General features: G+C 56.4%; 52 protein-coding genes and 2 pseudogenes (1 of these 54 only partly in view). 25 read left to right on the top strand and 29 right to left on the bottom strand.

The genetic code is table 11. The features are described 5' to 3' along the window. A protein-coding gene (locus tag PSEUDOMOFG3G_RS19280) for a hypothetical protein (RefSeq protein WP_139050891.1) crosses the window boundary here: on the top strand, positions 1–167 show its 3' end. The gene continues 235 nt to the left of window position 1, outside the view; only the last 167 of its 402 coding nucleotides appear in the window; its start codon lies off the left edge, out of view; it ends in the stop codon at positions 165–167. Between the two features lie 73 nt (positions 168–240). Here the strand turns inward: PSEUDOMOFG3G_RS19280 and PSEUDOMOFG3G_RS19275 are convergent, their stop codons facing one another. Both PSEUDOMOFG3G_RS19275 and PSEUDOMOFG3G_RS19270 read right to left on the bottom strand, forming a co-directional pair. Next, positions 241–1524, bottom strand: coding sequence for a nucleotidyltransferase (locus tag PSEUDOMOFG3G_RS19275; RefSeq protein WP_139050890.1), 1284 nt, complete (start codon positions 1522–1524; stop codon positions 241–243). After that, positions 1517–2137 (bottom strand): SLATT domain-containing protein, encoded by a 621-nt coding sequence (locus PSEUDOMOFG3G_RS19270; protein ID WP_139050889.1) that lies wholly within the window; start codon positions 2135–2137, stop codon positions 1517–1519. Before PSEUDOMOFG3G_RS19270 ends, PSEUDOMOFG3G_RS19275 begins: the two co-directional genes overlap by 8 nt. A 928-nt stretch (positions 2138–3065) precedes the next feature. Here PSEUDOMOFG3G_RS19270 and PSEUDOMOFG3G_RS19265 point away from each other — a divergent pair. The 3 genes from PSEUDOMOFG3G_RS19265 to PSEUDOMOFG3G_RS19255 are packed head-to-tail and all read left to right on the top strand — an operon-like array spanning position 3066 to position 3910. Continuing rightward, positions 3066–3224 (top strand): hypothetical protein, encoded by a 159-nt coding sequence (locus PSEUDOMOFG3G_RS19265; protein ID WP_171061406.1) that lies wholly within the window; start codon positions 3066–3068, stop codon positions 3222–3224. Positions 3225–3239: 15 nt separating this feature from the next. Then, positions 3240–3464, top strand: a complete 225-nt coding sequence (locus PSEUDOMOFG3G_RS19260) for a DUF2188 domain-containing protein (RefSeq protein WP_139050888.1) — start codon at positions 3240–3242, stop codon at positions 3462–3464. After that, the gene (locus PSEUDOMOFG3G_RS19255; protein WP_139050887.1) at positions 3461–3910 is read left to right on the top strand and encodes a DNA methylase; all 450 of its coding nucleotides are present in this window, start codon (positions 3461–3463) and stop codon (positions 3908–3910) included. Before PSEUDOMOFG3G_RS19260 ends, PSEUDOMOFG3G_RS19255 begins: the two co-directional genes overlap by 4 nt. On the opposite strand, the gene PSEUDOMOFG3G_RS28430 is transcribed toward PSEUDOMOFG3G_RS19255, so the two are convergent. Further along, positions 3894–3995: a hypothetical protein gene (locus tag PSEUDOMOFG3G_RS28430; RefSeq protein WP_373685098.1), complete on the bottom strand. Its 102-nt coding sequence runs from the start codon at positions 3993–3995 to the stop codon at positions 3894–3896. The two genes, PSEUDOMOFG3G_RS19255 and PSEUDOMOFG3G_RS28430, sit on opposite strands and share 17 nt — an antisense overlap. Positions 3996–4178: 183 nt before the next feature. Then, entirely contained in the window at positions 4179–4652 is a 474-nt protein-coding gene (locus PSEUDOMOFG3G_RS19250) for a helix-turn-helix transcriptional regulator (RefSeq protein ID WP_139050885.1), read from the bottom strand. 207 nt (positions 4653–4859) lie between these two features. Between PSEUDOMOFG3G_RS19250 and PSEUDOMOFG3G_RS19245 the strand changes: the two genes are divergently transcribed. From PSEUDOMOFG3G_RS19245 to PSEUDOMOFG3G_RS28425, 3 genes are all read left to right on the top strand, one after another. Next, complete coding sequence (locus tag PSEUDOMOFG3G_RS19245; protein ID WP_139050884.1) at positions 4860–5597, top strand: metallophosphoesterase; 738 nt, start codon at positions 4860–4862, stop codon at positions 5595–5597. A 31-nt stretch (positions 5598–5628) separates the two neighbouring features. Further along, the gene (locus PSEUDOMOFG3G_RS19240) at positions 5629–5928 is read left to right on the top strand and encodes a hypothetical protein (RefSeq protein ID WP_139050883.1); all 300 of its coding nucleotides are present in this window, start codon (positions 5629–5631) and stop codon (positions 5926–5928) included. 251 nt (positions 5929–6179) lie between these two features. Beyond that, a complete protein-coding gene (locus tag PSEUDOMOFG3G_RS28425) occupies positions 6180–6446 on the top strand; it encodes an MbcA/ParS/Xre antitoxin family protein (protein ID WP_139050882.1) in 267 nt (88 codons plus the stop codon). Positions 6447–6496: 50 nt separating this feature from the next. On the opposite strand, the gene PSEUDOMOFG3G_RS19230 is transcribed toward PSEUDOMOFG3G_RS28425, so the two are convergent. The 3 genes from PSEUDOMOFG3G_RS19230 to PSEUDOMOFG3G_RS19220 form a co-directional block, all read right to left on the bottom strand. Further along, entirely contained in the window at positions 6497–7753 is a 1257-nt protein-coding gene (locus PSEUDOMOFG3G_RS19230) for a hypothetical protein (protein WP_139050881.1), read from the bottom strand. A gap of 115 nt (positions 7754–7868) precedes the next feature. Next, complete coding sequence (locus PSEUDOMOFG3G_RS19225; protein WP_139050880.1) at positions 7869–9569, bottom strand: hypothetical protein; 1701 nt, start codon at positions 9567–9569, stop codon at positions 7869–7871. After that, a complete protein-coding gene (locus tag PSEUDOMOFG3G_RS19220) occupies positions 9566–10468 on the bottom strand; it encodes a hypothetical protein (RefSeq protein WP_139050879.1) in 903 nt (300 codons plus the stop codon). Before PSEUDOMOFG3G_RS19220 ends, PSEUDOMOFG3G_RS19225 begins: the two co-directional genes overlap by 4 nt. A gap of 30 nt (positions 10469–10498) precedes the next feature. Here PSEUDOMOFG3G_RS19220 and PSEUDOMOFG3G_RS19215 point away from each other — a divergent pair, with 30 nt between their 5' ends. The 4 genes from PSEUDOMOFG3G_RS19215 to PSEUDOMOFG3G_RS19200 all read left to right on the top strand — a co-directional run bounded on the left by PSEUDOMOFG3G_RS19215 (position 10499) and on the right by PSEUDOMOFG3G_RS19200 (position 13277). Then, a complete protein-coding gene (locus PSEUDOMOFG3G_RS19215; protein ID WP_139050878.1) occupies positions 10499–10858 on the top strand; it encodes a hypothetical protein in 360 nt (119 codons plus the stop codon). 516 nt (positions 10859–11374) lie between these two features. Then, on the top strand, positions 11375–11701 hold the full coding sequence (locus PSEUDOMOFG3G_RS19210; protein ID WP_139050877.1) for a hypothetical protein: 327 nt from the start codon (positions 11375–11377) through the stop codon (positions 11699–11701). 52 nt (positions 11702–11753) lie between these two features. After that, positions 11754–12041, top strand: coding sequence for a hypothetical protein (locus PSEUDOMOFG3G_RS19205; RefSeq protein WP_139050876.1), 288 nt, complete (start codon positions 11754–11756; stop codon positions 12039–12041). Positions 12042–12062: 21 nt separating this feature from the next. Beyond that, entirely contained in the window at positions 12063–13277 is a 1215-nt protein-coding gene (locus PSEUDOMOFG3G_RS19200; RefSeq protein WP_218939017.1) for a hypothetical protein, read from the top strand. An 18-nt stretch (positions 13278–13295) separates the two neighbouring features. On the opposite strand, the gene PSEUDOMOFG3G_RS19195 is transcribed toward PSEUDOMOFG3G_RS19200, so the two are convergent. Then, positions 13296–13748 carry a helix-turn-helix domain-containing protein gene (locus PSEUDOMOFG3G_RS19195; RefSeq protein ID WP_139050875.1) on the bottom strand — a complete coding sequence of 151 codons (453 nt, stop codon included), beginning with the start codon at positions 13746–13748 and terminating at the stop codon, positions 13296–13298. A gap of 241 nt (positions 13749–13989) precedes the next feature. On the opposite strand from PSEUDOMOFG3G_RS19195, the gene PSEUDOMOFG3G_RS19190 reads away from it, so the two are divergent. Both PSEUDOMOFG3G_RS19190 and PSEUDOMOFG3G_RS19185 read left to right on the top strand, forming a co-directional pair. Beyond that, positions 13990–14502, top strand: a complete 513-nt coding sequence (locus PSEUDOMOFG3G_RS19190; RefSeq protein ID WP_139050874.1) for a hypothetical protein — start codon at positions 13990–13992, stop codon at positions 14500–14502. Between the two features lie 108 nt (positions 14503–14610). Next, positions 14611–15246: an HAD family hydrolase gene (locus PSEUDOMOFG3G_RS19185; RefSeq protein ID WP_139050873.1), complete on the top strand. Its 636-nt coding sequence runs from the start codon at positions 14611–14613 to the stop codon at positions 15244–15246. Positions 15247–15616: 370 nt separating this feature from the next. Here PSEUDOMOFG3G_RS19185 and PSEUDOMOFG3G_RS19180 read toward each other — a convergent pair whose 3' ends face one another. From PSEUDOMOFG3G_RS19180 to PSEUDOMOFG3G_RS19170, 3 genes are all read right to left on the bottom strand, one after another. After that, complete coding sequence (locus PSEUDOMOFG3G_RS19180; protein WP_139050872.1) at positions 15617–16078, bottom strand: hypothetical protein; 462 nt, start codon at positions 16076–16078, stop codon at positions 15617–15619. Between the two features lie 93 nt (positions 16079–16171). Continuing rightward, entirely contained in the window at positions 16172–16669 is a 498-nt protein-coding gene (locus PSEUDOMOFG3G_RS19175; RefSeq protein WP_139050871.1) for a hypothetical protein, read from the bottom strand. A gap of 460 nt (positions 16670–17129) precedes the next feature. Then, complete coding sequence (locus PSEUDOMOFG3G_RS19170) at positions 17130–18824, bottom strand: hypothetical protein (protein ID WP_139050870.1); 1695 nt, start codon at positions 18822–18824, stop codon at positions 17130–17132. Positions 18825–19054: 230 nt separating this feature from the next. Here PSEUDOMOFG3G_RS19170 and PSEUDOMOFG3G_RS19165 point away from each other — a divergent pair, with 230 nt between their 5' ends. Next, positions 19055–21058 (top strand): AAA family ATPase, encoded by a 2004-nt coding sequence (locus tag PSEUDOMOFG3G_RS19165; protein ID WP_139050869.1) that lies wholly within the window; start codon positions 19055–19057, stop codon positions 21056–21058. A gap of 2 nt (positions 21059–21060) precedes the next feature. On the opposite strand, the gene PSEUDOMOFG3G_RS19160 is transcribed toward PSEUDOMOFG3G_RS19165, so the two are convergent. From PSEUDOMOFG3G_RS19160 to PSEUDOMOFG3G_RS19140, 5 genes and pseudogenes are all read right to left on the bottom strand, one after another. After that, positions 21061–21483: a hypothetical protein gene (locus tag PSEUDOMOFG3G_RS19160; protein ID WP_139050868.1), complete on the bottom strand. Its 423-nt coding sequence runs from the start codon at positions 21481–21483 to the stop codon at positions 21061–21063. Positions 21484–21501: 18 nt separating this feature from the next. Beyond that, positions 21502–23502, bottom strand: a complete 2001-nt coding sequence (locus PSEUDOMOFG3G_RS19155) for an integrase (protein ID WP_139050867.1) — start codon at positions 23500–23502, stop codon at positions 21502–21504. Further along, on the bottom strand, positions 23499–25397 hold the full coding sequence (locus tag PSEUDOMOFG3G_RS19150; RefSeq protein ID WP_139050866.1) for an integrase: 1899 nt from the start codon (positions 25395–25397) through the stop codon (positions 23499–23501). The genes PSEUDOMOFG3G_RS19155 and PSEUDOMOFG3G_RS19150 overlap by 4 nt, the downstream gene beginning before the upstream one ends. Then, positions 25363–26814: a site-specific integrase gene (locus tag PSEUDOMOFG3G_RS19145; RefSeq protein ID WP_139050865.1), complete on the bottom strand. Its 1452-nt coding sequence runs from the start codon at positions 26812–26814 to the stop codon at positions 25363–25365. Before PSEUDOMOFG3G_RS19145 ends, PSEUDOMOFG3G_RS19150 begins: the two co-directional genes overlap by 35 nt. A gap of 75 nt (positions 26815–26889) precedes the next feature. Then, positions 26890–27594: pseudogene (locus PSEUDOMOFG3G_RS19140) on the bottom strand (mechanosensitive ion channel domain-containing protein); the annotation flags it as partial. Positions 27595–27787: 193 nt separating this feature from the next. Between PSEUDOMOFG3G_RS19140 and PSEUDOMOFG3G_RS19135 the strand changes: the two are divergent. Next, complete coding sequence (locus PSEUDOMOFG3G_RS19135) at positions 27788–29134, top strand: DEAD/DEAH box helicase (protein WP_139050864.1); 1347 nt, start codon at positions 27788–27790, stop codon at positions 29132–29134. A gap of 237 nt (positions 29135–29371) precedes the next feature. Here the strand turns inward: PSEUDOMOFG3G_RS19135 and PSEUDOMOFG3G_RS19130 are convergent, their stop codons facing one another. Beyond that, positions 29372–29647 carry a hypothetical protein gene (locus tag PSEUDOMOFG3G_RS19130; RefSeq protein ID WP_139050863.1) on the bottom strand — a complete coding sequence of 92 codons (276 nt, stop codon included), beginning with the start codon at positions 29645–29647 and terminating at the stop codon, positions 29372–29374. A 288-nt stretch (positions 29648–29935) separates the two neighbouring features. Between PSEUDOMOFG3G_RS19130 and PSEUDOMOFG3G_RS19125 the strand changes: the two genes are divergently transcribed. Together PSEUDOMOFG3G_RS19125 and PSEUDOMOFG3G_RS19120 are read left to right on the top strand one after the other, a co-directional pair. Next, complete coding sequence (locus PSEUDOMOFG3G_RS19125; protein ID WP_171061405.1) at positions 29936–32422, top strand: exo-alpha-sialidase; 2487 nt, start codon at positions 29936–29938, stop codon at positions 32420–32422. A 293-nt stretch (positions 32423–32715) separates the two neighbouring features. Then, positions 32716–32841: pseudogene (locus tag PSEUDOMOFG3G_RS19120) on the top strand (BrnA antitoxin family protein); the annotation flags it as partial. A gap of 199 nt (positions 32842–33040) precedes the next feature. Here PSEUDOMOFG3G_RS19120 and PSEUDOMOFG3G_RS19115 read toward each other — a convergent pair. Next, complete coding sequence (locus tag PSEUDOMOFG3G_RS19115) at positions 33041–33772, bottom strand: thioredoxin family protein (protein ID WP_139050862.1); 732 nt, start codon at positions 33770–33772, stop codon at positions 33041–33043. Positions 33773–33959: 187 nt separating this feature from the next. Between PSEUDOMOFG3G_RS19115 and PSEUDOMOFG3G_RS19110 the strand changes: the two genes are divergently transcribed. Further along, on the top strand, positions 33960–34352 hold the full coding sequence (locus PSEUDOMOFG3G_RS19110) for a transcriptional regulator (protein WP_076385904.1): 393 nt from the start codon (positions 33960–33962) through the stop codon (positions 34350–34352). Positions 34353–34488: 136 nt separating this feature from the next. Here the strand turns inward: PSEUDOMOFG3G_RS19110 and PSEUDOMOFG3G_RS19105 are convergent, their stop codons facing one another. From PSEUDOMOFG3G_RS19105 to PSEUDOMOFG3G_RS19095, 3 genes are all read right to left on the bottom strand, one after another. Next, positions 34489–35355, bottom strand: a complete 867-nt coding sequence (locus PSEUDOMOFG3G_RS19105; protein WP_076385902.1) for a DUF6279 family lipoprotein — start codon at positions 35353–35355, stop codon at positions 34489–34491. A 96-nt stretch (positions 35356–35451) separates the two neighbouring features. Then, on the bottom strand, positions 35452–36168 hold the full coding sequence (locus tag PSEUDOMOFG3G_RS19100; RefSeq protein WP_139050861.1) for a TorF family putative porin: 717 nt from the start codon (positions 36166–36168) through the stop codon (positions 35452–35454). A 194-nt stretch (positions 36169–36362) separates the two neighbouring features. Beyond that, the gene (locus PSEUDOMOFG3G_RS19095; protein ID WP_018607615.1) at positions 36363–36551 is read right to left on the bottom strand and encodes a hypothetical protein; all 189 of its coding nucleotides are present in this window, start codon (positions 36549–36551) and stop codon (positions 36363–36365) included. Positions 36552–36903: 352 nt separating this feature from the next. On the opposite strand from PSEUDOMOFG3G_RS19095, the gene PSEUDOMOFG3G_RS19090 reads away from it, so the two are divergent. Together PSEUDOMOFG3G_RS19090 and PSEUDOMOFG3G_RS19085 are read left to right on the top strand one after the other, a co-directional pair. Then, on the top strand, positions 36904–37740 hold the full coding sequence (locus PSEUDOMOFG3G_RS19090) for a S1 RNA-binding domain-containing protein (protein WP_047227905.1): 837 nt from the start codon (positions 36904–36906) through the stop codon (positions 37738–37740). 421 nt (positions 37741–38161) lie between these two features. Beyond that, positions 38162–39607 carry an NCS1 family nucleobase:cation symporter-1 gene (locus PSEUDOMOFG3G_RS19085; protein WP_076385898.1) on the top strand — a complete coding sequence of 482 codons (1446 nt, stop codon included), beginning with the start codon at positions 38162–38164 and terminating at the stop codon, positions 39605–39607. Here PSEUDOMOFG3G_RS19085 and PSEUDOMOFG3G_RS19080 read toward each other — a convergent pair whose 3' ends face one another. Further along, the gene (locus PSEUDOMOFG3G_RS19080) at positions 39608–40780 is read right to left on the bottom strand and encodes an MFS transporter (protein WP_139050860.1); all 1173 of its coding nucleotides are present in this window, start codon (positions 40778–40780) and stop codon (positions 39608–39610) included. Between the two features lie 103 nt (positions 40781–40883). On the opposite strand from PSEUDOMOFG3G_RS19080, the gene PSEUDOMOFG3G_RS19075 reads away from it, so the two are divergent. Together PSEUDOMOFG3G_RS19075 and PSEUDOMOFG3G_RS28135 are read left to right on the top strand one after the other, a co-directional pair. Then, positions 40884–41777 carry a LysR family transcriptional regulator gene (locus PSEUDOMOFG3G_RS19075; protein WP_139050859.1) on the top strand — a complete coding sequence of 298 codons (894 nt, stop codon included), beginning with the start codon at positions 40884–40886 and terminating at the stop codon, positions 41775–41777. A gap of 140 nt (positions 41778–41917) precedes the next feature. Then, positions 41918–42046 (top strand): PA1414 family protein, encoded by a 129-nt coding sequence (locus PSEUDOMOFG3G_RS28135; RefSeq protein ID WP_256222727.1) that lies wholly within the window; start codon positions 41918–41920, stop codon positions 42044–42046. A gap of 314 nt (positions 42047–42360) precedes the next feature. On the opposite strand, the gene PSEUDOMOFG3G_RS19070 is transcribed toward PSEUDOMOFG3G_RS28135, so the two are convergent. From PSEUDOMOFG3G_RS19070 to speB, 4 genes are all read right to left on the bottom strand, one after another. Beyond that, positions 42361–43749, bottom strand: coding sequence for a sodium:solute symporter (locus tag PSEUDOMOFG3G_RS19070; protein WP_076385892.1), 1389 nt, complete (start codon positions 43747–43749; stop codon positions 42361–42363). Between the two features lie 195 nt (positions 43750–43944). After that, positions 43945–45459 carry a cytosine permease gene (locus PSEUDOMOFG3G_RS19065; RefSeq protein WP_171061410.1) on the bottom strand — a complete coding sequence of 505 codons (1515 nt, stop codon included), beginning with the start codon at positions 45457–45459 and terminating at the stop codon, positions 43945–43947. Positions 45460–45510: 51 nt separating this feature from the next. Then, complete coding sequence (locus PSEUDOMOFG3G_RS19060; protein WP_076385888.1) at positions 45511–45936, bottom strand: nuclear transport factor 2 family protein; 426 nt, start codon at positions 45934–45936, stop codon at positions 45511–45513. 9 nt (positions 45937–45945) lie between these two features. Further along, entirely contained in the window at positions 45946–46896 is a 951-nt protein-coding gene (speB, locus tag PSEUDOMOFG3G_RS19055) for an agmatinase (RefSeq protein ID WP_003198979.1), read from the bottom strand. 341 nt (positions 46897–47237) lie between these two features. On the opposite strand from speB, the gene PSEUDOMOFG3G_RS19050 reads away from it, so the two are divergent. Both PSEUDOMOFG3G_RS19050 and PSEUDOMOFG3G_RS19045 read left to right on the top strand, forming a co-directional pair. After that, on the top strand, positions 47238–48131 hold the full coding sequence (locus tag PSEUDOMOFG3G_RS19050; protein WP_139050858.1) for a LysR family transcriptional regulator: 894 nt from the start codon (positions 47238–47240) through the stop codon (positions 48129–48131). 9 nt (positions 48132–48140) lie between these two features. After that, positions 48141–48737, top strand: coding sequence for a tRNA-uridine aminocarboxypropyltransferase (locus tag PSEUDOMOFG3G_RS19045; RefSeq protein WP_139050857.1), 597 nt, complete (start codon positions 48141–48143; stop codon positions 48735–48737). Between the two features lie 152 nt (positions 48738–48889). Here the strand turns inward: PSEUDOMOFG3G_RS19045 and PSEUDOMOFG3G_RS19040 are convergent, their stop codons facing one another. From PSEUDOMOFG3G_RS19040 to PSEUDOMOFG3G_RS19030, 3 genes are all read right to left on the bottom strand, one after another. Next, positions 48890–50254, bottom strand: a complete 1365-nt coding sequence (locus PSEUDOMOFG3G_RS19040) for an HlyD family type I secretion periplasmic adaptor subunit (RefSeq protein WP_047227896.1) — start codon at positions 50252–50254, stop codon at positions 48890–48892. Positions 50255–50323: 69 nt separating this feature from the next. Beyond that, the gene (locus PSEUDOMOFG3G_RS19035; protein ID WP_139050856.1) at positions 50324–52483 is read right to left on the bottom strand and encodes a type I secretion system permease/ATPase; all 2160 of its coding nucleotides are present in this window, start codon (positions 52481–52483) and stop codon (positions 50324–50326) included. A gap of 27 nt (positions 52484–52510) precedes the next feature. Then, complete coding sequence (locus PSEUDOMOFG3G_RS19030; protein ID WP_047227895.1) at positions 52511–53869, bottom strand: TolC family outer membrane protein; 1359 nt, start codon at positions 53867–53869, stop codon at positions 52511–52513. Between the two features lie 452 nt (positions 53870–54321). Here PSEUDOMOFG3G_RS19030 and PSEUDOMOFG3G_RS19025 point away from each other — a divergent pair. Beyond that, on the top strand, positions 54322–55893 hold a 1572-nt coding region (locus PSEUDOMOFG3G_RS19025; protein ID WP_139050855.1), incomplete at its 3' end, for a retention module-containing protein.

Here is a 55893-nt window from a genome sequence, read left to right as displayed (position 1 = left end):
GAAGGCTCTGGCTGATGAAAAGTGGGGCAACGTTCCTGGGTTGTACCGTCGTTGCTGCTGGTGTAGCGCTGGGTCAGACAGATTGGTTGGGCAAGGCGCATGCGTTTCATGAGGTCGCCCAATCAGCCATGACATTCGTGACCCGTACCGAAGCGCTGTTTAAGTAAGTGAACGGCGAGAGGTCTGCCACTGCGACCTCTCACGCCAGCTCCAGGAAGCGCTTCTTCCTGTCGATCGTATTCAGATCGGCACGATGATCCGGCTGCGGGCCACACAGACGTTATCTTTCACCGCATAACATTCCACGTAATGGTCGCCTTGGAAGGTTGAGTGCTCGGTGATTTGATGGTGGCCGCTGTCAATCCGAATTTCCCCGCGAATCATGTTCCTCTCAATGGCCTGTGGGCCGAGATTCTTCACCTTCCAGTAGATCTTATAAGGTGGCGGCACATCGATCTCGGCGACCCAGAATGTCAGCTCACGCTGTTTCGGTATCCGATACGTCATGACGCGAGACATGAGGTTGCGAAGCCGGTCGCCCTCGTTCTTGACGGAGCAATCGATACGAAGGGTGTACTGAATGTCGAGGCTGAATTTCCGGCCAATGAACTCTTCGCCATTTTTGACGCGGTTTTCCGCGATGGCCTGCTTCTTTTCCTGCTCGACGTATTCGGGGAAATGCTCGCCAAACACAGTGCTCCACCTCTCATGGGCAATCTCGGCATCGTCCAGAGCCTCCTGTAAGCGCCGCAGGGCCTTCTTGGCTTTTGGGTGGAAGTTACCTGACTTCGTCACGATAGAGCCGCTTCCGGGAGCACGCCATTGCTCCTTGTCCTCGTCGATATCCACCAGGTATGCGAAGAAGTCCCGAGTCATTTCGCCGTAGGCGGAATATGACTTGGTGTCGTAATCCGTGGTGCTCTTGAGGAATTGGTAGCAGAGGGTGTCGATCATCATCCCTTTCAGCGGCACGCCATGGTCATTCTTCCAGGCCCGCACCATTTTGCAGAGGCGCTTCAGGTTATGGTTTTTGGCCTGGTTTAGCTCATTGATCTCATCAATTTCAGCGACCGGATTGCAGCTTTTCCAGCTACCTCCATCATTCGCATCCGGATAGGTGTAACTGCCATCTTCATGCTCGAACGCAGGTAGCACTTCAACCACATAGTCCGTGAAGTTTATCGACACCACCTGCTGTTGAGCCCTGACCTCATGGTTCGGGAAGCGATCCTTCAGGGCCAGACGTATCTCACCGAGCAGTGACGATTGCTTGTTGTTCTCGTAGCGTTGGAAGCGATCGTATACCGACCATGGCAGCACGAACGCCATGTCCAGGTCGCTCACGCCGTGTACGGCGGTATGTCGACCATACGATCCAACCTGGCGGCAGTGTAGGATCTCTGAGGTGCTGTCGTAGTATTTTCCGTTCAGTTTCTCGGTGATCTGCCGGTAGCTTTTGGAGATCTCGTCAGCATTTTTAACCGCCAGGTTCCTACGAAACTGCTCGAAAAGCTCTTTACTCATGGGGGCAGACTTCCTTCAGCGAGAGGAGAAGATCCGGGTGCGTGACAAGCCATGACCAGCCGGCAACAGCGATCAGCATCACTACGATGAGGGCGTATACGGAAAACGGGATCTTGTCCCTGAAGAGCCTAAATTCACGGTGCTCAGCGATCCAGTCGATCTGGTGATCCCAGAAGAACTTTTTGTGAGCTAGCCAGCCCGAAAACAGAATGTGCTTCCTCTGACAGGCCGACCGGAACTCGGTGGTGATTTGATCCAGTTCGGCTTGATCGACGGCAGTGAACTGCAGGTTGGACTTGCAACGAGCCGACATGCTCTTCAGCTGATCAAGCAGTTGAGTCAGCTTGTTTCCAGACTGGAAATATTGCTCTTTGGTATCGGCGTAATAGGTGATGTAGAGACTGCAAATGCCGATAACCGTGATAAGCGCCGAGACGTGTTTTGCCGCCAGGACATCGATATAGAGCGCTAGCACTCCAATCACTAAGGAGATCAGACCGATCCAGCCCGGGGCTTTCTCCACAATGTCGTAGGTGGAGAAGTGGAGTTTGGCCGAGTAACCGACGTCATAGGCCTTCTCGGCGATCAATTTCAGCGCAACCTGCTGATCCATATAGCTTACCTGCAGTAAGTAACCTGTGAACGTCTGCCTACCGCAGATGAACGATAGGCCGACGGCCCTCACGCCCCCAGATTGCCTCGGGCAGCGTGGAGACACGTTCCAGGGCCAAGCGATCCACCAGGTGGCGGGGTAGATTTAGCCACTTTATGCCATGGAATGGCCACCACTATAAACGTCGACTTTGAGAAGGGGCTGTTTCGGGGGGGGCTACGGTATTCAGCGGGGTCGCGCGTTGTTGATTGATGCCTTTTGCCTGTTGGGCTACAAGCCTTCGGTCGGGGAAAAAGCCTTGGGAGTATTTCCGGCAAAGAGACCCATGACTCTTTAGAAAAGCAGATACCTTTCGCTGACATTATCGACCGCAAGGTGAGAGACGCCGTCGAGACAGGATCAGTAGTCGCCGAAGTGAAGACTTTTTTAGGGCTCGGAATATCTTGCCTTGGAGATGGCAGTTGTTAGGACAATCCAAACCCTGTCGTGGAAAGTCCCTGACCCCGACCGGCATCTGGAAAAACGGCCAGCTTTTCAGTGCACTGCTGGCCTCGATGCCGTTGATTCTGTAATTCCAAGCCTACTACCAAACCCGCGCTTTTTGCAGCTCTGATGAGGTGGTTTGAGTCAGGAGCGCGGGGGGCGCTCCCGACCATTGGCCCACAAGCTTCGGGTGTTTGTCGACGTCTCACTTCGTGACTACGATGTTGTCATGCCCGCAGCGGGCTCTCCCAACGCTACCTTGAGGATTTCGCCCATACGGTTGGCCGAGTTGGTTGAGGCAACCTGGGTGGACGTAGGCCAGACCTAAAAGTCGCCAGACGATGGCGCGTCTCAGCGTATCCAGGCTCTGATGACGATATGCGCGACGCAACTGAACATCTAGGCGAAACTTCCCCTCCAAGTACCATCACTTGGAGGATTCGCTATGCAGCCGAAAACGGAAGGGTTAGAAGAGCAAGGCCCGAGCGGCGTGCCGTTCATTAACGATCCGGAAAAACCGACTTCTCCGCCGTTGAACGACGCCGACGCGACAGATGCCGCCGAGGCAGAAGAAGACATCGTTGACGACGGTGAATCCATTTAACGAAGGAGGCAGGCAATGGACAACTATCACCTGAGCCCAACTGCAGACGGATGGGAGCTTAAGAAAGCCGGTGCCGAACGTGCAACGAAGCGAGCCGCCACGAAGCAGGAACTGGTTAGGGCGCTGGCCGATTTCTTTGATGGAAAAATCGCATCGGTGAAGATTCACAGGGCTGACGGCACCATCGAAGAGGAACGCACCTATCCGCGCTCTGCGGATCCCAAGCGTTCAAAGGGATGATTCCTGTCACCGCTGCAGACCTTGGTATCGAGTTTGGCAATGCGAGCGGCCATGGGCTTTACAAGTGGCTGCTCGCGAGCTTTTTGATCGGTAAGAGAATTCGTTCTTCTGCCGCAGTTGAGGCTTACCGGAACCTGGTTGATCAACATGGCCTGGATACGCCCGAGAAGTTGGCCCGTTGTGCGCATCGCGATTTAGTCAGGATTCTGGGTCAAGCTGGATATGCCCGGTACGACGAGTCTACTGCAAAGCGGCTACATGCCTTAGGTATTGGGGTTTCTCAAGAACTTGATGTTCAGTTGAACACGTTGAGGAAGAACGGGATCGCGGTCTCTTCGTTCCGAGAATGGCTTTTGGCTTTCGATGGGGTGGGCCCGAAAACCCTGGAGATTTTTATGCGTGAAGCAGCAGCAATGCTTGAGCATCGGTCTATAGGGGAGTCGTGACACTGAAGCAGGTGCCATTTGTTTCCGAGGACGACACGCGTATCTTGCCAACATGGCTCGCGACGATCTCAGCTGCAATAAACAATCCCAATCCGAGACGATGGCGAGATGATCAGACAGAGGGAGGGTTAGCCTTCCCTTTGAATTTATCCATACTCAGGAAGCTGCATCAACGCCGAGCAGCATCCGGCCTTAACCATGCTGGCACTGTCTTAACGATCACCCGTCAATGACATGCCGAACGACCGAGACGCTGATCAAGCTCAGCTCAAGAGTCTGAGTGCCAGTACTGACTCACCGTCGATCGCGAGAGCCCCAGCAGTCGTCGGATCTCGGCTTGAGTCTTGCCTTGCGCCTTCAATCGCAATACTGCCGCTTTGTTTTCCGTATTCGCCGGCTTGCCCTTCGATCGAGAAACCAGTTCACCGTCCTTTATCTGCTGATGAAGAAGCGCCACACCACCAGCTGCTTTGAACCGATCCAGTTCTCCCTGGGCGGCAGCAATGGCATCATCAGGTGTCTGGCCGCGCTCAAGTGAAATGCACAAGGCTAGGAAAGCGATGAGGTCGAAATCCAGCGCTTCGGCTAGGGAGGAAAGCTTTTCGACCGTAAGCTTGGATTTGCCACGCTCGATCGAACTGAGCGTAGTGCGGAAGGTCGATTCGTTGAGCTCTTCGTAGCTCAACCCGCGCTGCTGTCGCACTGCCCTAAGCGCAGCACCTATCTCGTTTTTCAGCGTCATGATCTTCCGAAAAGTCAGGATAGAGCCACACGCTGTTGGTTCTGATAAATAGCGTAGGTTGTGCTTATGAGAACTGCTCGGCTATGATGCCTTCGCTCAAGGCATGCTCCGGTGAAGTTTTTTGGACGTGCGAGAGACATCGCCGCGTCTCCGGTCGAGAGTAGTGGGGATATCAATTTACGCTTAAATCGACTTAATAGAGGCCCTATGCGGTTGTACATCCTCTCCGACCTGCACTTGGAGTTCACTGGCTTCCAACCCCCTGTATCCCCCCCAGGCAGCCTGGATCTGGTGGTGCTTGCCGGTGACATCCATAAATTGGACAGAGGCGTCCGTTGGGCCAATGAGACATTCAGCTGCGATGTTCTCTATGTGCTTGGCAATCACGAGTTTTACTCAGGCCACTTCGACCGGACGATTGTGAAAGCGCGCGCCGCCGCGCAGAGCCATGTGCATGTGCTCGAAAACGAGACATTCGTTGCGGGTGGGATTCGATTCTTGGGAACAACGGGCTGGACGGATTTCAGTTCCACTGGCGACGTGAGTGCTGCGATATCAGCAGCGCGATCAACGATGACCGACTATCGCAGCATACGCACTGGTCAAAACTATCGTCGGCTGCGCCCGGACGATGTGGCCCACAGGAATCACGAGGCGAAGCACTGGCTTGCTGCCGAGTTGGACAAGCCGTTCACCGGCAAGACTGTCGTGATCAGCCATCATGCGCCCATTCCTGAAGTCTGCGACAGCGGGCATGAGGGTCATCTGAACGCCTCGTACTGCAACGCATGGCACGCCATGGTCGATCGAGTTGACGCATGGATTTTCGGCCATACCCACCATTCGGTCGATGTTGAACTCTCCGGGTGCAGGTTGATCAGCAATCAGAGGGGTTATCCGGCGGAAGAGTGTGGTTTCGATCCTCAGAAAATAGTGGATTTTTAATGATGATGGAGTGTGCTGTGGTAACAGCCCAATGAACGCAACACTTATATCCGATGTTCCTCTGGAGGTTGAGGCTGCGAAGTCCTACGACTGGGGAGTAATCATCGACGCGTTTCTGATGCACGCTGCCCCGGTCGGCTCTCAATACACAGGCTCCGTTTACTATGATCGCTCAGGGGCATCGTTAGACGGCATGACCGTGGTAACCCCACGGGTCATTCGAGTCGCGCAGAAATCCGGCATGACCCTTCTTCGCAGCATTTCCGGTGCTGACCATTATGTTGTAGTAACGCCGTTCTCAGTGACAGCAATGGAAGCCTTGGACGCCTGAAGGACATGACTGCGTGACGGGTAAGGTTGAACGCAATCTAGGAGGGATGGTCGAGCCAGTACACATGACGGTGCAGTTCCATGCGACTGAAGATTGAACGGGTGATCTTGTCATCGAGCTACCTACAGCAATTCTGGATGCGATGGGGCACCCTTGGCGAGCTACTCAGAATAGAACTCATCGAAGGGGGATTGTGAATTGGTATGCAAGGGTTACCCGTGCTCGCGCCCAGAGTTAGATGAGGCTCAATCATGAATGCCCCAAGAATTGTTGCGACATGCACGTGCTCGCAAGCCGCCTGCTGGAGTGCCAGGCATCGTTGCTTCCTGGGCCGATACGAGAAAATTCTTTCGGTCGCGGAGGGCGTATTTCAGGATCGGAACACATCGCAACGGTGGCTTAGAAGGCCGGTGCCTGGACTTGGCCATCTGGCACCTTGCACACTGATCCATACGGCCACTGGTTTCTCAGAAGCTCACAACATGCTCATGCGAATTGATCACGGCATCTGCATTTAACGCCGCAGACTTCTTGGAACTGGCCATCGTCCTGCGTTGATACCAGTCGGTCACTGTGTCGATCCATAGCGGGCTTCGGCTTTTGTGATGCCCATTTCAGCAAGGCACTCTCTGTATTCAATCAGCGATTGCTGCTTGACCTTGTGATTGAAGTAGTCGACTAGAAAAAACACGGGAAACGGCAGGTGAGGCTCTGGGACATCTCGCGCTAAGCAAATAATGTGAGCCACGCCGTACAGCTTTGCCACCAAGATAATCGCTGTTCGCCCTCCGGGTTGACTAACCATGCTGAGAAAGATCACGTGGTGATGATCAGGAGCTGCGTCGAGCATCGCTTTCACCGCAACATCCTCGAAGATTTGGCCGTCTACAGGCGGTGTCCCGGTCAGTATTCCGTCCTTAATCTTCCGAAATACGAAATCGGCTACGTAATTCCGCCCTAGATAATAGGCCAGCAAGTTGATGCCTATTTTCGCAATCACTCGTTCTATCACGCCGACAGTCACTTTCATCCTGACCGATACGATGGGGCCCTCTATGTCCTTCGTAACCTGGGTATCGAATGAAAACTGGTCGACGGCACGGGCAAAGAAATTGAGGGCGCCCTCGACTGTGGCGCTTGAAGTCTTGAGCACGATGCTCCCGTTCGGGTTACGAAAGATCGTAGCGGCAGGGATCAGACTTTTCGTGCGGGTCTCGTCGTAACGTTCCAGCCATAAGCATTCCCGAGGAGGCTTGCCCTGAAACTTTGATCCACCCTGTTGAGTGTATGTCTCACCTGAGCGAAGCAAGGTGATAGCTTCGTACCGCAGCGCGTGCTCAGGCCCCCGCTTGCGAATGCAGGTAACTTGATCGTTCTGAAGCAGGGTGGAGAGCGACGTGACGAAGCTGCGCAGTTCGTCTGGGCCTGCGGCGGTGGAATCAAATGTCTTGTCACCGGTTATCTTCAGTTGCGGGAGGACTATCGGTTTCGCGTGCGGGCCGAAGTCAATTTCATCCGGATATCCTGATCCATTAGCCATCTGCTTATGTTGGGCCTGTATGCCTGGCGCCGTGGTGTGCTTGCCCCGGTCGCGGCCTTGCGGCTGCATGAAGGCGCGAGCGAAGCCAATGGGGGAGCTGCGCAGTACCTCCCGCTCCAAGTTGCCAAAGACGTCCGTGTTGCAACGCCGGCACACCATATCAACAAGCATGAAGCGACTGTCGTCAGCTCCAAGCCCCGCGCTGATGACATGCTCGTCAGAGAAGGGCCCAGGGCCATCGCAGTAGATGCACAGGGATGAAGAGTCTGTCGATTGAGTGATCAAGGCGGGGCTCCTGCAAGCTGCAAAGGGGAGGGGCTCGATACGTATAGAATCCCAGAACTGCACAACTTACGTTTAGTCCCGGTGTGCCCTCGCCGCCCCTGACGAGGGAGGTCGATCAGGGAGGAGTTATCGTGGCAGCGTTCTGAACTCCGGCGAGCTTTGCGAGGTACCACGTGGGCAGTGGGTGGCGGTGCAGCCTCGCCGAAATCGCTATGAGCACTTCCCAAGGCGTGTTGTGCCACGCGAAATCCTCTGGGACAGCGGCGTGGCTCGGCACTTTCAGCGAGGCTTCGACTTCTTCTGTCGGCGTCTGTCTGAAGTCAGTCACGCTGCGCGACACACCAATGGCGTTCACATAGGCCCCGGAGCTCGTCAGCGTCTGCAGTGCCTTTTGAGGGAACCACCGCTCCTTGGTCACTCGCTCCAGCTTCGGAACAATCATCGTAGATAGTTGATCAAGACCTTCTTGATCCCTCAATAGGGCGGCCATAGTCCCCAGCAGTGGTACCAATGTCGAGGTTTTGAAGAATTCTTCCCTCCGGGTTTCCTTCCCATAGTGCAACGCCATGGCATCTTCGAGATCATCGGTATCCACCGGCATGATCCTGTTCTGCTCCAGTCCCGTTTCAAAACGATCAATGCACTCTCGTACGATGAGTTGGGTGCTGGTGACATCCCCTGCGGCCATGATTGCGGCCATGGCGAGCGAAAGGTCGATGGCCTGGCCGTCGTACACCGGCAAAAGGCAGCCGTTGTGAGCATTGATGAAAGACACGAGTTTTCCGTGCAGCGCTACGACAGCTGCCTGATCTGCTTTCATTGCCAGGAGCAGCAGAAGGGCGGTGCCCAGTCGGCCAAGCTCGTCGCATACCAAGTCCATATAGAGCACATGATCTGGGCGGTACCGCAGGACATTCCGACGGTTGAGAAGCGACGGCATTACTCGTTCGTAGTACCGCTGCAGGGTATCGGCATGAAGTTTGGCAAGCGTTTCGAATCGCTTCAGGAAGTGAGCGTCGGTCTGTAGGCCCAGGGTGATCGATTCGCCCCACAGTCGCAGCAAGAGGTATTCACCCGCGAGGACGCCAGGCTTCTGGTTCCTCTCGCTTTCGCCCCACACGAGCAGCACGGCCCACCCCACCGCAGCCGCAGCCGCGCGTTTATGGAAGCGGTTCCGGCGCGAATTTTCGGACACGTCCGAGTCATCTGCCAGGGGGCTCATGCAGTCATCCACGAACCGCACGAACCGAGTGAATGACGCCTGCGTGTCTTCCAGGCCGGCCAGCGCAGCCCTCAGGTCAGACTTTCCCTTGTCTAGTAACAGCGCATCGTCGAAAAGATACTGCTCAATGAACGGGCTCAATTGATCCATGCCCCAGAATTCCAGTGAGCACAGCGGTGAGAATTCCGTCACCTCTTTCGAAAGCGCGGAAAAATCCGACTGCGCGTCTTGCTTCAGGATACCGTTGGAAACCAGGACGATGCGCTTTTTCAGTGCCCGCAAGGGTTCTGGCACTCGGTTCCGGACGTACTCGGTCGACGCCTGGCGGATGGAGGGCAGGATGGCCTGCTGAGAGCCGTAGAAGTCGTTCCGGCTTACATTTCCGAACTTGATCACGAACAGAAAGACCTCGGGCTCACCTTGGGCATTCTCTTTGGTCGACATCACGTCGACGCCACCCTGATTCACACCCACCTGGGCACGGCTCAGCACCGAATGGCTCATGGCCTGGAGAAGATCCGGAAGGAGGGCATCCAGTTCGTCGCGTTCGCGAAGCCCAGACAGATAATGCGAAAGAACCAGCTGGATACTCATTGGCTAGGTTCCTCCCATAATTGATGCACCAAATGGCTGTACAAGAGCGGATCGGCAGTCCAAGTCTGAGGCAGTTCCACGCTCATTTCGTGTGTGAACATTGGGATCATCGTCTCGACGGTTCCCTGATCATTCTGATACTCCACGGCCACTTGGTGGGAATACTTGAAGTGTTCAGACAGCATGAACATATCGGCCAGGAAGGAATCACCTCGGGCCTGCTCGGTCACCGCTCGACTTTCGTTTCGGCGCATGTACCGGAAGCTTCGGCGCATGTCTGATGGCATCTGAAGTTCAGCGAGGTGTGGCAGGGCCTCCAGCTCACGGAGTTCGGAGGTCAGCCTTTCGGCGAGGTGCAGGGCGAGCGGCGAATCGACAAGCGGAGAGGACTCTACCTCAAGCAGGCGCTTACAGGTGGCCGGGTGCTCGACCGCTAGAAATCCTAAGACCGTGGCCGTGGTGCTCGAAATCAGAGGGCTATGGGCGAGGTCTTCATTCATGCTCAAAACCCATCCCAGAGTGACGACTACCGGCGCATCCAGCGCACACAATCGACGAGCTACCATGGCGGCGCATTTTTCTGAATAACCGGACAGCGTGAACCTCAGCAACTGGGAGTGCTGGAAGTATTGGACGGCGACCTCATGGGTCAATGCCTTGCTAAGCCTGTAATGCCCCTTGCTGCCGATCCAATCGCAGGCTGCCCGCACAAACCATTCGGGGGTCGCGATCTTGCGAATGCACCCTTTTGCCTCCTCCAGGAGTGTCTCAGCGTCCACGCCCGACTGTTCCGCTTCTCGCCACATCGCATAGAACTCATCCAGCAATGCCTGGCCATCCTGCTCAGGGTCGGCTCGATACAGGCGAAGGTAAAAATCGTTGAACCGCATCATGTCCATCTACATGGGCTCCTAAACGAGAGTAAGCGCTTGTTGCAAAGAACTTCGTTGTGGCTGAGTTTGGTCACGCGCTTTGAGGCGGGCGACATCCGCTCTCCAACCATCACATTCCGCTACCGCACGACCTCTAGACGGCAGCGACGGCGCGGCGGCTCCCAGCCGGATGCCAGCCCGAGATTACCCGGAAAAGCGCAGATAATTCCGGATATTTGTGATGTGTGTCACAAGTCTGAAAAGGGGTACCCTTCAATTTTTTTTTGCGAGACGGAGTTTTATTATTTGAGAGCAAAAATTTTTTACGGTGCCTACACCACCGCCAATGCAGGATCAACGCGGGGTGTAGTGGCCTATTTTGCCTTTTTTTCTTCTTGGTTTTTCGCCTTTTGGTAGCCTTGCCGCATGGCGAGGCGGGTGTCCAAGGGAGATCGGTTTTTGGGGCCGTTAGGCCCTGCTTACGCTTTGAAAACAAACGACTGCGAATGCCACATTTTTTTGAGTGAATAGCTTCGTCTGGAAATGCCCCCGTGTCATCCAACGGCTATGTTGGCTGAGATCATCCTGCCTTTTCAGCCAGTAGAATGGATAGCGTTAGCCCTGGTTAACGATAAATTGATCTGCGGTGCCAGTCCCGAGCATCATTGTGATGCATAAGCATCCCGCAGAGCTTCCTGTAGGGCCCCTAAAGCGTCCGACAAGCGTTGATCCTCGCGAGGGTCACCGCTTTCAGGTCTGAACGCCTCACAGTGCCGTAGAAGGGCTTCTAGGTCGTTTCGATTGAGATCCAGTTCCACGTGCATGATTGATCGTCCTGGGGTAGGGGAGGTGGTCGGGCAGCCGTGAAGGTTGCGCCATACGGTGATGAATTGGATGTGAGGTTTTGAGTTGGATGGTGATGCTGAGAAGCTGATGTGGCAGATGGCCTGGCAGGTCTATGGGCACTCACTGAGCGAAATTCTGCGGCAGGCGTTGGCGGGCTACAAGCGCAGCTCTGGCTTCGACGATCTGACTCGCCTGTATTCCACCACTGCCGGGCATCAGGTGCTGCCGATTTTGCGTCAAGCGTTGTTGGTGCGCTGGCCGGAGGTAGACTTTGGACAGTCGGAACTGTGCGTCGAACTGCGTTCTCGACTTCGTTCACACTTGGGCCAGTACCTTTTGCGCCGCCTTGTCTTTGAGCATGCGGCGCCGCCAGTACTGCGGGACGCGCTCTTCGGCGCAGATGTGGGCTGGTGAGCGGGTAGTAATTCAACCTGGCGCGACCTATCCTGGCCACCCAGGAGCTACCATGACACAACACTGCATACCCTTGGCCCTGAGTGATGATGAGTTCACGACCATGACGAAAGAGTTCGATTCATCAGGTGAGTGGATGTGTGAGCAGTTGGCGTCGAAGCGTGTAGCTTCAAGCCCAGATGCGCTGAGGAACTCCGGGGCGGATACGGTATTGCGTGTACCAAATCGTAAACCTGTCGATGACTACGACGACCATGTCCAGGCAAATGACTTGTGCGCTGATGGCATGAAGCGCTTCTGGCCAGCCGGCGTCTGGGGTCGTTCAGCGACGAGTATCTGAACGGTCGGTGAGTAGCCGACCATGATCGTTGAAGGAAAAGCGATGACACCAGAAGCACGAGAAGAAAGCGATGGCCGTCCCTTGCCAGAAGTACGCATTGAAAATGTCGGTGAGCCAATCAGGTTTCCACACGTAAAGGAAATCACTGGATTTGCTGCTGAAACTGCAGGTAAAGGTCAGGACGTGAAGATCTTCACGCGTCTTGCCATTACCTCTGATGAACCTGGTTTTCACCATCTCGCTGAGTCGATCGCTGGCATTATCCGGTTATGGGGTGCGGACTCGCCCGCAGCGGCTGATATCAGTGCTTTCAAATTCGTCCTTCTCGTGCTCAAGCCTGATCAAACAGCCGAGCTGTGGCTTGATACGGCAGCGGTAGCACTGAGATGCATTGTGTCGCGCAACGTTGTCGCTGGTGCCGCTGTCTTTCAACATGAAATCGCTGACCTGCTCGCGTTGGAGTTTCCAAGTGTTTCGTTTGGTCTCCAGGACAAGGTGATTTGCCTCATGCGCGAGGCTTGGGGATTCGGCCTGGCCTTCGATATGAACCCTTCAGGTGCGTTGGACATGGAGGCCATGAGTCGAGAGTTGGGACGCCTCTACCGGCAACTCAGTTTTCGGCACCTATACGAAGTTGTCGGCACTCCTGAGAGCTTGGATCGACTGATAGCCCAGGGGTGGTTTCCATTTGTGGAGATTCTCCACCGAGAATTTGCCGACATCCTTGCACACCATGCAGGCGGTATCGCCCTTAACGAAGTCGAGTCATCGATTGTCGGTCGATTTGATCAGGCACGGCTCGATCACATGCTCTCTCGTTGGATGGCCAAACCGCATTTCGCAGTCAAAGAAGCCTTCCTCAGGGAGGGCGTCGAGGCGTTCGCTCAAGGAAGGCCCATCGCGGCCATCAAAGTCCTAGTGACGGAGATTGAAGGCATATTGAACGTCGCGTACCGAGCTCACACCGGCAAGGCCGGCAAGACCAAAGCGCTGCTCGGCTTTGCCATTGAAAGCGCAGAAAAACGAACTGGTGGCCCCGGTACCCTGTTCCTAACCACCGAATTCAACCGCTACCTGTTGAACTATATGTTCGCCAACTATGACCCGAACGACCTCACGGAAGGCTCGGTTTCCCGACACCTCGTGGGGCATGGGGATGCAGGTGTTGGGAGCTACACGATGGTCAGGGCGCTCCAAGTAATCCTGACCCTAGATCAATTGGCTTTCTACACGTGATGCGGAAGGTAGGAGCCTTCAATGCCAGTGCCGCTGAACGGTCGTCCTTGGAATCCCCAATTTCTTCGCGACATCGACTTGTTTGAGCCCTTGACCCTTCAGTTCCTGGACTTGAGTGCGAGTAGCGGCAGCTCGAACGCTGGTCGGATGCGTTGTATCCATTGCATGAGCTGAGGGGGGCGGGATCTGATCAGCCAGTCCAAGGTTTTCGAGCTCACTAATAGCCCTCACCAATACCTCTTTGGGGGTGACCTCGGAATCAGCGGCCACCGCAACGGCCAACAAGGCCGATGGTGTGATGCCAAGCGCCTGGGCCAGCTCTCCCGCCGCTTTGACTGTAGGGCTGGTTTTGCCGCTTTCCAGTTGACTCACGTGCGATCCAGTTACCCGGCCCGTTAGGTCTTTTTGGGTCAGGCCCTTGGTCGCACGGATCAGCCGCAGCGCTGCGGCGAAGCCTTCCTGAATCGACATTACGGCATCTCAAAAGCAGACGGTATGCCGTGTTTGCTTGAGTCCGAACAAATCTATATATTTAATCGTATGGGCTTTTTGCCAGTATTGGTGTTGCGGATTGCACCCCATGCGAGAGAGCAATCCTGCCTTGGTTGCCCGCGAAGCCCCGCGTGTGAGATGCCCATCACGGATGGCCCATGTAGACGGCTTGGTTAGTCCAAATTTTTGCTGTACAGGATAGGCACTAAAGGAAGTCAGGATGTCAGAGCTGAAGAAAGTCACTGTCACGGTTAAGAATTTTGAATCCAGCTCAGCTGACGACTATGCGCGTCTCTACAAAAAGGTTCGCCTTTTAGATGAGTCTGGTAAGAATGCTTACTTTAAGAATTTGATCATCCCTAAATACCTTGAGCGCCGAGGTGCGTTTGCCCAAGACATTCCGAGAACTTGGTTTGTAAAAAACATCCATAGGTCGGCGGTAGTCTTGATAGCGTTTGAAACCCAAAGCGGCACAGTTGATTATGATCTCGATGAAGTTCGCGGGTTGTCCCGAAGGGGCTTCTGGAGCGGGGTTCTGCTCGGTATCGCCGCAATTCCTGCTGGAATCATTGTGGCAATTGCAACGTATGGGCTCGGATTGGCCTTGATCCCATTTATGTTGTATCAAGCCTATTCGCAAGTCTTCAGAATTCCGGCTCGGCTGAGCCGCAAACAACTGCTTCAAGACTTTTCGAACCACGGGATCAACGTCGGAGAGGGCTGGTCACGATAGTGCGAGGCGCCGCTAGAGCAGCGGCGCACCTTGGCTGAGGTGTGCTACCTAACGCTCATGACGCGCCCGTATGCTTGCTGAAGGTGATAAAAACAGGAGCTCCACCGCATGCCGATCGCAGCCGCGATTTTCGACGCCTTCGGAACAGTCGTTCAGATTGAATGTAAGCGCCACCCGTACAGGCAGCTCCTTCGCATAGGCGCTCTTCAAGGTCGCAGGCCAAGTGCTGCTGACCTCCATCTTTTGATGACTTCCAGCCTCGACCTGGACGCTGCTGCCGAAACGTTCGGTATTTGTGTGAGCCCTGCGCAGATGACGTCCTTGCAGCATGACCTGGAGGAGGAGCTCGATTCCATCACTGTGTGTCCCGACGCAACCGATGCGCTTCGGTTGCTCAAGGCCGAGGGAATAGCTACAGGTATCTGCTCGAACTTGGCCGCGCCCTACGGCCCTGTTCTCCGCCAGCTTTTCAGCGAGATCGATGGCTTTGCGTTGAGTTATGAGGTCGGCGAGATGAAACCGCACCCAGGCATCTACCGCGATATCTGTCATCAGCTTGGAGTCAATCCAGCGCGGGGCATGCCGCCATCAGGCGAGCGTGTTGTGATGATTGGTGACTCCATGCAGTGCGATCGGGATGGCCCTGGAGCTATCGGGATCTCTGGGTTCTATCTGTATAGGAAGGGGAGAGGATCTATCTCTTGTTTGATGCAGTTCGCAGAGCATGTGATGAAGATAGTCTAATAATATTTCGGCTTGGGGCGCGGAGATTTAAGTCGCCGACAAACTGACTGGATGGGGTCGTTTCCCTGGGCGCTCCCAGTGCGTTCTTCCAGCCGTAATCTCGCCATCCCGAACCAGCACAACACCTACGGCATGTTCCTGGTTAGAACCCCGCCACCTGGATAGCAGTTGCGCACAGCGCTTCGATCAGCTGTGTCATGGGTAGGTTTTCCTACTTCACTTCGTCAAAAGATTGCCCCAACACCAAGTGGAACGCAGGCTGCTTAGCCTCTTAATCGACCTGTATGTAGCTGGTGTCGTATTCAACTTCAGATCAGGCTCCATTTCTAAGCCCTGCAAATCGGTATTGAAACTGTCTTTGAACCTAAGATCAAACGATCAGCCGAATAGCCAATATCCTTAACATCTCTTTCGAGTTAAAGAAGCCTTTCTCGCTATATGACTTCAGATGATGTTTGAGAAGGTTGACTTGCCCGCAATAATTGTCCTCACTTGGAATGCCATCTTCTGAAGGGTAGTCGAAAGGGCTCGATGAAAGTATATTTGTAAGTTCCTGTGCGCAGATTAAGGCCTGTTCTTCACGGTCAGCAATTATTCTTTCACAAATGCTTTGGAAGGATTTCTCCTCGGGCCCATGCTCATGGAACCAATTGACCAGTTTTTCATAGATCTGGCGATGGTAGGTATCGAAGCCGCCCCAGTGGTGGTCTATGCAAAAGGCAAATCTATTCGGGTTGTACAGAGAAATTACCGCCTCTTGTAACCGGTGTGCGGTACCGTATTTTCCGCTAAGCAGAATATCGTGGTGCTCAGAATAAGGAGAAATTTTCATAGCTTGTTCCTGGTTTAGGTGGCGCCTCTGGTTCTAGGTTTGGCGATACCGTAAAAGTTGCAGGAGGTCTATCTCGCTGCGTTTAGTGAATTATTAACAGTCCACCATCCGGTGACGCTGAAGTCTTGCCTCTGTCACTTCCCATAACCCTATGCTGTGGCTGAAGAGTATTTCGTCAGCGAATTGGCTGAAAGCGTGATCGCCTGTGTTAGGCAGGGAGACTTGCAATTCAGGGATAAAGTGTGCGAGCCAGTTAAACCTCTGCGCACTGTCTCCCCACCTTTCCTCGAACAGAGATTGTGCGCTGCTGTTAATGTCGTTGCTGTACACGATATAAAGAATTCCCTCGGCGGCCCGTAAAAGCTTTATGGGCGAAAGGATACCTTGTAAGAGTCCTGTTTCCACAACCTCAATGACGCGGGGGTCTGGCTCATCATTCCATAAGATCGCGAAGGTTTGAAAGGAAACACGATCCGCGATCTTGAGATCAAGTTGGAATGGTTGTACTAAAGTGAAGACTGTATAGGCTCCCTCTCCATCCTTGTCTCGTGGCTCGTCGTGCTCTACCTTAAGAATTCGAGAGTAGTTCATGCTAGCACCTCTGCTAAATGAATTCCTACTCAATGAAGATCATTGTTGCAAGGGTGTCAAATTTAAATTTGGAAACGTTGGTGTACAGTAAAGGGTTTGCGATTTATTGAGGATTTTTCAATTTTCGAGAATAAACTTGCTCAGAGAAGTTCTACGGAGGTTTATGCAATATATTGATTTGTATGTGCGGCGCAGGGAGTGTCGTGAAAGATTAAAAATGTCTTTGTTAAACAGTTGCTTGTCGGAGGCTAGGTGCAATACTTCCTAAAAGGCTTGCTGCGTCACCTGAAGCATCTTATTAGTGCATGGCACTGGGGAGGCAAAAACATTCGTGCTGGCACAGATACAGCGTTGGCCCAAGGGGCCACCGTAACCAACGCCCATTGTGCTTGGCCTCAGGAAATCTGACTAGATCTCGAAAGCCCCAAGGCTATCCGACTACTAGAGCGCTAGGCGCGAATCACAGCGCACCCAATGCTACCCGGATGGTGTCCAACGCCCGCTCACAGTCTCCAGCTAACGAAATGAAGTGATTTCTTAGGGATCCGTGATTCGTTCGGGCCTCCAACTCCGCTGCACGCTTTTTCTCCACAGTTGCATGCCCTCTGACCTCTGTCCTAAGACCATGGAGCCTCTGCAGGGGCAATACAATTGCCTTGGCTTGCGCCTCGGAATTTCCCACCCCGCACAGTATTTCCTGGATCACCCGCAGCGATGCCCAGCTAGAAGGAACTGATTTACCAAGGCCGTCAGCTATCCCACGCAACGGTTTCAGCAGAAAGCCCTCCACGAGATACTGGTCTAGCGCGAGGATTTCGTCTGCCCACTCCTTGGTTGAATCCGTGGCCGGAATGTGGACTGCAGCTTCGAGCTCCTCTCCCCTGGGATTCCACCAAGCGGGGGCCGATCTATCCAGTTCCCGGATCGCATTCTTCAAGGCGCCAATCGGCTCGTACTCCAGATCCCAGGAGCCCTTGATGTCTGTTAGGTGGGCACGCTTGGAGATAGCCCCCTTGGGCCATTCGTTGAACGACTGCCAGTAGAGCTGAACAGTGTATGGCAGCTTGGCCAGGTCGCCGATGTAGGCATGCACCTGCCCCTCCTCGTTCTGGTCGTAAGACCTGAGATACCAAGAACCCCGGCAGCTAATATGCCTGTCCACAAGGGAATACTTATCAGGGTCTGCCTTGTACAAATGCAGCACCTCTGCCCTGAAAAAAGCGGGAGAGATCTCCCAAGGCAGTGCGCTGTCCTCGAAATAATTCGACAGGCACTCAGGTGCGCATGAGGTCTCGACATTCCGACCGTTTTTCCAATCGTAGATCTTGAAGTCTGCATACCGGCGCGACGCGCGATCTTCCTCCATTTCCCACTGTTTGATCAGGCTCGCCACGGTGATACTGGGCCGTAGCACCATCACACCGTTGCAGTAGCTACCTACGCGGCAGAGCCCGTGATGGTAATAGAGGTCTGGGCTGTCCGAGTGCTGCGTTTTTACACCGTTCCAGCCTGAAAAACTCTCAGTATCGAGCCTGGTGAAATCGAACCGCATCACCAAGCTCTGTTTCGTCACTGCCATGTACTTTTCGAGATCAGCCCGAAGGATTGTCACCAAATCTAGACGGAATTTATCTTTACCTTCGGGCTGCTGAATGATGCGAATGACGTCTTCGATGTCACCGTGTTCGTCAAGCCTGCAGTAGCTGTTGCGCTCAGGTACAAAGTACAAATCGAGGCTGTGAACCAGCTTCTGACTGAGCTCAATCGCGGCCCTGTCCCGCTCAACCCCATTGAATTCGCGGCGAAAGATCAGTTTTTCGCCCTGGAACTCGTTTGACCAAGATCCGAGGGGAGGCTCCAAGCGGATTACACGACCGTCACTGCCGATCTCTCGGCAGATACGCCATGTGTCCTGCCCTTCCGGAAATGAAGCATTTTGGAGCTCTCTGACTCTTGCCTGCGTCAGCTTACGGGTGGGTGCTAGCACGCCATGAACGATAGCCTGCGGCCCACTCAGATAAAGTACTACTTCGTCTTGAGCAGTTAGTTGCCCTAGCATTCTCAAGGCGTCTTCAGCCCGAGTCACCCACCCTGGATCAGACGCGCCGGGATTGTGAGACATGGCTCGGAAGTCTTCGGCTTTCAACGCGGGCATCTGTGGGCATCCTTGTTCGTGAGCCCTCTCTTGAAACATTTCGTTCTGAGGTCGGGCAGGTGTAAGTAGTCCCATAGATTGCCAAAAATCGAAGCCAACGTAACGGGCCCGAATCAGAATACCGGCACCACCTCCCCCCCCTTGGCTGAAGGAAAACAATTTCATCCGAGCTGGAGTTTGAGATCGCGTGCGCTACGCTTACTTACTTCTCTTTAGCCTGGAAAATGCTCGTGATCTTAACGAAAGCTGCAGTAGGCCCCTACCGATCGATCAACACCTCCCAAAGCGTTGCCATCGACCCTTACGTGACTGTCTTGGTCGGTATGAACGAGGCAGGAAAAACGGTTTTTCTGAAGGCGTTGCACAAGTCCAATGATGCGCTAGGCGCGGAGTCCTTCAACCCCACAGACGACTATCCACGCAGGAATCTTACGGCCTATTTGCGCAAACACGAGACTGACCCCGAGAAGGTTGTGGAATTAACCTTCCAGCCCACCAGGGCGGAACGTGAATCTATCAATAAATCTCTTCACACACAGTTAGGTGAAAACTTCATCTTTACCGTGACCCACAACTACGGAAATGGCCGCTCAATCTCAATTAGCGCGGATGAAGCCCCAGTCATGGAGGCGTTGGCCAAGACATCGGGACTGTCGTCCGATGCTATCAAAGCGGTTTCAAGCTCAGCCACTATTCGTGATGCTTACACAAGCCTCAGCCAGATGAGTTTGACCGATGTGGATACCGAATTTGCAGAAGGGTTGAAGAAGAGAATCGATGCCTCTCCTTGGAAGGACAGCCCGGTTACGCATTACGAGGTGTGGCGCAAGGTGTCAGCGATGGTGCCCAAATTCCTGTACTTCAGCGACTACGACCTTCTTCCTGGCAAGATCAACCTCGCCGACTTGAGGAGCCGCCTTGCGACGGTGAAAAGCGATCCGACCAAGAAAGCGCTGATCGAACCCAAGCATCTATCCATCCTCGCTTTGCTGCGTATCGCAGGAGTCGACCTTGATGATTTCGACGGAAAGACGACTTACGAGGAAATGAGGGCGAAAGTAGAAGGCGTGTCGATCAACCTGACAGACAAGGTACTCGAATTTTGGAAGCAAAATGAAGACCTGGAGGTTGAAGTTGACATAAGGCCTGACAGCACCGACGTCACTCCGTTCGACAACGGCCCTAACCTCTACCTGAGGATCAAGAATCGGCGCCATCGAGGCGTAACTACACCATTTGATCAACGCAGCAGGGGATTCATTTGGTTCTTCAGCTTTCTAGTCTGGTTTGACAGTGTGCAGGCGCAACTGGCGTCCTCCGGGGTAAACGCCGCCAGCGGCCTTGTACTCCTGCTTGATGAGCCAGGACTGGCACTACACGCCTTGGCTCAAGAAGACTTCTTGAACTACATCGACAACCTTTCGCAAGAACATCAGGTCATCTACACGACCCATTCACCCTTCATGGTGCGATCTGATCGACTCAACCAAGTTCGGATCGTAGAAGACAAGCCAGACGTAGGGACTACGGTATCGGAAAACCTTTCGGGCTCTGATCCTCGTACAATCTTTCCACTTCAGGCCGCACTGGGCTGGAACGTTGCACAAAACCTGTTTATCAGCAAAACCAACCTCTTGGTGGAGGGGGTGTCTGAGCTCGCCTATCTCCAAACCATGTCGGCGATCCTCGAAGCCAGCGGAGACACAAGCCTGGATCGCCGCACAACGATTGTCCCGGTAGGTGGGCTCAATAACGTCGCAACATTCACTTCTCTGCTCGGAGCAAACGGCTTGTCAGTGGCCTTGCTTCTGGACTTCAGTGGTCGTCAGGATCAAAAGCTTGAAAGCTTGATCCATCAGAAATTGGTGCAGAAAAAAGCGGTCTTCAATGCCTCACAATTTCGCGATCTGAAAACCCTGGGTCAAGACACGATCCCTAGTGATATTGAAGACCTCTTTACGATCAAGACCTACCTCGCCTGTTTCAACAAGGCCTTTGCCAAGCAGCTCTCCGGTGCGGTGATAGACGAAAAGGATTTGCCTCAAGGTGACAGGATCGTTCAGCGCATTGAGCAGTTCTTGAAAGCTCGGAATATTGAACTCCGGCCCAGCGGTGGATTCAATCACTACACGGTTGCAGCCATGTTCACTATGACCCCACCAGCCAAGGTCGACGCCGCGACAAAATCGCGGTTCGCGGCCCTGTTCAAAGCGGTGAACAATTACCTGCAATAGCCTCACGGGCGCGGAGTTGAGGTGAAGGGGACAACCTTTCCAGCTTTTCGAAGCGCTTTTGTAGCCTCGTCCCACGCCATGAGCAGCATGAGCTCACGGGCAAGAGCTTCCTTATACTTAAACTCATAGTTATCGGCCCTTGCCCGTGCCTTGGCTGCCTTATCTTTAGCTTGCAGCACCTGTGGAACACCTGGGCTGATGCGTTCCTGCTGCTCCCGCGCCCGAATCTGAATTTCGCGTATAAGCGCCTCAAACACCGTGCGGCTTTTCTTAATGCTGCCTGGACTTCTTCCCGCCTCAATCGCCACTGAGTTGAGGGTGATCTTTGTGCCTGGAGCCACGATTTCAGGCTTGCCGCTTACAAGGCGATTCAGCGCGTCGTAGTAGGGCATAAGTGTAGGTTGTTCTGCATGGGGAACTTGCATAATGTATCCTCCATATCGTTAAGAGAATTTGGCAATTATTCTGTCACGTAGCTCGATAAAGTCATCAAGGTTTTGCTTCTCAGCGCGATATTCCATGCTGTCAGGATCAAGCTGTTTTAGATCGAATTCCAAGATTTCTGCAGTCTCATCCATCACAGATTTTTTTGCGACAAGTTCACGACAACTGGCGCATCCGTAATAGTTACCATGGGCTCGTCTTTTGCAAGGTACAGTAGAGGTGCAGCCACCTAGGATCGTTTCTGTATAGGAGGATAAACCGAGCGCGACCGAATCCATTGTCTCTTCAACGGCCACGTTCAACCAAACGGCACTTGATTTTTGCTCCCAGATTTTTGACCCTTTGATGCCGTAGAGTCTTTCTTCTGAACGCAACGCCTCACGTATGAACATAGCTCCATCTGCTTCAAATGCTGCCTCTCGTAATTCCTTCGCAAGCCGAGGATTAATCAAGTTGAAGTGATAGTTTTGCGCTGAGCACCCTTTAGTGTAATAGAGGCTCATCACAGTGGTCAGGTGCCCAAGCAATCGCTTTAGGGAGGGAAGAGTGATGAGGCCGGTTTGTGCGCAAAATACTGCCATTGTGCGGCGGAATTGATGGGAAGTGATGCGCCAGGGTTGACCGACCTGGTAACGAGGATCACCCCTCCAATTCCTCAGAGGCTCAATAGCTTCGAGCTCAAGGATGTCTTCTTCTTTGATCAAAATGGGCGGCAGGCGCGACTCGGCTGAAACCTGCTTGACGATGCCTGTTTTTGGCAGCTTACAGTGTGAGACTGGGTGCGCTGAAGTGCTGATCAGCAAATAATTCTGCGGGTTATGGACGTAAGGAGAAAGAATTTCTTGAATTTTTTTGAGCACCTCCACAGGTTTTAGAATTGCATCGGTCGTAATCCACTGCCTGGGTTTTTTTGCGCTATATAGTTTCGTGGTAATTCCCGCAACGTATAGGGCTTCATTATTCCAGCCCCGCGTGGGGCTAAGGCAATCGGTGCTGAGGCTCTTGACTTCATGGTCACGCATTAGAGTGAAAAGATGTATTAAGTTTTTCGCGCATTGACTTACAAGTGTCACGAAGCCCATGACACTGATAGCGCTTGCCCAGTCGTATTTCTTACAGATTTCTCCAAGCGAATTGTCTACTATGGCATCCTCAAATTCTATGGGTGAAGCTACGTGGCGGCGCTTTTGAGCGGCTGTGGCGTTCCACCCCTTGGCTTTAGGATTTACGTGAGCGTTCAAATTGCGCCCGTAGAGAGGGTTTGCAGCGGCTTTATTAAGGAAGTCACAAATTTGAGGGAAAAATTTCAAGAAGTCATCAAGGTATGACTGATATTGCTCATATTTAAGTAACAGTATTCTACTTGGGATTATCGGGAACTGCTTGCCTTGGTACTTAAGTTGTTTGGCGATTCGCTGCATGTATGGAAGAATTGTACCGTCAAGCTCGAAGCCTCTATCTCGACTGTCTATCTTATTCAAAGTTCGGATAAGTGATGTTAGGTTTCTATTTGCAAGAGGCTGTACAGTGCCTTGGAATTCTTTGAAGTAATCTGCAGAGCTGAAGATGTTATCTAGCTTTAAGTTTTTCTTCTTGCAAAATTCCACCATTCTGATTAGTAGGTATCTTATCGAGTGCATTGTACCTATTCGTAATGTCGTGCCCGAACGGTAGTTGGCAGAGAACATTTTCATTATGAAGATTTTTTTGCCCAGCTCTGCATTGTGCTCACGGTATTCACATTTCGTGTAAAATGGTAGAAAGTCAAAAAAGGGATTGTCTACGACGCTGTATGCAAACCCCATAAGGATCCATTGGTCATCTTTCAAGCGATTAACGATCTTTTCGTCTAAATCTCGCGATATTATGGTATCAGGCCCTAAGCGAGCAAATGACATGCCGTAGTAGACATCCGTCGAGAACTGTTCTGAGCGCGCAGGAAATGGTAGTTTGTCATATGGCGAGGCTTGCATCGAAGTAGTGTTTTCAAGGCCTTTCATTTGATCACCTTCAACTTTAGCAATCGATGGTAGAAAGTTTCCCAATATGGAGAAAGTAATTGGTGGTCGGCAATCTCCAGTCTGACACGTTCAATAATAGGCTCCATCTCTGGTCTCACGACAGTAAGGTCTCTGAGTATGGTGTCTATTCTCTCTATAACTTCGCCGTGAAGAGCACGAAACTCATCAAGGTCAGTGCATGCAGTGACGCGCTGCATTGTGACGTACCGCATGCTGAGCAGCTTTCTTATAGAGTCTTCGTTCGCGTGAAGTCGGAATTCCTTACAGTAGATACACCCGACAAAATTTTTGCAGTTAGGCTCATAGCTCTCCGGGGCAATTTCTAGAGGCGAAGATTCATCTCCAGAGCAGCTACCGCCTGGAACATCGATCTCTGCGTCTCGCCCTAGTATTGAGATTACATATGATAATGTGCTGGAGATTTCATCAATGGCGGTTTTTTCTTCTGATTCTGAGTATTTTTTGAGTATGGTTTGGGTGCTATTTTGCAGCACGGCAGAAACAACCCCGACTGGATAGTTATGACTCAAAAGAAAGATAGATTTATATTTGCGAAGGGCTCGATGCGTTACGCCATGGTAATCGGGGTCAACAAATCTGACCATTTGCTCGTTAAATACCCAAACTGTTGATGCTCTAATCGGAATGTTTTTATATTGTCCTGAAGAATAGTGCAGAAACATGTAGTCATACATCCTGCTTTCGCAAAGATAGTTTCTTAGTTTCAGGAATTTATTGAAGTGTTTAGTGAAGCTTTTTTTGATATCAAACGATTGCTCCATGTTGCCAGCACGAAACTTTATCGTTACGAATCCTGCACTGTCACTATTCGAGCTCTCATAGCTAGGTGCCCAGAATAGCCTACGCATCTGAGATTCGTTCATTGCGGTGTTGGCAGTGAACAATGAATAAAAAGCTTGCTGCGCAAAGTTCCCAAGCCATTTACGGGTGCGATGGTGTATGTCGTTATTAGCCTCTTCAAGAAACTTACGAGCCTCAATTTCCTGGCCAATAAGCGCTGCTCGTGTTTGGTTTGTCCTGGCTAACATTTCATCGACGGTACGAATTGCACCATTCGTATAATCCCAGACGATGGAGTTTCGCGGCTTCCAGCGCGCTTCTAATATCGCATTAGTGATAATCGAGTATTCCGAAGGCATCAATAGGGCTTCAGTATCAAGATAAGCAATGCGATGTGGATAGGGTAGCCCCTCCACTAGAAAATCAGTAACCCCGTCAAATAGATATTGGCAGGCGGTGAGATGCGCGGCCATCTCATTTTCAGACGGTGTAGGCGTTTTTTCTCGATCCTCTTCATGCGCTGTACTGCTAGATAAGATAGGCATATCACCTAGGAAGTTGATGCGTGCTCCGGGATAGAACAAATTTCCGTTATGAATTGCCGCCGACTGCAAACGAGTGGCTCTAAACTCCTTTATGCCACCTTGTTGCATCGTTAAGATGAGATGCTGAGTGTAGGAGTCAAGCGCCCGCTTGTATGAGAACTCATCGTCTAGAAAGTCCCTATGTCCGTTGGTGTCGCACCAATCTGCATGTGTGGTAAATTCGGTGGCGCTTTGGTAGAGCGTATAATTACTCCCTCCCGATCGCGCTTTGAAGATGTGCTCAGTACACCATGTACGTATTTTTTCACTTCGGTTTTTTTTATGAGAAAAAACGTCGACCGGTTTCGGTGATTTATTATATTTATAGGTGCGATCTGCATAGCAGATAGAGCCCAGGTCGATTCTTCGGTCACTCGTGCACCTGAGAACGAGGCCTTCCATCGGACGATTGAATAACGCCGCTAGTAGTTTGTCGTTGTCATACTGGGCGATATCAAGTTCGTAAGTTTTTCGCTCGTGCTTGTTCATTATCAGACATTCTCGTTCGAATCAGATCTTCGAGGTGAGCCTCAAACTCCGATTGAGCTTGAGCCAATTGAGGGTGGTCTTCTCTGTACCGTAAATAGGCCAGAGTGACATTAATGTCCTCATGGTTTAATCTTCTTTTAAGTTTGTCTAGCAACTCGATCTGATTCATTTTTCCTTCCGCCTGTTGAGTGATAAAGTCTTCTAATAAGTTCATGCCAAAAGTCGCTCTTAAGTCATGGAAACGATATGTAAATCTCGCGCCTAGCTCCCGCAGCTTTGTGTGGACTTTCACGCTGTATTGCCTAATGGCTGAGCCTGCTTCTGCACTGAAATCGAACAGGTGTTGATCAGCTTGGGAGATGTAATAAGGTCTTCCTGTTCTTGTTAAAAATACATACTGGCTATCGTCATCTCTGATCGGTGATTTCATTGCTCGGTCTTGATGTCGTTTAGAACTTACGTACGTAGCTAACATATTATGCACCCATGCTGGCACCGCAACAGACTGTCGCTTGCCGTTCTTGGTTTCCACTAGTTTTCCTTCCCCCATCTCCATGTAATATAGTGCGTACTTATTCGGGTCGTTGTCAGATCCTATTCCATGGATGACATCGGCGTGGCGAACTGTCAATGTCGACTGAATACGCATTCCTGTTGTGAGACTCAAGATGTGAGCTAAGAGCATCTCAGGATTGCGTAACTCAAGTAGCGCCTTCAGTAGGACAGCTTGATCTACGCGATCAATTGGGTAAAGTTTTCCTCCGTCACGGATGAAACGGCCTGTGGCAATGGATTCCGTATTTTTGAAGGTTAAATCGTTTGTGATGACCTCTTTAACCTGAGTACACCCGAAACTATCAACGTATCGTTTATTCTTTATCTCGGATTTCCACATCTCGGCTTCGGGCTTAAAGCCTCGTTCGGCTACCTTCCATTTATAGAAGCCAGTCATATTTGAGATCTTGCGATTCGCCACCTTACGCGTCAACTGTCCCCTGGCGATCTCAAGCTTCAGCTCGGCTGTATAGTAATAGGTGGGTCGCTCGAATTTAATTCCTCGGAAAGTGTTGTAGTCCATATCTGCTTTGAGGAACTTGTTCATCATGTCGGCGAGATCGCCTGCCGCATTTGCGACGGTGGACTGGCGCAGGCCCTTTACAACCGAGCACCAAAATAAATAGAAGCATCCGTCAGGCCACAGCGCACCATCTGGCTGCACGATTACATGGAGGCGGTTGATGGAAGGGGGGTGAAGCCATTTCGGTCTGATGGGGTAGCCTATGGACGAGGCTTCATCAGGATTCAAAGGAGGGAGCCATTCGCTGGCTTCGCTATCGCTGCAGGGCTCCCAGACCTTAACGTTAGTGAGCGGCACTTTGTGGTATAGGCCGCTTGAAGCCGGTTCGGTGTTGAGCATGGCAGACCCTCCGCATAAGGTGTCTGTCCATTCAAGTTCAGCTCACGGATTCTGTCAAATCGCTGGAGCTCACGCGTAGTTCTGCACCTTGACCGTGTGCAGCGTGATGTCCACCACATCACCGTCGGCCCCCACCTGAGGCATCTCGATCCAGTCACCGACCCGCAGCATGTCGTTGCTGGTCAGCTGCACGCTGGCGACGAACGACAGCAAGGTGTCCTTGTAGACCAACAGAATCACCGCCGACATGGCCCCCAAACCCGACAGCAGCAATAGCGGTGAGCGGTCGATCAGGGTGGCAACAATGATGATCGCGCCAAACACATACAGCACCATCTTGGTCAGTTGCACGTAGCCTTTGATCGAGCGGGTGCGGGCGTGTTCGGTGCGGGCGTAGACATCCAGAAGGGCGCTGAGCAGGGCGCTGATGGCCAGCACCATGAACAGGATGGTGAAAGCCAGGGCAACATTGCCCAGGAAAATCATGCTGGTCTTGCTCAGTTCCGGCACCAGGTGCAGGCCGAACTGGATGACCAGCGAGGGCGTCATCTGCGCCAGGCGATGGAAAACTTTGTTCTGGCGCAAGTCGTTGACCCAGTGCAGGGCCGGCTGGCGACCCAGCAATTTGGCACCGTGCAGGATCAGGTAGCGCGCCACGCGCCCCAGCACCAGGGCAATCACCAGCAGCAGTATCAGTGCAAGGCTGGAATGCAGGAGCGGATGCTTATCGAGAGCACCCCAAAGGTCTTGAATGTTGACCCAGAGCTGTTTGATGTCCATGGACGAAACGGTTCTTCTATAAAGACGCGACGGTGCGATTAGAGCATTTAAGCCAGGTTAAGTGACCCTTGATGACGAATCGGCTCACAAAAAAGCCACTGATTAGCGCCGTTCGTATAAAGAAACTCGGCCTTCGCGCTCGAAACCGTTACCCTATGCAGCTGTTTTTTTGCATTTCTTCGAGGTAGCACCCGTGTTTTCCCAATTCGCCCTGCACGAACGCCTGCTCAAAGCCGTGGCCGAGCTTAAATTTGTCGAGCCAACGCCGGTGCAGGCAGCGGCTATTCCGCTCGCGCTCCAGGGGCGTGATCTGCGGGTGACGGCGCAGACCGGCAGCGGCAAGACCGCGGCGTTCGTGCTGCCGATCCTCAACCGCCTGATCGGCCCGGCCAAGGTTCGTGTCAGCATCAAGACCCTGATCCTGCTGCCGACCCGTGAATTGGCCCAGCAAACGCTCAAGGAAGTGGAACGCTTCTCGCAGTTCACCTTCATCAAGTCTGGCCTGATCACCGGTGGCGAAGACTTCAAGGTCCAGGCCGCCATGTTGCGCAAAGTACCGGACATCCTGATCGGCACGCCAGGGCGGATGATCGAGCAACTGAACGCCGGCAACCTCGACCTCAAGGAAGTCGAAGTGCTGGTGCTGGACGAAGCCGACCGCATGCTCGACATGGGTTTTGCCGAAGACGTGCAGCGCCTGGTGGATGAATGCGTCAACCGCCAGCAGACCATGCTGTTCTCCGCCACCACTGGCGGTTCGGGCCTGCGGGAAATGATCGCCAAGGTGCTGAACAACCCTGAGCACTTGCAGCTCAACGCGGTCAGCCAGCTGAACTCCACGACCCGTCAGCAGATCATCACCGCTGACCACAACCAGCACAAAGAACAGATCGTGAACTGGCTGCTGGCCAACGAAACCTACGAAAAAGCCATCGTGTTCACTAACACCCGCGCCATGGCCGACCGCATCTACGGTCGCCTGGTGGCCCAGGAATACAAGGCGTTCGTGCTGCACGGCGAGAAGGACCAGAAAGACCGCAAGCTGGCCATCGACCGCCTCAAGCAGGGCGGCGTGAAAATCCTCGTCGCCACCGACGTTGCCGCCCGCGGCCTGGACGTGGAAGGCCTGGACATGGTCATCAACTTCGACATGCCCCGCAGCGGCGACGAATACGTGCACCGTATCGGTCGTACCGGACGCGCCGGCAACGATGGCCTGGCGATTTCGCTGATCTGCCATGGCGACTGGAACCTGATGTCGAGCGTCGAGCGCTACCTCAAGCAGAGCTTCGAGCGCCGCACCATCAAGGAAGTCAAAGGCACCTACGGCGGACCGAAAAAGGTCAAGGCCTCGGGCAAGGCCGTTGGCGTGAAGAAGAAAAAGGTCGACGCCAAGGGCGACAAGAAGAAATCCGGCGCCAAGGCCCCGACCAAGCGCAAGATCGCCAACCGTCCGAAGACCGACGCTTTGTCGCTGGTCAGCAAGGACGGCATGGCCCCACTCAAGCGCCGCAAGCCGGAGGCGCCAGCGGCTGAGTGAAGCTGCGTCAGCGCTTGATAAAAAGAACCGGACCTTGAGTCCGGTTTTTTATGGATAACTGAATCTGACGCAAAACCCGTGGCGAGGGAGCTTGCTCCCGCTGGGCTGCGCAGCAGCCCCAACAAAGTGGAATTTACAATCATCTAACGAGTTGACGCTTCGATTTCAGGGGGCGCTTCGCACCCAGCGGGAGCAAGCTCCCTCGCCACCAAAGCAAGCTGTGCCCTGCTTCGGGCGTCACCCCGCTTTCTTCTCCGCATTCTTGAGCTCTTGAAGACGCTCATCAATCAACTGGCACTTGTCCGGCACATCTTTGCTGGCGGTCTCCAGGTCCATGGCCTGCAGTTCCTTATTCATTTCCTTAGCCTTCTCCGGGTTCTGTTCGGTGAGCCTGGTCACTTCCTTGGCCAATTGTTCACGCTTGGCGGTGGCTTGCTCGGGCGTGCAAGTGGCCCAGGCAGGCAGGGCGCAGCTGAGGGTGGCGGCGAGGGTGAGTTTGAGGAGGGTTTTCATGGCAGGGGCCTCGTATTTCTTGTTGAGCAGGTAATGGGTTGAGGCCGCTGCCGGGTGGAAAGTTCATTAGCCTGGCGCTTGGCTGGCGTTCCCTTGCTGCGCAGGCGCAACCATGAGTGGAAGTCTTTTTCAGGATTTCCCTCGCCGATATTAAACACTCGTCTACCATGGAGAATGCGAGGATAGCCCGATGCCGGCAACGCAGGGGCGCTCTTTAACACAGGATGTAAGTGCTGTCAGGACGTACCCGCGGCCTGTCATAGTCAACAATTCAAAGGAATGAAACTCATGAACCTTAGATCGATACTCAGTCGACTGATGTTGTGCCTGTGTGGTTTATTCGCGGTCTCATCGGCTTATGCGGAAAGTGTGATTATCGCCACGTCGCGACCCGATGAGGGGATCGTAGTTGATGTGTTTGACAGTCCTGATGCCGTAAACGCCTTACCTTCTTCGTCGGGCATGGTGCCATTTACCTCGATAGGGTTGGCTACACCCGCGGTGCAATCGTTCAAGGGTAAGGTTTATATGTTTTGGGCCAACGATAGTGATTCCACTATCTATTTTTCCACTTCGGCGCAGGGCAGTAATTGGTCCCCCCCACAGCCCATTCCCGTGTCTGACATCCTGGGTAATGTCTCAGTGACCGTGTTTCAGCAAAAGCTGGTACTGACCTTTACCGACAAGAGTCACATAAATAGCATCAGCTCTGAAGACGGCATAACCTGGTCCAACGTTAAACCTATCGCGGTCTCCAGCGACGCCGCTAATAACAGTCCTGTGGTATACAACGGAAAGTTATTTGTCCTCTACAGCGAGGAAGATGATCACACGATTAACTATGTCACCTCGGATGATGGCGTGCTGTGGAGTAAGGAAAATCTCGGGTTCAGTGCAAACGCTTTCCGAGTGTTGAGTTTGGTGCCCGTGGTCTATAACGGTGAGCTGTTGGTCTATTACTCTTATGATCTTAGTAATTTTGCCGTGCGCAGTTACGACCGGGGCGGTCACTGGGGAGATGAGCAAAGACTATCGGGCCTGGCAAAAAGCGAGCTTTTCCTGAACCGCGCAACCATCACCGGTAACCGCGTTTTTATCAGCAGTGGCCCTAGCACTTATGGTTCAAGCGATGGGGTCAACTGGAGTCCCTATTATTCCAGGCGATTCTCTGACAATTTGACCGGCCCATCGGGATTGGGCGTTTCCTATGCCATTACCCCAAACGATCTAACGATGGACAACCCGCAGCTGCCAGCAGATCTGGCGACGGGCCTCAGCCATACCGACTATGCCACCTTCGCCTGGCGAAGCTTTTTCGCCCTGAACAATACGGCCAAGGCGCCATTGCCCGCTAACCGTGGTGTAGGTAATCCGGAAAGCAGCTTCGCCGATTCGGGCAAGGTTCCAAAATCTCCCAGTCCGTTGTTGTGGCAAACCTTCGCCCACCGCAGCGAGTTGTTTCCAGCGCTAAATCCAAACTCCGTGGGTGGTCCTACGCGTCCGTTTACTTCCGAGCCGCAATACAGCTATATCAAGTTTCCCACCGGTGCGCCTTTGGCGCCTGGCGCCAGTTATGCTTATTACAACAATCTGGATGAAGCGACCCAGATAGGCCAGAACGCTATATTTTTCCCGGTCAACCCTCCGCAGATCGCCAAGACAGGGAGTGACTATGCCCCTTCAAACGACAGCCAGATCCTGTTTGAAGCCAAGGCGAATCCCGTCGTTTACGAGTATGCCAAAGGCTTGACCCGTTACCCGGAACACATACTCCTGCCCGACGGCGCAGTAGAGGTCAAGGCGGCATGGCGCAAGCTGGCAGACATCCCGGTACAGAATCGCGCGCGCTACCATACGGCGACTGTGGTGACCTATCAGGGCAAAGATGATGCACCGGTGGCGTACAATGAAGACTACGCTCTGGTAGCCCTGCATATCATCCATAAAACACCCAACTACCCGACTTTCATCTTTGCCACATTCGAGCACGAAGATGCTCTGACATTGCCCGATGGCACCTCGCCGACCGGTCTCTACTACGTCGCTAACTATGACGAGATCGCCTACCCCGGTTACGATGAAAAAAATCCCCCGACTGCGATGTTCTCTGACGGTAACAAAAACTATACGGTTTCCCTGCCCGCAGCGGGCGCAGTCGCCAATCCAAACCTTGATCCGCCCGTCTATTCCGGCACTAACGGAATCCCCGAGGGGCAAGCCGGCCCGATCCGTGTCGTGCAACCGCTGACTATCTATTCCGAAGTCGCAGCGGTGAACAACCAGGTCAAGCAGCTCATGGATGCCAGCAGCGAATTCACCAATTCGGTCTGGAAGCACTATCGGCTTAAAGGGGTGCAGGCTATCCCCTCGATGACTTCAACCGACCCGGATTATTACCTGGCCAATATCATGGTCGAAAGCAGCCAGCCGGGCATTCAGCTGTTTCGCGGGAGCAACGTGTTCCCCATCCCGAATGACAACACCCTGACCAATGCGCGTGAGCAACCCAACATCATGGTGCCGGATTACGAGCACAGCACTCAAAGCCTGACCATGGGCGGCTGTATGGGCTGTCACGGCATTGCCCAGAGCTCGCTGAAACAGGGTTTCAGTTTCCTCTTCGATGCGATCAATCCCACGCTTGCCAAGGGCACCACCGGTTTTGCGAACCCAGAGACCGTAGGTTTACCTGATCCGCGGACCTCGAAGGCACGGGCCCTGAAATACTCTTTCGGTCCTCAGAATACGGCAGCCGTCGAGGAGGCAAGCAAGTAGCCGCCAAACATCGGCGAAGCGAGATAGCCCTGCTTTCTGAGGCCGGCGCGATAGCCCTTTCGATAAAGAACCGGACCTTGAGTCCGGTTTTTTATTGAAATCCCAACCTGAATTTGGCTCTGCCTTTTATGGCGAGGGAGCGATGATCGACTTGAGGATTGTGCTTAGTCGTATCAGCAACCGTGGGGCTTTCCTCCTTCGTATTCACCGTGATGCGAAGTCAGTCCCCCCGTTTCCTACTACGACCTGTTTGCCAACATATCTGTCCGTTTCGCAGGAGGTTTCCACCTCTGGCGGTGACTATTCGCCTTGATGCCGATGTGGTCGAGTGGTTCAAGGGGCAGGGCGCGGGCTATCAGACACGCATCAATCAGCTTCTTCGCCAATACATGCAGGCTCAGCAGGGCCATCGTCGGTGAGCAAATTAATGCTATGAAGTGGGCGACTGAGAAGTCGCCCGTTGTCGTTAATTCTGTTACCTGCGTCCGCACCTCCCCCGATGACATCAAACCTATCGCGCAGCGCTGTGGTTAAGGCAAAACTGGCGATTGCGGCGCAATCCAGCGGGAGCAAGCTCCCTCGCCACAGGGTTCGCGCTCGACTGGGCAGGTTGGCGCATCAGCTGTGGCAGCAGCTATGGGGTTTAGCCTCTTCGTACTTATCGTGATGCCGCACCCAGTCCATGATTTCGTCTTCGTTGCGGCCCTTGGGCGTGAGATCGAGGTAGTTGTAGGTGCCGACCAGGATGTCGAGGCCACGGGCGTAGGTGGAGTAGGTGTGGAAGATATCGCCGGCTTTGTTGCGATAGAAGACGCTCAGGCCGGGGAGTTCGCCTTCGGTGGTGTCGGTTTTTTCGTAGTTGTAGGTGGCTTTTCCGGCGGCGGTGTCTTCGGGTTTGAAGCTGACGCCGAAGTCGTAGTTGAAGTCGCAGCCTTCTGACGAGACCCAGTCGAAGACCCAGCCCATGCGACGTTTGAACGGCTGGAACTCGGCGAACGGCGCGCGGGACACCGCGACCACGGCGACGTCGTGGTGGGCCAGGTGTTGGTTGGCGCCGTCGATGTGGTCGGACAGGAATGAGCAGCCATCACAGCCTTCTGTCCAGCCGGGGCCGAACATGAAGTGGTAGATGATCAGTTGGCTGCGGCCGCCGAACAGGTCGGCCAGGCTCAGTTCGCCGTTGGGGCCCTGGAAACGGTAGGGTTTTTCGATTTTTACCCAGGGGAGGGCGCGGCGTTCTGCGCTGAGTTTGTCGCGTTCGCGGGTGAAGGCTTTTTCGTGGATCAGGTGCTGGCGACGGGCGGTGAGCCATTCTTCCCGCGAGACGACGGCATGATTTTCTACGTTCATGGTGAATTCTCCTGCGTGGCAGAGCCGCTGATTCGGCACTTCTGTCAGTGGTCGTTTGGCCCAGTGTGAATTCGACAGGCCGTTGGTCGGCTTGGGCAATAGCCCACCGGTAAGCCCGGCTGAACGGCAGCGCAGCGCCTGGGTCACACTTTAAGTAGGCATCTCACTCTTTGGAGGATGGACCAGGATGACGACTTATAACTGGGACTTGATCGAACGGTTGTTGCACGAAGTGCAAAACGGCGCCGGCCACAGCTTTACCCCTCGGCCTTATGCGGAGCAGTACGCGGCAGAGAAGGCAGCCGCAGGCGAGCCGATCGAGAACCTCGATCATCTGAAAGCGGTCGCCGGGGAGTACGAAAAGCTGCTGTTGGAGCGTAACTATATCGAGCCTCGGCCGGAGGAAGAGGGCGGTAACGGCGAGAACTTTGTGCTGACGCCCCGTGGCTCGCGGTTGTTGAGCCTGATCGACAGCAGCATCCCGGGCAATGATCATCCGCGCCAGGTGCTGGATGAGCAGGAAGATGCGCTGGATGAGTTTACTTTTGATGAGGTGGCTTCGAAGGCGCAGATTGCCTGACAGGCCTGCACTGAGCCCTGTGGGAGCGAGCTTGCTCGCGATAGCGGTCTGACATCAACAGGTCTGTTGCCTGTTCTGCCGCTATCGCGAGCAAGCTCGCTCCCACATTCGATCTCCCACATGCATCTCAGTGGTGTTATGAGCGTGCTGCCTTCAGGCACTTCAAATCACTGAAATCCTTTTTCACCCGGTCGATCTTCCTCAGCAAGTGTTCGCGTTGCGTCGGGGTGCTGTCGGCCATCACGTCCACCAGCAGGCTGCGGGCCTGGGCTTCGGTTTTGTCGAAGGCCTGGCGGTAGGCGGGGGTCCAGAGGCTTTCGCGGTCGACCAGCAGTTGCTCGATGCGCTTGGGGAAATCGGGGCTGTGGCGTTGGGCCACAGCTTCGCTGAACTGGTTTTGCCAGTGCGCGCGGTTGGCGATCCATTGCTGGTTTTGATCGCCCAAGGCGCGGGACCAGGCCTGCACGCGTTGGCGCTGGGTTTCGCTGAGCGGGCCGAGCCAGTCGTTCAGGCGTTTCTCCATGCGTTCGCTGCGCTCCTGGATTTGCTGCTGCAACGTCGGCTTGAGGTATTGCTGCTGGCGTTTGCGTTGGTCTTTGACGAACGCGGCGTCCATGTCCGCGACCTGATCGTCGTTCAATCCCTGTAATAACTCGATGGCCGACGGGGTGATTTCCCGGGCGGTTTCGGCGATGGCGGCCTTGGCTTCCCGGGTACGCTGTTGCAGGGCCTGGTCGGTCACCTGGTTGGTTTGCACCATGTTCTTCAAGCGGTCCAGCCAGTCAAGGTAGCCGGGCAGTTGTGTGGTGCAATGCCAGTTCAAGTGTTCATTGAGACGGTCGTTGAACCAGTCCTTTTGCTCGCCATTGATGTCCAGATAGTCGTTGAGCGTCCAGGGGATGATCAGGTCGAGGTTGCGGTAGGCCAGGCCCACGCGGCTGCAGGCGGTGACGGTGAGCAGCAGGGCCATGAGCAGGGCGATGCGGGTGAACCAGCGCGACATGAGCGAGTCCTTGCGAAGGCATGGGTTGCGAAGGCGTAACTGTCTTGTTTGAGCATGGCAGGTGCGCGGCAGTTCAGCCGGTCGAATAAGTAACGCTTAGTAAAAAGGGTGGGCCATCTTGAGGGTCAGCAGGCCGTCGCATTCGCTGTTGTGGCCGGAGTACGCCGAGCAACTGCTGCCGCTCAGGCTTGAGTCGCTGTAGATCAGGTCCAGGTCGATGCCTCTCCAGGGGCGGGAAATTTTCAACGACCAGTCACTGAAACTGCCTACATAACCGTCCTCCACCGACACGGGTGAGTTGTACTGGTGGGTGGTGTATTTGGCGCTGACACCAATGCCAAACGGCACGTTGCCGCCCAGGTCGGCAAACAAGGTGCTGTTCTGTTTATCCGGGTCGTTGCTGAAGGCCGCGCCGAACCGGCTGCCCAGCACGGTCAGGCCGCCAAAGAATTCCTGGCTGTCGAGCGTGTCGAGGGTGGGGTAGCTGTAGTGGATCAGGCCGATTTCGTAACCCAGGGTCTGGTCGAAGGGCTGTTTGAAGCCCATGTAGGAATCGACTTCAAGATTGCTCGATGGGCTCAGGCCAACGCTGGGCGACCACTGGCCCACGTACCAGCCGCTGTCGTGGCTCAGGTCCAGGCCGCCATGAAACGAGCCGGTGCTCGACGGCGTGACCAGGCCCTGGGCCATGCTGCGGCTGGGCGTGGTGCCGAGTTTGAGGTCGAAGTCGCCGAGCTCGCGCTGAAACACCTGCCCATGGGCGAAGGGGCACGCCAGCAGGCTGAGCGTCAGGGAGACAATGGGAATGCGCATGCTTCACTCCATGGATAGCGAGGAGCAGGATCGGTCATCAAGCTGAAACACTTGAGCTAGAGAGGTGCAAGCATACCGGCGAATGCTCGGCAGCGAGGGCCGTTCGTCGATTTTTGCAGGATGAGGGTAAGCGGGGAGGTTCCAGTCCAAGCGCTTCGAAGCTCAAAGCGCTTTGGGACCAGGTGACGCGCGGGTTACTTTTTGCCCAGGCTGATCTGCTTGGACGGGCCGAATGTCTGGCCGCTGACGCCCTTGGCAATTTGCTGGATTTCACCGCCGGACTTGAGGAATGCAGCGATCTGGTCGTTGATAGACTCGCTGGTTTCCACGGCTGGAGCGGGCTTTGCTTTGCTGTTGGATGCTTTTACGCGCATGACGGCCATTAACCTGTAAATAATTAATTGGGCCAGGCATCGTACAGGAAATACTTGACAATTGCTTGGCAAATATACTCCCTCAATTATCACGCCGGGCGCTGGAATAAGGGGCGGTTTATGCCGTCATTATTGCCCTAAGCCACTGTTTTAAATAGCAACCCTTTGGACTGTATAACTTAAAAACGGCTGGCCGAAACGGCCTGGAGGGCCGTTGTCCGCCTGACGAATGGCCGCATACGCGAGGAAAACCCAGGGAAATCAACGGCTGCACAAGGCCCTTCCGGCCGCCCGCGCCAGAGGCCACGAATCACGCCGCAAAACCGGGTAGAATGCCGCCCACGCAATGAGGGTATTGGAAATGGCTTTAGTCGGGCGTTACAACAGTTTGCAAGTGGTTAAACACACTCACTTCGGTTTATATCTGGACGGCGGTGCGGACGGCGAAATTCTGCTGCCCAATCGTTATATCCCCAAGGATATTCCCAGCGAAGATGAAGACTGGCTCAATGTTTTTATTTATCTGGACAGCGACGACAAACTGATCGCTACCACGGAAAAACCCAAGGTTCAGGTCGGTGAGTTTGCCAGCCTGAAAGTGGTTGAAGTCAACAGCATCGGTGTATTCCTGGACTGGGGCCTGCCCAAGGACTTGCTGCTGCCGTATTCCGAAGAAAAGCGCCAGATGACCGCCGGCGAATATTGCGTGGTGCACGTCTACCTCGACAAGCACACCCGCCGCATCACCGCCACGGCGCGTCTGGACCGTTATCTGGACAAGACCCCGGCCAACTACACGCCGGGGCAGGAAGTCGATTTGCTGGTCGCCGAAGCCACCGACATGGGCTTCAAGGCGATCATCAATAACAAGCACTGGGGCCTGATTCACAAGAACGAAATCTTCAAGTTCATGCGCGCCGGCAAGCAGGAAAAAGGTTTCATCAAGGAAATCCGCCCGGACGGCAAGATCAGCTTGAGTTTGCAACCCGTGGGTCAGGAAGCGGCGACCAGCCTCAATGCCAAGATCCTCGCCAAGTTGCGCGAAAACAACGGCACGCTGCCGGTCAGCGACAAGAGCGACCCGGTGCTGATCAGCAGCCTGTTTGGTGTCAGCAAGGGCAACTTCAAGAAAGCCATTGGTGCGCTCTACAAGAATGGGCAAATTGTCATTCATGCTGATCGGATTGAGTTGAGCTGATCTTCAGTCGAGCCACGGCAAATAAGGATTCATGTGGCCAGGGGAGGCCGCTGTGGGAACAAGGCTTGCTCGCGATGGAGACGATGCGGTCTTTCTGATACCGAGGCGCCTGTTTCGCGAGCAAGCCTTGCTCCCACAGCGGTGCGCCGTTCCTCAAAATCTCCTGGCCACAGGAGCGGTGTTCGGCTCTCCTCTGTATACAAAACCCTGCACCTTTAGCATGCACCCGCGCCCTGTTCGTGGGCGCGTGCCTGCTCCTGCCCGGCTTTAGTCCCCGCCACACACCGCAGTTTGTCTCATATTCCCCACCTCTGGCACGCATTCTGCGTAGCAACCCGTATACAAACCATGCCGGCTCCCGTGCGCAGTATGGTGAGCAGGTTGATACGGGGGCACGGCGGTCCTCAAAAGGAGCCTCGCAATGTCCGAGCAACTGCCCAACGGCTACAGCCCTCGTCTCTATAACGAAGACCTGGGTCCGCTGCCGCAGAAATGGAACTGGTACAACATTTTCGCGTTTTGGATGAGTGATGTGCACAGTGTCGGCGGTTATGTGTTCGCTGCCAGCCTGTTCGCGTTGGGGCTGGCGAGTTGGCAGGTGTTGATTGCGTTGCTCTGCGGCATCTGCATCGTGCAGTTGATCGCCAACCTGGTTGCCAAGCCGAGCCAGCAAGCGGCGGTGCCGTATCCGGTGATCTGTCGCCTGGCGTTTGGGGTATTCGGGGCGAATATTCCTGCGGTGATCCGCGGTTTGATCGCTGTGGCGTGGTACGGCATTCAAACGTACCTGGCTTCCAGTGCACTGATCATTGTGGTGCTGCGGTTTTTTCCTTCCATGGAAGTCTATGCCACGCCGCAATTTGCCGGTTTGTCCTACTTGGGCTGGTTCGGTTTCCTCAGCTTGTGGTTCGTCCAAGCGCTGGTGTTCTGGGCCGGTATGGAGTCGATCCGTCGCTTTATCGACTGGGCCGGACCGGTGGTGTACGCCGTGATGTTCCTGTTGGCGGGTTGGATCGTATGGAAAGCCGGCTGGAGCAACATCAATTTCACTCTGGCGGAGAAGTCCTTGTCCGGCTGGCAAGCGTTCGGTCAGGTGATCGTCGCGACGGCGTTGGTGGTGTCGTACTTCTCCGGCCCGACCCTCAATTTTGGTGATTTCAGTCGCTACTGCCGGAGCATGTCGGACGTGCGCCGTGGCAATTTCTGGGGGCTGCCGGTGAATTTCCTGGCATTCTCCCTGGTGACCGTGGTGATTGTTTCCGGGACGTTGCCGGTGTTCGGCGAAATGCTCCATGACCCGATCGCCACCGTGGCGCGTATTGACAACGACGTGGCGGTGTTGCTGGGCGCCTTTGCCTTTGTGACTGCCACCATCGGCATCAATATTGTCGCCAATTTTGTTTCCCCGGCGTTCGACTTCGCCAACGTCGCCCCCAGCAAGATCAGCTGGCGTGCCGGCGGCATGATTGCTGCGATTGCATCGATATTCATCACGCCGTGGAACCTGTTCAACAACCCCGAAGTGATCCACTACACCCTGGACGTGCTGGCAGCCTTCATCGGTCCGCTGTTCGGAATCTTGCTGGTGGATTACTACCTGATCAAAAAGCAGCAGATCGACGTCGACGCGCTGTTCAATGACGGGCCCAGCGGGCGCTATTACTACAGCGGCGGCATCAACTGGACGGCGGTCAAGGCGCTGGTGCCGGCGACGTTGATGGGCGTGGCGATTACCTTCACGCCGATGTTGCAACCGATGGCCAATTTCGCCTGGTTCACCGGTTGCTTCCTGGGCGGGGTGTTGTATTTCGCCTTGGCACGGCGTGACTCAACCGTGCACCTGAGCCCATCGCTCGGCCAGGCCTGATTAACGCAGGGCGGTCTGGGCGCAAGGGCTCACCGTACCCCGGCTGGCGGGCCGCAGTAACAGCCCGCCGGCCAGCAGCAGGCCACTGCCGGCAATGATCAGCGCCGGTTGCAAGCCACCGCTGAAGTGGCTGCTCAACGCCGCCAGCAATGGCCCGCTGAGCTGGCCCAAGGCAAAGCAGGCGGTCAACAGGCCCGCGTTGCGCTGGGTGGCGTGGGGTGCCAGTTCCCGGGAACGCAGCATTACCAGTTGCATGCAGGCCAGGAATGGTGCTCCACACAGGATTACGCCCAGCGCCAGCCCCGGCCCGCTGCCCAGCAGGCAAGCGAATACTCCGGCGGCTTGCAGCCAGAGTGTACCGATCAGCCAGCGACCGGTGGTGTTCGGGTTGGGACGACGCAAGCTGACCAGCAACACGCCAGTGGCGGCGGCCAGACCGAAGCAGGGCCAGAACAGGTCTGCTTGCCATTGCCCGTGGAACTGCGCCGAGGCCATCTGCGACAGGAAGGTGGCGGGAATGATGTAGCCCAAGCCGTACAGGGCATACACCACGCCAAGTCGAGCGATGCCACGGTTCGGCGAGGCGCTGACTGGCGCTGTAGCGGTCGCGGCTGCGGCGGGTTGCGGCAGAATGGGCAGAATCACCAGCAGCATCGCCAATGCCACGCCGGCATACACCAGCCACAGGGTCGCGGAGGTCTGGCCGAGCAGGTTCGAGCCCAAGGCGAGCAAACCGGTCAGAAAAATCCCCAACCCTGGGCCGGCAAACACCAGGGCGCCGAGCCGTGGCCGTCCCGCCGCCGCAGCCAAGGGTTGGCTCAGGGCGGTGATCATCACCAACACCCAGGCGCTTGCCACTCCGGTACCAAAGCGCAGCACCAAGTGTGGCCAGAAGCCCCAGGCCCAGAACGAAGCCAGGGTCAGCAGCACGCACAGCCACAGCCCCCCGATCAAACGCCGGCGCACCTGTTCCGGACGGCGGGCGAACATGGCGTCCAGCGCGCCGAGGAAGTAACCCAGGTAGTTGGCCGCGGCAATCAGACCGGCGGCGGTCAAGTCGATCTGACCTTCGCCGATTAAATGAGGTAACTGCGGTGTTAAGGCGAAGCGGCCAATACCCATGGCCATCATCAGGGCGATGAAACTGCCGAGCAGGCGAATCAGAGGTGACATGGCGGGTCTCCAGCGTTGAGGCGAATGACCGTCAGGCTAGGACTGATTGACTTTCATTAAAAATGAATAATAGTGAGTAACTTGTTCATTTTTGGAGAATGTCGTGGAGTTCAGCCAATTGCGGATTTTCCAGGCCGTGGCCGAGGAAGGCTCCATTACCCGCGCCGCCGAGCGGTTGCATCGGGTGCCGTCGAACCTCTCGACCCGGCTCAAGCAGCTTGAGGAGCAACTGGGCGTGGATCTTTTCCTGCGCGAGCGTCAGCGTTTGCAGCTATCGCCGGCGGGAAAAGTCCTGCTGGACTATGCGATCAAGCTTTTTGCTCTGCACGACGAAGCCCATGCTGCCGTGCAGGGCGGGCAACCGGCCGGGGATTTTGTGTTGGGTACGATGTACAGCACGGCGGCGATTCATTTGCCGGACCTGCTGGCCGGTTATCACCGCACGTACCCGGCGGTGAACTTGCAGGTGCAGTCGGCGCCCAGCGGTGAACTGCTCGAAGGCTTGCTCACCGGGCGCCTTGACGCGGCGCTGGTGGACGGCCCGCTGGAGCTGGCGGGGTTGGACGGGGTGCCGTTGTGCGACGAGCGGCTGGTGCTGATCACCGAGGCCGACCACCCGCCAGTGCGCAGTGCGCTGGATGTGCAGGGCCGCTCGGTATTCACCTTTCGCCAGGGCTGTTCCTACCGCATGCGTCTGGAAGCCTGGTTTGCCCATGACCATGCGGCCATGGGCCGGGCGATGGAGATTGAGTCTTATCAGGGGATGCTGGCCTGTGTGATTGCCGGCTCCGGGGTGGCGCTGATGTCCGAGTCGATGCTCGCCAGCCTGCCGGGCCGCGAGCGTGTGAGGATGCATCCGTTGGCCGAGCCGTTTGCCAGTGCCACGACCTGGCTGATGTGGCGCAAAGGGATGGTGGGGGCCAATCTCACCGCCTGGATTGAACTGCAGCAACAGGCCTGGCCGCGGGCGCCCGTGATGACGACGCGATCAGCTTGAACTCCGGGAGGTGGATTTGGATCAATTCAGTAACAGATCATTGCAATGTGTGACGAGCATTGCGTAGGACTTCGGACTATTATCAGTGCGAAGGGGCCACAGAATTTTGCCGCTCGTACCACCCTGAAGGGGGCACCACGATGAAAGAGAAAATCCAGAACTGGCTTCATGACTTGGGTGTCGCGCTCGGCCTGATCGAGCCGCCCATGCAACCGATCCCTATCCGCACCGATGACGAGCAGCGCCGCCGCCAGCCGCGCCGTCGGTAAAGACACCGCGAATATCGGAGAGATCGCAGTCTCAGGCTGTTTCAGTTGAAACAGCCTGAGACTGCGATCTTTTTTTGTTTTGTAGCTAAACCTGTGGCGAGGGAGCTTGCTCCCGCTGGGCTGCGCAGCAGCCCCAAAACAGGGCGCTCAACTTATCTGGCACACCCGAGGTGTCTGGCTTTGGGCGCGCTTCGCGCACCAGCGGGAGCAAGCTCCCTCGCCACGGGGACAGTGTTTGGGCTGGCTGCTTCGGTAAAAAAGCAAAAAAAAAAAGGTGTGGCAATCGACGCCACACCCTCGAAGAAAAACTGCTTTCAGACCGCCTTGGCCATCATTTTCGACCGTGGTGACAATAGACTCACCACCACGAAACTCACCAGCGCCACGCTCAGGCTGTAGTAGATCGGCGTATTGGCGTCCAGGCCGTCCTTGATCATGAAGAACAGCGCGGTCAAAAAGCCCAGCGACATGCTGGTGATCGCGCCGGCCGTGGTTGCGCGTTTCCAGTAGATGGCGCCGATCAGCGGAATCAGCATGCCGCCCACCAACAGGTTGTAGGCCAGGGTCAGGGCACTGATCACATCGCTCACCACCAAGGCGATGCCCAACACCACCACGCCCAGCAGCAGGGTCGCGATGCGGTTTTCATGAACGTCACCATTGCCGCTTTCACGACCCTGGCGCAGACGCGGCAGCAGGTCCTGGACCACAGTGGTGGAGGCTGCCAGCAGGCCGGCCGCGGCGGTGGACATCAAGGCCGCCAGGGCGGCGGCAATGACCAACCCGCGAATGCCGTTGGGCAGGCTGGTCTGGACGACGCTGGCAAAGGCGTTGTTGACGTTTTCCAGGTCCGGCAGCAATACCTTGGCGGCCATGCCGATCAAGGCCCCGGCCAGGCCATACAGCACGCAGTACAGGCCTGCGGCGGTACCGGCCACTTTCGCCACGCCTTCGCTACGGGCGGTGAACACCCGCTGCCAGATGTCCTGGCCAATGAAGATGCCGAAGAAGTAGATCAGGAAGTAGGTGAGGATGGTGTCCCAGCCAATCGCGGTGAAATCGAAGTAGCTGGCCGGCAAGGCCGCCACCATCGCGTCCCAGCCGCCCGCATCGCTGATGGACATCGGCATCAGCAGGAACACCAGGCCGACGGTCATGATCAAGAATTGCACGATGTCGGTGAGAGTCAGCGACCACATGCCGCCGATGGTGGAATACAGTACGACGACGCCGCCGCCCACCAGGATCGACACCCAGAACGGCAGGCCGAACAACACCTGCATCACCGTGCCGATGGCGATGGTCGAGGTGGCGCCGATCATCAACGCATAGACCAGCATGATCAGTGCACTGGCGTGGCGTGCGGCGGGGTTGTAGCGGCGCTCCAGCACTTGGGTCACGGTGTAGATCTTGAGTTTGAGCAACGGTTTGGCGAGGAACAGGCTCAGGCCGACGATGCCCAGGCCGATGGCGCCGCACAGCCAGAAACCGGAAATCCCATGGACGTAGCCCAGCCGCACGGTGCCGATGGTGGAGGCGCCGCCCAGAACGGTGGCGGCCATGGTACCCAGGTAAAAGCCCGGGCCGAGGTTGCGCCCGGCGACCAGGTAGTCGTCACGAGTCTTGGCACGGCGCATGCCGTACCAACCCAGGGCAATCATGCCGGTGGCATAGATGAGAACGACGATTAAATCCAAAGCCATGATGGCGTGTCTCCGATTGTCTTTTTTATAGTGAAGTCGGTTGGTACCGTGCCCTGGCACTGCAACCTCTGTGTGAACGCGCTTTTGTGGCGAGGGAGCTTGCTCCCGCTGGGCTGCGAAGCTGCCCCTGATGGCGACTGCTGCGCAGTCGAGCGGGAGCAAGCTCCCTCGCCACGGGTATTTCGTTTGCTCAGGTCAGGCGGTCTGTCTGAGGGAGGGTTTCTCGATTGGCACCGAAGAACCCTTGCTACGCGGATCATCCGGCCCATACACCGCCGCCGGCTCCGGAAACAACCCAAGCAGCACCAGGTAAATCACCGAGGCCAGGCCCAGGGTCACCGGCAGGCCGATGTCGATGCCACCGGCCAGTTCGCCCAGCGGTCCGACGAACTGCCCAGGCAGGTTGACGAAGCACAGCCCCACCAGCGCGCTGGGAATCCAGGCCCCCAGGCCGCGCCAGTTCCAGCCGTGGCTGAACCAGTAGCGCCCGCCGGTTTCGCCACGGGTGAACACTTGCAGATCATCCGGGCAGTAGAAGCCGCGGCGCACCAGCAGGCCGATGATCATGATCACCATCCATGGCGTGGTGCAGGTGATGATCAGCACGGCGAAGGTCGATACGCTCTGCACCAGGTTCGCGGCGAAGCGCCCGATGAAGATGAAGGCAATCGACAGCACGCCGATCAGCAGCGTGGCCTTGACCCGCGACAGAACTCGTGGGAACACGCTGGACATGTCCAGCCCGGTGCCATACAGCGACGTGGTGCCGGTGGACATGCCGCCGATCACCGCGATCAGGCACACCGGCAGGAAGAACCAGCCCGGCGAAACCGCCAGCAGGCCGCCCACATAGTTATTGGCTGCGATGTAGTCCGGTGCCTTGATCGCCACGATGGTGGCCGTGGCAAGGCCGAACAGGAACGGGATCAGCGTCGCCAGTTGAGCGGCGATCACCGCCAGCATGATGCGTCGCTTGGGCGTGTTGCGCGGGATGTAACGCGACCAGTCACCGAGGAACGCGCCGAAGGAAATCGGGTTGCTCATGGCGACCAGTGCCGCGCCGATGAACGCCGCCCAGAAGCCCGGCTGGCCTAGGCCGACGGTGCCGGCGAACTGGCTGTCGAAGGCCGGCGCGAAGGCGGCGATGCCCAGCAGAAACAGCAGGCTGGCGGCCCACACGGCGATGCGGTTGACCCACAACATGAAACGAAAGCCGTAGATGCACACCGTCAATACCAGCAAGGCGAACAGGCCGTAGGCCAGGCCCAGGCTCAAGTCGGTTTCCGGTACGCCGATCAAGCGCTTGGCGCCACCGATCAACGCATCTCCCGAACTCCACACCGACAGGGAGAAGAACGCGATGGCCGTCAGCAGCGACAGGAACGAGCCGACGATCCGCCCGTGTACGCCGAAATGCGCCCCGGAGGACACCGCGTTGTTGGTGCCGTTGAGCGGGCCGAACAGGCCCATGGGCGCGAGGATGATCGAACCGAGCACCACCCCCAGCACAATCGCCCAGACCCCGGCCTGGAACGAGAGGCCGAACAGCACCGGGAAACTGCCGAGCACGGCGGTGGCGAAGGTGTTGGCGCCGCCGAAGATCAGTCGAAACAGATCCGTCGGGCCAGCGGTTCGCTCATGGTCCGGGATCTGTTCGACCCCGTTGGTTTCGATTTGCGTAAGGCTTTTGTCGTTATTGTTATGCATGATCTGCTCCGATCATAAAGGCGCGCCCATCGTGTGCGAGCGTCGTCTGTTTGGCTAAGGGGGTGGCAGCCCTTCCGGCATAGCGGACAAATGTTCATGGCAGGCCAGCCATAGGCCCTGTTGTTCTTGTGTGCGTCCTTCCTGCTTGCGGAACAGAATGGTTTCGCGCTCCTGGCTAAAGTGTCGCTCCCCTTGCATGCGCAACTCGGTGGCCACGTCATGGATGAAAATCGCCACGTCCCCTTGCAGGCTGACGAAGGCGTTGCTCGAGGTACACGACAGCACCTCGAAGCCATCCTCGGACCGCCAGCGGTCCCACAACGCCTGGTAGGCATCGCGAGACAGCAGAGGTTGTTCGAGGGTGTAGAACACGAAACTCGCGTCGGGTGTGAAGGCGCCGAAGTAGGCGTCACGGTCATTGCGGGCGAAGGCCGACACCAGTTCAGCGGCGGCCTTGAGCACTTGAGCCTGATCGTTCATGACCGCGCCTCAGCGATGGACCACACCGGGCAGTACGCAGAGCATCTCGTACAGCAGGTTGGCGCCCAGCAGCGAGGTGTTGCCGGTGGTGTCGTAAGGCGGCGAGACTTCTACCAGATCGCAACCGACCAGGTCCAGGCCCTGGCAGCCACGCACGATTTCGATGGCCTGGATGGTGGTCAGACCACCGATTTCCGGGGTGCCGGTGCCAGGGGCCCAGGCCGGGTCGATGCCGTCGATATCGAAGCTCAGGTACACCGGGCCGCCGCCGACCTTCTCGCGGACTTCGGCCATCAGCGGGGCGAGGGATTTGTGCCAGCACTCTTCGGCCTGGACTACGCGGAAACCCTGGTTGCGGCTCCAGTTGAAGTCATCGGCGGTGTAGCCCTGGGCCCGCAGGCCGATCTGCACCACGCGGTCGCAATCGAGCAGGCCTTCTTCCACCGCGCGGCGGAAGGTGGTGCCGTGGGCGATTTTCTCCCCGAACATGTGATCGTTCACATCGGCATGGGCGTCGATGTGCACCAGGCCGACCTTGCCGTGTTTCTTGTGGATCGCCCGCAGGATCGGCAGGGTGATGGTGTGATCGCCGCCCAGGGTCAGGGGAATGACGTTGTGTTCCAGAATCTTGTGGTACGACTCTTCGATGATCCGCACGGCGTCCAGCAGGTTGAAGGTGTTGATCGGCACATCACCGATATCGGCCACCGACAGCGAGTCGAACGGCGCGGCACCGGTGGCCATGTTGTAGGGACGGATCATTACCGATTCAGCGCGGATCTCGCGGGGCCCGAAACGGGTGCCGGCGCGCAGGGAGGTGCCGATGTCCAGCGGCACGCCGACGAAAGCAGCGTCCAGGCCGGCAGCGGTTTGTAAATGGGGGAGTCGCATCATGGTGGCGATGCCGCCGAAGCGCGGCATTTCGTTGCCGCCCAGTGGTTGGTGAAGAATCTTGTCCACGGGTAGGGCCTCATCGTTGTTTTATTTATCAGGGGTCGATTCTGCGAAAAGCCTGGGAGTGGAAGAATCGCTGGGGGCAAATACTTAGTTCAGATTTTTCTAAACTAATGCGGGATGGGGCGATAGACTCCGCTTCAGCGCAGTCCTGGGAGACATGATGTCCCCTGTGGCGAGGGAGCTTGCTCCCGCTGGGTTGCGAAGCAGCCCCAAAATCATTCACCTCGGCGCATCAGTTAAATCGCGTCGACAGGTTTTGCGACGGCTGCGCCGTCGAGCGGGAGCAAGCTCCCTCGCCACAAGGGCACGGCAAGTTCTATGCATCGTGTAATCTGGAGTTCTCCATGGCCAACGCTCTACCCGACCTGAAACTGTTGCGCATTTTCGTCAGCGTCGTGCGGCACCAGGGATTCGCCAATGCCCAGCACGAGCTCAACCTTTCCACGTCGGCCATCAGCACCTACATGAGCCAGCTCGAATCGGCCCTGGGCCTGGTGTTGTGTCATCGTGGGCGGGGTGGGTTCAGCCTGACCAGCAAGGGCGAGTTGTTCCACCAGGAGACCCTGCGTCTTTTGGGCGAGCTTGAAGGGTTCGAGCAATACGCCGCCGCGCTGAAGGGTGAGTTGCGCGGCACGCTGAACCTGGGGGTGATCGATTCCACCGTCAGCGACAAAGCCCTGCCGTTCGCCGAAGCCATCGGCGCCTACAGCCAGGAGCATCCGGCAGTCCACCTGCACCTGTCGGTCATGAGCCCGTACGAACTGCAACTGGGCGTGCAGGACAACCGCCTGGACCTGGCCATCGGCGCGTTTTCCACGCGCATGAGCGGCCTGGTCTACATGCCGCTGTACCGTGAGCAGCACTGGTTGTATTGCAGCAACCGTCACCCCCTGTTCAACGAGCGGCGTATCCCTGAGCAACTCATCACCCAGCAACGCATGGTCGGGCGCGGTTACTGGAGCCAGGCCGAACTGGCCCGCCACGGTTTCAAGCACAGCGCGGCGACGGTGGAGAGCATGGAGGCGCAGTTGATCCTGGTATTGTCCGGTGCCTACGTCGGCTATCTGCCCGAACACCATGCCCAGGCCTGGGTGGACAAGGGCGATTTGCGCGTGTTGTTGCCGGCCACTTTTGGTTATCAGGCACCGTTTTCGATGATCGTACGCCGTGGCCGCAGCCGTGAGCCGCTGATCCAGACTTTTCGCGATCTGCTCAAGGCGCAGCTCAACCAGGCCTGAGGTGCCGTCATGTCCAGAATTCATTGTCCGCGCTGCCACAGGCCGCAAAGCCATTGTTTGTGCCCGCTGATCCCCAGCCTCGACAGCCGCACTCGGGTGCTGTTGTTGCAGCATCCCAGCGAGGTGAACCATGCCCTGAACACCGCGCGGCTGGCGGCGTTGGGGCTCAATAATGCCGAGTTGATCGTGGGCGAGGTGTTCGAGGATTTGCCTGGGCTGCTCAATCAACCGGGTTATCAGGCGCGGCTTTTGTTTCCCGGCGAAGAGGCGCAGCCCATGCATGCTTATGCTCTGTCTGAGGATCCGCTGCTACTGGTCGTCCCGGACGGCACCTGGCGCAAGGCGCGCAAGTTGCTGCACCTCAACCCTCTGTTGGCGGCGCTGCCGAGGGTGACACTGGCCGCGGGCAGTGTGTCTCGATACCGCTTGCGCAAGGCGCCAGGGCCAGGGGCGTTGTCGACGGTGGAGGCGGTTGTCCAGGCGCTGCAAACCCTTGAGGCACCGGCCCGTTTTGAGCCGTTGCTGAGGCCGTTCGAGGCGTTGATCGAGGGGCAGATTGCGGCGATGGGGGAGGAGGTTTTTCGGCGTAATCATGCCGAGAAATGAGTGGTGCCTTTGCTGGCCTCATCGCGAGCAGGCTCGCTCCCACAGTTGATCTCCAGTGCATGCAAAAAATCTGCTAACACCACAGATCCAATGTGGGAGCGAGCCTGCTCGCGATAGCGGCAGCACAATCAACCAAAGTCTCAGCTCAAGGCCTACCGCTCACGCATCGCCTCAGTCCGCGCCTTCAACACCGGCTTGAGCAGGTAATCCAGGACACTTTTCTCCCCGGTAATAATGTCCACCGTCGCCACCATCCCAGGAATGATCAACAACGGTTTGGCATCGCCGCCCAAGTGATTTTTATCTGTGCGCACCTGGATCAGGTAGAAGCTGTTGCCCTTGTCATCGGTGATGGTGTCGGCGCCGATCAGTTCGAGCCTGGCGCTCATCCCGCCGTAGATCGTGTAGTCATAGGCACTGAACTTGACCATGGCTTTCTGGCCCGGATGCAGGAAGGCCACGTCCTGGGGGCGGACCTTGGCTTCGATCAGCAGGTTGTCTTCCAGCGGCACGATTTCTGCCATGTCGCTGCCCGGCTGCACTACGCCGCCGATGGTGTTGACCTTTAGCTGCTTGATCACCCCATGTACCGGCGAGACCACGGTGGTGCGGGTCACGCGGTCGTCGATGGCAATGCTCGAAGCGGTGATTTTTGACAACTCCGTGCGTTTCTCATTGAGTTCCTTGGCCGCTTCGGAGCGGAAGGATTGTTCCGATTCGTCGATCTTGCTCTTGATCTCGTTGATCGCCGATTCGGCCCGAGGAATCGCCAGGGTGGTGGCGTTGAGCGAACCACGGATTTCCACCGCGCTGCGTTTGAGCCGCAGGATTTCCACCGGCGACACCGCCCCGGTGCGCACCAGTGGTGCCGACATGTTCATCTCTTCTTGCAGCAAGGCCAGGCTGGAACTGAACTGGCCCTGCTTGGAGCGAAACTCCGCCAGCTCCTGGGTTTTCTGGCGCAGTTGTTCGGACAGCGTCCGCTGTTCGCTGGCCAGGCGCCGCTGTCGTTGTTCATACAGCGAGCGTTCGTCCTCGGCCACTTGCGGGGCCTTACTGATGACTTCAGCGGACAGTTCGAAAGGCCGGCCTTCGGCTTCGGCCGACAAGCGTTCGACCTGGGCGGTCAGGGCATAACGGTCGGCCTCGCTTTCGCCCTTGTTCGACAGAAACCGTGTGTCGTCCAGGCGCAGCAGGGTGTCGCCCTTGTTCACCATCTGCCCTTCGCGCACGAAAATCTCGGTGACGATGCCGCCCTCCAGGTTCTGGATCACCTGAATCTTGCTCGAAGGAATGGCCTTGCCTTCTCCGGTGGTGACTTCCTGCAAGACTGCCAGTTTGGCCCACACCAACGCGGTGATGATCAGTCCGGCCGCCAGCCACACCGTGACCCGCGAGCGACGGGGTGAATCCTGCAACGCGGCACCGGCGGTTTCCGGCATGAACTCGCTTTCGGCGCTTTTGCTGAAACTGCCGAAGTAGCTTCGGGCCGCTGAATCGGGTGTTTGAGCAGACATGGGCGATACCCGTCAGTTAAAAGAGCTAAGGTCGGTGCGGCTTTTGTGGTGAGGGGACTGTGTGGGCTGTTACACCGCCGCAGACCCCACCCGTCCTTTACGCAGTGCATCGATCACCGCTTCCTTCGGCCCATCGGCCACAATCCGGCCGTTGTCCAGCACCACCAGCCGATCCACCAGACTCAGCATCGACGTGCGGTGGGTCACCAGCAGCACCGTCTTGCCCTGCACATGGGTGTGAAGCTTTTGCCGCAACACGTCTTCGCTGCTGTTGTCCATGGCGCTGGTGGGTTCGTCCAGCAGCAGGATCGGCGGGTCGAGCAATAGGGCTCGGGCCAGTAGCACGGCCTGGCGTTGCCCACCGGAGAGCAACTGCCCGCGCTCGCCTACCGGGCGGTCAAAGCCCTGGGGATGCTGGCGGGCCAGTTCGGTGACGCCGGTCAGTTCCGCCACTTCCAGCATGCGTGCATCGCTGATGTAGCGGGCGCCGAGGGTGAGGTTGTCCCGCAGGCTGCCGGCCAGCAGCGGCAGGTCATGGGCGACATAGCCGATCTGCTGGCGCAGGTCCGCCACGTCCAGTTGCCGAAGGTCGAGCCCATCGAGCAGCAACTGGCCTTCCTGGGGCTCATAAAACCCCATCACCAGGCGCGCCAGGGTGCTCTTGCCCGAGCCACTGCGACCGATGATCCCGACCCGTTCGCCGGGCTTGAGGCTGAAACTCACATTCGCCAGCGCCGGGGCGTTCTGGCCGTTGTAATGGAAGGTCACGCCGCTGACGTCCAGCGCGCCCTGCAATTGGGTGCGATCCAGCGGCCGTTGTTTGGCATCGCGCTCCTGAGGCAGCGCCATCAGCGCATCGGTGCTGCGCATGGTCAGTTGGGCCTGCTGGTAGCGGGTGATCAGCCCGGCGATCTGCCCCAGCGGCGCCAGCACCCGGCTGCCGAGCATGTAGGTCGCCACCAGCGCGCCGACGCTGAGGTTACCGGCGATGATGCTGTAGACCCCGGCGACGATGGTCGCCATGCCGGCCAGTTGTTGCAAAAACAGCGTGCCGTTGGTGGCCAGCGCCGAGAGGCTGCGGGCGTGGCTGTCCAGGCGGGTGAGGGCGCCGTGGGTGCTTTCCCATTGATGCTGGCGCTCGCTTTCGGCGCTGCAAGCCTTGAGGGTTTCCAGGCCGCCGAGGGTTTCAATCAGCAATGCCTGGCGCTGGGCGCCCAGGGCCAGGCTTTTTTGCACGGTGTCACGCAGGCGTGCCTGGATGATCATGGCGAAAATAATGGTGAGCGGAAAAGCCACCACCGGAATCACCACCAGCCAGCCACCCAGCAACCCGATCACCACCAGCATCAGCACGGCGAAGGGCAGGTCGATCAGGCTGGTGAGGGTGACAGCGGTCAGGAATTCGCGCAGACCCTGGAAGTCATGGATGCTTTGGGCGAACCCGCCGATGGTCACCGGTTTGGCCTTCATCGCCATGCCGGTGATGCGTTCGAACAGGGTCGCGGAGAGGATCACGTCGGTTTTCTTGCCGGCGGTGTCCAGCAGATGGGCGCGCACCACGCGCAAAACCAGTTCGAAACCCGTGCCGATCAACAGCCCCACGGCCAGCACCCACAACGTCGATGTGGCTTGGTTTGGCACCACGCGGTCGTAGGTCTGCATGACGAACAGCGGCACCATCAGCCCCAGCAGGTTGATCAGCAAACTTGCCAGGATCGCGTCGCTATACAGCCAGCGCGACAGTTTCAAGGTGTCACGAAACCAGGCCTCGACCCGTGGAACCAAGGGTGCACGCAGGTCTTCGAGTTCATGGCGCGGCCGGGCGAACAACGCCTGGCCGCTGTAGACGGCGCTCAGTTCGTCGCGGCTGACCCACTGCTCGCCGCCATCGGCTTCGCTGGGCAGGATCAGCGCCTGGCCGTCCTCACTCCAGCGCCGCAACACGGCGCAACGACCACCGGCCAGAATCAGCATCACCGGCAGGTTGAGTGGCGAAATATCGGCCAGCTCTCGGCGCAGCAAGCGCGCCTGCAAATTGGCCCGGGCCGCTGCGCGCGGCAGCAGGTCCAGGCTCAGACGTTGGTGCGCCATTGGAAGCCCGGCGCCAAGGCTGGCGCGGCTGACTGTCGCGCCATGGAGTTTGCAGAGGATCAACAGACCGTCAAGCAAGGGATCATCGACATTCAGCCGCGGATCGGTGCTGAGGGTTGCGGGTTCCATGCTGGTCACATTGATCGCTCCCATTTTTTTGGGGGGCTACTTCAGTTCTGGCAGCCGCGCTTCGTTTTTGACTTCTGTTTGAGCGACCGCGTCGGCCGGCAGCACCACCCGCTGTTTGCTCAACAGCTGGCCCATGTTCGCCAATACCCGATACATCGAGTATTCCTCGGTGTAGCGCACTTCGGTGTAGCGACGGTTGGCGTTGTACAGCTCGTTTTCGCTGTCGAGCACATCGAGCAGGGTCCGCTGGCCGAGACCGAACTGATCCTGATAGGCGGCGCGTACACGGGAAGTGGTTTCGGCGTATTCCCGGGCGGTGGGGGTCTGCTTGCGGGCGTTGAGCATCGCGTTCCAGGCCAGGCGGGTGTCTTCGTTGAGCTGGCGCAGGGCGTTGTTGCGGATGTCCATGGCCTGGTTGATCTGGTGGGCATTGGACGCCAACCGCGCCTTGTCGCTGCCGCCGCGGAACAGGTTGTAGTTCATCACCACGCCGACCCGCCAGTTGTTGTCGTGGCCTTCTTCGCCGCCGAGGTTGTTATTGGCGCCCACCGCCGCCTCGGCGTCGAACCGCGGATAGAACGGCGACTTGGCCACTTCATACTGGCTTTCGGCGGACTGCACGTCGGCCTGGGCCGATTTCAGGTACGGGTTGTTGTCCACCATGCTTTGCTGGGCTTCGCGCAGGTCAGCGGGCATCTCGCCTTTGGTCGAGGGCGGTGTTTCCAGCTCATCGGGCATGCGTCCGACCACGCTGTAGAAGTTAGCCTCGGCGTCGGCCAGGTCGACCTGGGCGGTGTCGTAGTTGTTTTCCGCCAGGGCCCGGCGAGCATTGGACTGATCGGAGTCGGCGGTGCTGCCCACGCCACGCTCGGTGCGCAGGCCGATCTGGTCGTTGACGCGCAGGTGAGCTTGCAGGTTGTTCTTGGCCAGGGTCACCAGCTCGCGACGCTTGAGCACTTCCAGGTAAACCTCGATGGTGCGCAGCGCCAGGTCCTGGGCGGTGCCTTGGGCGTAGTAGGCGCGGGAATTGACCACGCCTTTGGTGCGTTCCACTTCATTGGCAGTGTTGAACCCGTCAAACAGCATCTGCCGCAGGCGCAGCTCCGACTGGGTGTAAGTCAGGATATTGGTGTGGTGATTGCCCAGCGCCCGGGTGTTGGTGTTGTCGCTGTAGCCGCGCCCGTAGCCGGCATTCAAGTCCACCGATGGGAAGAACCCCCCTCTGGCGACCTTGACGTCTTCATTGGCCGACAGACGGCTATCGACCCGTTGCGCCAGTTCCGGGTGAGTAGCAATGGTGCTCTGGATCGCTTCGGTCAACGACATGGCCTGCGCTGAAGAAGAGCAGGCCATGGCCAGCAAAACCGCGCTGCAGAGGGGGGAAAGAACGCGCATGGGGTGCATCTCCTAAGGTCTGTTGTGCTTCGCTGTCGCCAAAATATTGACGTATTTAAGATCAAAACCGTTTCAAGCTTGTAACAACACAGCTAAGAACATCCTGCGCAAAACCTAAGAAGAATTTCTCATAAGACTTATGCCAAAAAAAACTTATGTGCTTGGAAAAAAGCGGCACATTGTTCAAAGCGAAAGCCTTTGAATCTGCGGGTCCTGACGGATTTTGGGCGTCAATAAAGTTCCATAATCATTTTGAAGCGATGTGAAGAGGTGCCGAAAAGGACGACTTGAAAGGCGATTTTAAGTGACGGTTTTTTGTCATTGTGGCGAATAGCTAGCGCCTTTTACGTCCCCGAAAGCTGGCAGATTTTCCAGATTCCCTGGCTGCCAACCCGAGCACCAATTCTTCACCCAGACAGGTGCCGACTGCGGTTGGCAACGGAGGAATGCACATGGCAGCGCTCATCGGTACCGTCAGCAAGGTGGTAGGACAGGTTTTCGCAGAAGCCGTCGGCGGTCTGCGGCGACCTCTGGTTGAAGGTGATCGGCTCTATGCCGGCGAGCACCTGATCACCGGGGCCGAAGGGGCGGTGGCTGTGCAGTTGCAAAACGGCAAGGAGTTGACCCTGGGCCGCGGAAGTGACCTGACGCTGAGCCCGCAATTGCTCGCCAACCAGGCCTCTGCTAGCGATACGCCTGAGGCCACCACACCCAGTGATGCGCAACTGACCGATGTGCAAAAACTGCAACAAGCCATCGCCGCCGGCGCTGACCCGACCCAGACCGGCGAGGCGACGGCTGCAGGCGCCGAGGGCGGTAATCCGGGGGGCGTGGGTGGCGGGCACAGTTTTGTGTTGCTGGAGGAGGTCGGCGGGGAGGTCGATCCGCAGATCGGTTTTCCCACCGCCGGGTTCAACGGGATACCCGAGTTTCCCGACCTGCGTCTGGCCGGTGATCCGGATGACGGCGGCGACGATGCAATCGTGCCACCGGTAGACCCTGAAACCCCGGACAACCCGGTTACCCTTGATGGCTTGTCCGTGGATGGCGGTGAATTGACCGCCAATGAGGCGAACCTGTCTGACGGTTCCGCCAGCAATCCCGGCGCGCTGGTGCAAAGCGGCAGTTTCACCATTTCCGCGCCCGATGGGCTGAGCAGCCTGAGTATCGGTGGAATCGCCGTGATCACCGGTGGCGTGCCCGCAGGTTTTCCCCAATCCATCACCTCGGCGCTGGGCAACACGTTGACCATCACCGGTTACAACCCCGCGACCGGTGTGGTCAGCTACAGCTATACCCTGACGGACAATGAAAGCCATCCAGCCGGTGGTGGGACCAATACCATCAGCGAGCAGTTCCCCGTCGTGGCCGTCGACAGCGATGGCGATACAGCTACGGGGACCCTGGACGTCAACATCACCGACGACGTACCCCAGGCGATTGACGACAGCCACGCCAGCACCGCATCGGAAAGTCTTGTCACGCTCACCGGCAACGTCTTGCCCAACGATCACCAAGGCGCCGACCGCATCCCCACCGGTCCTGACAGCGGGCCGATCATTGGCGGCACGTTCACCGGCACCTACGGCACCCTGGTGCTGAACCCCAACGGCACGTACACCTACACCCTCAACACCAGCGACCCGCAATTCGTGGCGTTGCACGGCGGCGGAAGTGGCACTGAAACCTTCACCTACACCCTGACCGACGCCGATGGCGACACCAGCACCGCCAACCTGGTGTTGCAGGTACACAACAACGACGACCCGGTGATCATCGAAGGCTTGGACACCGAAGGCGGTGAGCTGAACCTTCAGGAGAAAAACCTCAGCGACGGCACCAGCCCGGACGCTCCAGCGCTGACCCAAAGCGGCACCTTCACCATCACCGCGCTGGATGGTGTGCAGACCCTGAGCGTGGGCGGCATCAATGTCGTCACGGGCGGTGTTGCGGCCGGTTTCCCACAATCCATCACCACGGCATTGGGTAACACACTGACCATTACCGGCTTCAACGCCGCCACG

The sequence above is a fragment of the Pseudomonas sp. FG-3G genome, from assembly GCF_901007645.1.
GTDB classification, from domain to species: Bacteria; Pseudomonadota; Gammaproteobacteria; order Pseudomonadales; family Pseudomonadaceae; genus Aquipseudomonas; species Aquipseudomonas rhizophila.
Note: the sequence above shows the minus strand (reverse complement) of the source record. Positions and strands in the feature narration are given on the sequence as shown.

Coding starts and splice junctions, on each gene's coding strand:
- PSEUDOMOFG3G_RS19275 (WP_139050890.1), bottom strand. CDS start 1,524: ATGAGTAAAGAGCTTTTCGAGCAGTTTCGTAGGAACCTGGCGGTTAAA.
- PSEUDOMOFG3G_RS19270 (WP_139050889.1), bottom strand. CDS start 2,137: ATGGATCAGCAGGTTGCGCTGAAATTGATCGCCGAGAAGGCCTATGAC.
- PSEUDOMOFG3G_RS19265 (WP_171061406.1), top strand. CDS start 3,066: ATGCAGCCGAAAACGGAAGGGTTAGAAGAGCAAGGCCCGAGCGGCGTG.
- PSEUDOMOFG3G_RS19260 (WP_139050888.1), top strand. CDS start 3,240: ATGGACAACTATCACCTGAGCCCAACTGCAGACGGATGGGAGCTTAAG.
- PSEUDOMOFG3G_RS19255 (WP_139050887.1), top strand. CDS start 3,461: ATGATTCCTGTCACCGCTGCAGACCTTGGTATCGAGTTTGGCAATGCG.
- PSEUDOMOFG3G_RS19250 (WP_139050885.1), bottom strand. CDS start 4,652: ATGACGCTGAAAAACGAGATAGGTGCTGCGCTTAGGGCAGTGCGACAG.
- PSEUDOMOFG3G_RS19245 (WP_139050884.1), top strand. CDS start 4,860: ATGCGGTTGTACATCCTCTCCGACCTGCACTTGGAGTTCACTGGCTTC.
- PSEUDOMOFG3G_RS19240 (WP_139050883.1), top strand. CDS start 5,629: ATGAACGCAACACTTATATCCGATGTTCCTCTGGAGGTTGAGGCTGCG.
- PSEUDOMOFG3G_RS28425 (WP_139050882.1), top strand. CDS start 6,180: ATGAATGCCCCAAGAATTGTTGCGACATGCACGTGCTCGCAAGCCGCC.
- PSEUDOMOFG3G_RS19225 (WP_139050880.1), bottom strand. CDS start 9,569: ATGAGTATCCAGCTGGTTCTTTCGCATTATCTGTCTGGGCTTCGCGAA.
- PSEUDOMOFG3G_RS19220 (WP_139050879.1), bottom strand. CDS start 10,468: ATGGACATGATGCGGTTCAACGATTTTTACCTTCGCCTGTATCGAGCC.
- PSEUDOMOFG3G_RS19210 (WP_139050877.1), top strand. CDS start 11,375: ATGTGGCAGATGGCCTGGCAGGTCTATGGGCACTCACTGAGCGAAATT.
- PSEUDOMOFG3G_RS19205 (WP_139050876.1), top strand. CDS start 11,754: ATGACACAACACTGCATACCCTTGGCCCTGAGTGATGATGAGTTCACG.
- PSEUDOMOFG3G_RS19200 (WP_218939017.1), top strand. CDS start 12,063: ATGATCGTTGAAGGAAAAGCGATGACACCAGAAGCACGAGAAGAAAGC.
- PSEUDOMOFG3G_RS19195 (WP_139050875.1), bottom strand. CDS start 13,748: ATGTCGATTCAGGAAGGCTTCGCCGCAGCGCTGCGGCTGATCCGTGCG.
- PSEUDOMOFG3G_RS19190 (WP_139050874.1), top strand. CDS start 13,990: ATGTCAGAGCTGAAGAAAGTCACTGTCACGGTTAAGAATTTTGAATCC.
- PSEUDOMOFG3G_RS19185 (WP_139050873.1), top strand. CDS start 14,611: ATGCCGATCGCAGCCGCGATTTTCGACGCCTTCGGAACAGTCGTTCAG.
- PSEUDOMOFG3G_RS19180 (WP_139050872.1), bottom strand. CDS start 16,078: ATGAAAATTTCTCCTTATTCTGAGCACCACGATATTCTGCTTAGCGGA.
- PSEUDOMOFG3G_RS19175 (WP_139050871.1), bottom strand. CDS start 16,669: ATGAACTACTCTCGAATTCTTAAGGTAGAGCACGACGAGCCACGAGAC.
- PSEUDOMOFG3G_RS19170 (WP_139050870.1), bottom strand. CDS start 18,824: ATGCCCGCGTTGAAAGCCGAAGACTTCCGAGCCATGTCTCACAATCCC.
- PSEUDOMOFG3G_RS19160 (WP_139050868.1), bottom strand. CDS start 21,483: ATGCAAGTTCCCCATGCAGAACAACCTACACTTATGCCCTACTACGAC.
- PSEUDOMOFG3G_RS19155 (WP_139050867.1), bottom strand. CDS start 23,502: ATGAAAGGCCTTGAAAACACTACTTCGATGCAAGCCTCGCCATATGAC.
- PSEUDOMOFG3G_RS19150 (WP_139050866.1), bottom strand. CDS start 25,397: ATGAACAAGCACGAGCGAAAAACTTACGAACTTGATATCGCCCAGTAT.
- PSEUDOMOFG3G_RS19145 (WP_139050865.1), bottom strand. CDS start 26,814: ATGCTCAACACCGAACCGGCTTCAAGCGGCCTATACCACAAAGTGCCG.
- PSEUDOMOFG3G_RS19130 (WP_139050863.1), bottom strand. CDS start 29,647: ATGAAAACCCTCCTCAAACTCACCCTCGCCGCCACCCTCAGCTGCGCC.
- PSEUDOMOFG3G_RS19125 (WP_171061405.1), top strand. CDS start 29,936: ATGAACCTTAGATCGATACTCAGTCGACTGATGTTGTGCCTGTGTGGT.
- PSEUDOMOFG3G_RS19115 (WP_139050862.1), bottom strand. CDS start 33,772: ATGAACGTAGAAAATCATGCCGTCGTCTCGCGGGAAGAATGGCTCACC.
- PSEUDOMOFG3G_RS19110 (WP_076385904.1), top strand. CDS start 33,960: ATGACGACTTATAACTGGGACTTGATCGAACGGTTGTTGCACGAAGTG.
- PSEUDOMOFG3G_RS19105 (WP_076385902.1), bottom strand. CDS start 35,355: ATGTCGCGCTGGTTCACCCGCATCGCCCTGCTCATGGCCCTGCTGCTC.
- PSEUDOMOFG3G_RS19100 (WP_139050861.1), bottom strand. CDS start 36,168: ATGCGCATTCCCATTGTCTCCCTGACGCTCAGCCTGCTGGCGTGCCCC.
- PSEUDOMOFG3G_RS19095 (WP_018607615.1), bottom strand. CDS start 36,551: ATGGCCGTCATGCGCGTAAAAGCATCCAACAGCAAAGCAAAGCCCGCT.
- PSEUDOMOFG3G_RS19090 (WP_047227905.1), top strand. CDS start 36,904: ATGGCTTTAGTCGGGCGTTACAACAGTTTGCAAGTGGTTAAACACACT.
- PSEUDOMOFG3G_RS19085 (WP_076385898.1), top strand. CDS start 38,162: ATGTCCGAGCAACTGCCCAACGGCTACAGCCCTCGTCTCTATAACGAA.
- PSEUDOMOFG3G_RS19080 (WP_139050860.1), bottom strand. CDS start 40,780: ATGTCACCTCTGATTCGCCTGCTCGGCAGTTTCATCGCCCTGATGATG.
- PSEUDOMOFG3G_RS28135 (WP_256222727.1), top strand. CDS start 41,918: ATGAAAGAGAAAATCCAGAACTGGCTTCATGACTTGGGTGTCGCGCTC.
- PSEUDOMOFG3G_RS19070 (WP_076385892.1), bottom strand. CDS start 43,749: ATGGCTTTGGATTTAATCGTCGTTCTCATCTATGCCACCGGCATGATT.
- PSEUDOMOFG3G_RS19060 (WP_076385888.1), bottom strand. CDS start 45,936: ATGAACGATCAGGCTCAAGTGCTCAAGGCCGCCGCTGAACTGGTGTCG.
- PSEUDOMOFG3G_RS19050 (WP_139050858.1), top strand. CDS start 47,238: ATGGCCAACGCTCTACCCGACCTGAAACTGTTGCGCATTTTCGTCAGC.
- PSEUDOMOFG3G_RS19045 (WP_139050857.1), top strand. CDS start 48,141: ATGTCCAGAATTCATTGTCCGCGCTGCCACAGGCCGCAAAGCCATTGT.
- PSEUDOMOFG3G_RS19040 (WP_047227896.1), bottom strand. CDS start 50,254: ATGTCTGCTCAAACACCCGATTCAGCGGCCCGAAGCTACTTCGGCAGT.
- PSEUDOMOFG3G_RS19030 (WP_047227895.1), bottom strand. CDS start 53,869: ATGCGCGTTCTTTCCCCCCTCTGCAGCGCGGTTTTGCTGGCCATGGCC.